This is a genomic window from Streptomyces sp. NPDC101225, from assembly GCF_044767585.1.
Lineage (GTDB): Bacteria > Actinomycetota > Actinomycetes > Streptomycetales > Streptomycetaceae > Streptomyces.
The window spans coordinates 294,355-349,903 of sequence record NZ_JBIWOE010000006.1 but is presented as its reverse complement, the minus strand read 5'-3'; the positions used below and the strand labels follow the sequence as shown (position 1 = coordinate 349,903).

Annotated in this window: 54 protein-coding genes (2 of these 54 running past the window's edge); 25 read left to right on the top strand and 29 right to left on the bottom strand. The window is 71.7% G+C overall.

Going from position 1 to position 55,549, the window contains the following annotated elements; genetic code table 11:
• On the top strand, positions 1-950 hold the 3' portion of the coding sequence (locus ACIRPX_RS12170; RefSeq protein WP_404192069.1) for an NlpC/P60 family protein. 115 nt of this gene lie to the left of the window's left edge; only the last 950 of its 1,065 coding nucleotides appear in the window; its start codon lies beyond the left edge, outside the window; the stop codon is at positions 948-950.
• A gap of 10 nt (positions 951-960) precedes the next feature.
• Here ACIRPX_RS12170 and ACIRPX_RS12165 read toward each other — a convergent pair whose 3' ends face one another.
• From ACIRPX_RS12165 to ACIRPX_RS12145, 5 genes are read right to left on the bottom strand one after another with little or no spacing between them, the layout of a single operon-like run.
• Positions 961-2,214: a styrene monooxygenase/indole monooxygenase family protein gene (locus ACIRPX_RS12165; RefSeq protein WP_404192066.1), complete on the bottom strand. Its 1,254-nt coding sequence runs from the start codon at positions 2,212-2,214 to the stop codon at positions 961-963.
• Between the two features lie 25 nt (positions 2,215-2,239).
• Complete coding sequence (locus ACIRPX_RS12160) at positions 2,240-2,884, bottom strand: GTP-binding protein (RefSeq protein ID WP_404192063.1); 645 nt, start codon at positions 2,882-2,884, stop codon at positions 2,240-2,242.
• Positions 2,865-3,305, bottom strand: coding sequence for a DUF742 domain-containing protein (locus ACIRPX_RS12155; RefSeq protein ID WP_404192062.1), 441 nt, complete (start codon positions 3,303-3,305; stop codon positions 2,865-2,867). Before ACIRPX_RS12155 ends, ACIRPX_RS12160 begins: the two co-directional genes overlap by 20 nt.
• Complete coding sequence (locus ACIRPX_RS12150) at positions 3,302-3,805, bottom strand: roadblock/LC7 domain-containing protein (RefSeq protein ID WP_404192060.1); 504 nt, start codon at positions 3,803-3,805, stop codon at positions 3,302-3,304. The genes ACIRPX_RS12155 and ACIRPX_RS12150 overlap by 4 nt, the downstream gene beginning before the upstream one ends.
• Positions 3,802-6,588 carry a nitrate- and nitrite sensing domain-containing protein gene (locus tag ACIRPX_RS12145; protein ID WP_404192057.1) on the bottom strand — a complete coding sequence of 929 codons (2,787 nt, stop codon included), beginning with the start codon at positions 6,586-6,588 and terminating at the stop codon, positions 3,802-3,804. The genes ACIRPX_RS12150 and ACIRPX_RS12145 overlap by 4 nt, the downstream gene beginning before the upstream one ends.
• Positions 6,589-6,966: 378 nt before the next feature.
• On the opposite strand from ACIRPX_RS12145, the gene ACIRPX_RS12140 reads away from it, so the two are divergent.
• Positions 6,967-7,752, top strand: a complete 786-nt coding sequence (locus ACIRPX_RS12140; protein WP_404192054.1) for a protein phosphatase 2C domain-containing protein — start codon at positions 6,967-6,969, stop codon at positions 7,750-7,752.
• A 101-nt stretch (positions 7,753-7,853) separates the two neighbouring features.
• On the opposite strand, the gene ACIRPX_RS12135 is transcribed toward ACIRPX_RS12140, so the two are convergent.
• Positions 7,854-8,345: a MarR family winged helix-turn-helix transcriptional regulator gene (locus tag ACIRPX_RS12135; RefSeq protein WP_404192051.1), complete on the bottom strand. Its 492-nt coding sequence runs from the start codon at positions 8,343-8,345 to the stop codon at positions 7,854-7,856.
• A 272-nt stretch (positions 8,346-8,617) separates the two neighbouring features.
• Between ACIRPX_RS12135 and ACIRPX_RS12130 the strand changes: the two genes are divergently transcribed.
• Positions 8,618-9,445 carry a lysozyme gene (locus ACIRPX_RS12130; RefSeq protein ID WP_404192048.1) on the top strand — a complete coding sequence of 276 codons (828 nt, stop codon included), beginning with the start codon at positions 8,618-8,620 and terminating at the stop codon, positions 9,443-9,445.
• 82 nt (positions 9,446-9,527) lie between these two features.
• On the opposite strand, the gene lon is transcribed toward ACIRPX_RS12130, so the two are convergent.
• Entirely contained in the window at positions 9,528-11,948 is a 2,421-nt protein-coding gene (gene lon, locus ACIRPX_RS12125; protein ID WP_404192045.1) for an endopeptidase La, read from the bottom strand.
• 191 nt (positions 11,949-12,139) lie between these two features.
• Here lon and ACIRPX_RS12120 point away from each other — a divergent pair, with 191 nt between their 5' ends.
• Positions 12,140-13,639, top strand: coding sequence for a sulfatase (locus ACIRPX_RS12120; RefSeq protein ID WP_404192042.1), 1,500 nt, complete (start codon positions 12,140-12,142; stop codon positions 13,637-13,639).
• Positions 13,640-13,682: 43 nt separating this feature from the next.
• Here ACIRPX_RS12120 and ACIRPX_RS12115 read toward each other — a convergent pair whose 3' ends face one another.
• The gene (locus ACIRPX_RS12115) at positions 13,683-14,474 is read right to left on the bottom strand and encodes a rhomboid-like protein (protein ID WP_404192040.1); all 792 of its coding nucleotides are present in this window, start codon (positions 14,472-14,474) and stop codon (positions 13,683-13,685) included.
• Between the two features lie 404 nt (positions 14,475-14,878).
• Between ACIRPX_RS12115 and ACIRPX_RS12110 the strand changes: the two genes are divergently transcribed.
• The 4 genes from ACIRPX_RS12110 (at position 14,879) to ACIRPX_RS12095 (ending at position 21,613) form a co-directional block, all read left to right on the top strand.
• Entirely contained in the window at positions 14,879-15,556 is a 678-nt protein-coding gene (locus ACIRPX_RS12110) for a spermidine synthase (protein ID WP_404192037.1), read from the top strand.
• A gap of 133 nt (positions 15,557-15,689) precedes the next feature.
• The gene (locus ACIRPX_RS12105; RefSeq protein WP_404192034.1) at positions 15,690-16,427 is read left to right on the top strand and encodes a response regulator transcription factor; all 738 of its coding nucleotides are present in this window, start codon (positions 15,690-15,692) and stop codon (positions 16,425-16,427) included.
• On the top strand, positions 16,424-17,530 hold the full coding sequence (locus tag ACIRPX_RS12100) for an ATP-binding protein (protein ID WP_404192030.1): 1,107 nt from the start codon (positions 16,424-16,426) through the stop codon (positions 17,528-17,530). The genes ACIRPX_RS12105 and ACIRPX_RS12100 overlap by 4 nt, the downstream gene beginning before the upstream one ends.
• 291 nt (positions 17,531-17,821) lie before the next feature.
• Positions 17,822-21,613, top strand: a complete 3,792-nt coding sequence (locus ACIRPX_RS12095; protein WP_404192027.1) for a multifunctional oxoglutarate decarboxylase/oxoglutarate dehydrogenase thiamine pyrophosphate-binding subunit/dihydrolipoyllysine-residue succinyltransferase subunit — start codon at positions 17,822-17,824, stop codon at positions 21,611-21,613.
• A 76-nt stretch (positions 21,614-21,689) separates the two neighbouring features.
• On the opposite strand, the gene ACIRPX_RS12090 is transcribed toward ACIRPX_RS12095, so the two are convergent.
• Both ACIRPX_RS12090 and ACIRPX_RS12085 read right to left on the bottom strand, forming a co-directional pair.
• Complete coding sequence (locus tag ACIRPX_RS12090; RefSeq protein WP_003992906.1) at positions 21,690-21,869, bottom strand: DUF6104 family protein; 180 nt, start codon at positions 21,867-21,869, stop codon at positions 21,690-21,692.
• Positions 21,870-21,963: 94 nt separating this feature from the next.
• Positions 21,964-22,815, bottom strand: a complete 852-nt coding sequence (locus tag ACIRPX_RS12085) for a hypothetical protein (RefSeq protein WP_404192024.1) — start codon at positions 22,813-22,815, stop codon at positions 21,964-21,966.
• Between the two features lie 146 nt (positions 22,816-22,961).
• Here ACIRPX_RS12085 and ACIRPX_RS12080 point away from each other — a divergent pair, with 146 nt between their 5' ends.
• Together ACIRPX_RS12080 and ACIRPX_RS12075 are read left to right on the top strand one after the other, a co-directional pair.
• Complete coding sequence (locus tag ACIRPX_RS12080; RefSeq protein ID WP_404192021.1) at positions 22,962-23,951, top strand: hypothetical protein; 990 nt, start codon at positions 22,962-22,964, stop codon at positions 23,949-23,951.
• Between the two features lies 1 nt (position 23,952).
• The gene (locus ACIRPX_RS12075) at positions 23,953-24,996 is read left to right on the top strand and encodes a helix-turn-helix transcriptional regulator (RefSeq protein ID WP_404192018.1); all 1,044 of its coding nucleotides are present in this window, start codon (positions 23,953-23,955) and stop codon (positions 24,994-24,996) included.
• A gap of 41 nt (positions 24,997-25,037) precedes the next feature.
• On the opposite strand, the gene ACIRPX_RS12070 is transcribed toward ACIRPX_RS12075, so the two are convergent.
• From ACIRPX_RS12070 to ACIRPX_RS12055, 4 genes are all read right to left on the bottom strand, one after another.
• Entirely contained in the window at positions 25,038-25,604 is a 567-nt protein-coding gene (locus tag ACIRPX_RS12070) for a Clp protease N-terminal domain-containing protein (RefSeq protein ID WP_404192015.1), read from the bottom strand.
• The gene (locus ACIRPX_RS12065) at positions 25,604-25,813 is read right to left on the bottom strand and encodes a helix-turn-helix domain-containing protein (protein ID WP_200304576.1); all 210 of its coding nucleotides are present in this window, start codon (positions 25,811-25,813) and stop codon (positions 25,604-25,606) included. The genes ACIRPX_RS12070 and ACIRPX_RS12065 overlap by 1 nt, the downstream gene beginning before the upstream one ends.
• 119 nt (positions 25,814-25,932) lie before the next feature.
• Positions 25,933-26,898 carry a zinc-binding dehydrogenase gene (locus ACIRPX_RS12060; RefSeq protein WP_404192012.1) on the bottom strand — a complete coding sequence of 322 codons (966 nt, stop codon included), beginning with the start codon at positions 26,896-26,898 and terminating at the stop codon, positions 25,933-25,935.
• Positions 26,899-27,062: 164 nt separating this feature from the next.
• On the bottom strand, positions 27,063-28,283 hold the full coding sequence (locus ACIRPX_RS12055) for an NADP-dependent malic enzyme (RefSeq protein ID WP_404192010.1): 1,221 nt from the start codon (positions 28,281-28,283) through the stop codon (positions 27,063-27,065).
• Positions 28,284-28,854: 571 nt separating this feature from the next.
• Here ACIRPX_RS12055 and ACIRPX_RS12050 point away from each other — a divergent pair.
• From ACIRPX_RS12050 to ACIRPX_RS12040, 3 genes are read left to right on the top strand one after another with little or no spacing between them, the layout of a single operon-like run.
• Positions 28,855-29,817: an ABC transporter substrate-binding protein gene (locus ACIRPX_RS12050; RefSeq protein WP_404192007.1), complete on the top strand. Its 963-nt coding sequence runs from the start codon at positions 28,855-28,857 to the stop codon at positions 29,815-29,817.
• A 29-nt stretch (positions 29,818-29,846) separates the two neighbouring features.
• A complete protein-coding gene (locus tag ACIRPX_RS12045) occupies positions 29,847-30,776 on the top strand; it encodes an amino acid ABC transporter permease (RefSeq protein WP_404192003.1) in 930 nt (309 codons plus the stop codon).
• Between the two features lie 3 nt (positions 30,777-30,779).
• Positions 30,780-31,541: an amino acid ABC transporter ATP-binding protein gene (locus ACIRPX_RS12040; RefSeq protein WP_404192001.1), complete on the top strand. Its 762-nt coding sequence runs from the start codon at positions 30,780-30,782 to the stop codon at positions 31,539-31,541.
• A 58-nt stretch (positions 31,542-31,599) separates the two neighbouring features.
• On the opposite strand, the gene ACIRPX_RS12035 is transcribed toward ACIRPX_RS12040, so the two are convergent.
• A complete protein-coding gene (locus ACIRPX_RS12035; protein ID WP_404191998.1) occupies positions 31,600-32,373 on the bottom strand; it encodes a class I SAM-dependent methyltransferase in 774 nt (257 codons plus the stop codon).
• Between the two features lie 100 nt (positions 32,374-32,473).
• Between ACIRPX_RS12035 and ACIRPX_RS12030 the strand changes: the two genes are divergently transcribed.
• Positions 32,474-33,103, top strand: coding sequence for a CGNR zinc finger domain-containing protein (locus tag ACIRPX_RS12030; RefSeq protein WP_404191995.1), 630 nt, complete (start codon positions 32,474-32,476; stop codon positions 33,101-33,103).
• Here ACIRPX_RS12030 and sodX read toward each other — a convergent pair.
• Positions 33,007-33,441: a nickel-type superoxide dismutase maturation protease gene (gene sodX / locus ACIRPX_RS12025; protein WP_404191992.1), complete on the bottom strand. Its 435-nt coding sequence runs from the start codon at positions 33,439-33,441 to the stop codon at positions 33,007-33,009. The two genes, ACIRPX_RS12030 and sodX, sit on opposite strands and share 97 nt — an antisense overlap.
• A gap of 145 nt (positions 33,442-33,586) precedes the next feature.
• On the opposite strand from sodX, the gene sodN reads away from it, so the two are divergent.
• The 3 genes from sodN (at position 33,587) to ACIRPX_RS12010 (ending at position 34,981) form a co-directional block, all read left to right on the top strand.
• Positions 33,587-33,982, top strand: a complete 396-nt coding sequence (gene sodN, locus ACIRPX_RS12020; protein WP_003992892.1) for a superoxide dismutase, Ni — start codon at positions 33,587-33,589, stop codon at positions 33,980-33,982.
• A 165-nt stretch (positions 33,983-34,147) separates the two neighbouring features.
• Positions 34,148-34,558: a helix-turn-helix transcriptional regulator gene (locus ACIRPX_RS12015; protein ID WP_404191987.1), complete on the top strand. Its 411-nt coding sequence runs from the start codon at positions 34,148-34,150 to the stop codon at positions 34,556-34,558.
• Between the two features lie 9 nt (positions 34,559-34,567).
• A complete protein-coding gene (locus ACIRPX_RS12010; RefSeq protein WP_404191984.1) occupies positions 34,568-34,981 on the top strand; it encodes a VOC family protein in 414 nt (137 codons plus the stop codon).
• A 19-nt stretch (positions 34,982-35,000) separates the two neighbouring features.
• Here the strand turns inward: ACIRPX_RS12010 and ACIRPX_RS12005 are convergent, their stop codons facing one another.
• From ACIRPX_RS12005 to ACIRPX_RS11980, 6 genes are all read right to left on the bottom strand, one after another.
• Positions 35,001-36,206 carry an RNA polymerase sigma factor gene (locus tag ACIRPX_RS12005; RefSeq protein WP_404191982.1) on the bottom strand — a complete coding sequence of 402 codons (1,206 nt, stop codon included), beginning with the start codon at positions 36,204-36,206 and terminating at the stop codon, positions 35,001-35,003.
• Between the two features lie 26 nt (positions 36,207-36,232).
• A complete protein-coding gene (locus ACIRPX_RS12000) occupies positions 36,233-36,646 on the bottom strand; it encodes a YciI family protein (protein WP_404191979.1) in 414 nt (137 codons plus the stop codon).
• Positions 36,647-36,750: 104 nt separating this feature from the next.
• Positions 36,751-36,951 carry a hypothetical protein gene (locus tag ACIRPX_RS11995; RefSeq protein ID WP_404191976.1) on the bottom strand — a complete coding sequence of 67 codons (201 nt, stop codon included), beginning with the start codon at positions 36,949-36,951 and terminating at the stop codon, positions 36,751-36,753.
• Between the two features lie 765 nt (positions 36,952-37,716).
• Positions 37,717-38,310: a GNAT family N-acetyltransferase gene (locus ACIRPX_RS11990; protein ID WP_404191973.1), complete on the bottom strand. Its 594-nt coding sequence runs from the start codon at positions 38,308-38,310 to the stop codon at positions 37,717-37,719.
• A gap of 209 nt (positions 38,311-38,519) precedes the next feature.
• Positions 38,520-39,605: a family 2 encapsulin nanocompartment cargo protein polyprenyl transferase gene (locus ACIRPX_RS11985; RefSeq protein ID WP_404191971.1), complete on the bottom strand. Its 1,086-nt coding sequence runs from the start codon at positions 39,603-39,605 to the stop codon at positions 38,520-38,522.
• 113 nt (positions 39,606-39,718) lie between these two features.
• Positions 39,719-41,125: a family 2B encapsulin nanocompartment shell protein gene (locus ACIRPX_RS11980; RefSeq protein ID WP_404191968.1), complete on the bottom strand. Its 1,407-nt coding sequence runs from the start codon at positions 41,123-41,125 to the stop codon at positions 39,719-39,721.
• Between the two features lie 293 nt (positions 41,126-41,418).
• Here ACIRPX_RS11980 and ACIRPX_RS11975 point away from each other — a divergent pair, with 293 nt between their 5' ends.
• Together ACIRPX_RS11975 and ACIRPX_RS11970 are read left to right on the top strand one after the other, a co-directional pair.
• Positions 41,419-42,054 (top strand): N-acetylmuramoyl-L-alanine amidase, encoded by a 636-nt coding sequence (locus tag ACIRPX_RS11975; protein WP_404191966.1) that lies wholly within the window; start codon positions 41,419-41,421, stop codon positions 42,052-42,054.
• A complete protein-coding gene (locus tag ACIRPX_RS11970; RefSeq protein ID WP_404191963.1) occupies positions 42,051-42,959 on the top strand; it encodes a 1-aminocyclopropane-1-carboxylate deaminase/D-cysteine desulfhydrase in 909 nt (302 codons plus the stop codon). The genes ACIRPX_RS11975 and ACIRPX_RS11970 overlap by 4 nt, the downstream gene beginning before the upstream one ends.
• Before the next feature lie 41 nt (positions 42,960-43,000).
• Here the strand turns inward: ACIRPX_RS11970 and ACIRPX_RS11965 are convergent, their stop codons facing one another.
• Positions 43,001-44,602, bottom strand: a complete 1,602-nt coding sequence (locus ACIRPX_RS11965; protein ID WP_404191959.1) for a Na+/H+ antiporter — start codon at positions 44,600-44,602, stop codon at positions 43,001-43,003.
• Positions 44,603-44,664: 62 nt separating this feature from the next.
• On the opposite strand from ACIRPX_RS11965, the gene ACIRPX_RS11960 reads away from it, so the two are divergent.
• The 3 genes from ACIRPX_RS11960 to ACIRPX_RS11950 all read left to right on the top strand — a co-directional run bounded on the left by ACIRPX_RS11960 (position 44,665) and on the right by ACIRPX_RS11950 (position 46,732).
• The gene (locus tag ACIRPX_RS11960; RefSeq protein ID WP_404191956.1) at positions 44,665-44,925 is read left to right on the top strand and encodes a UBP-type zinc finger domain-containing protein; all 261 of its coding nucleotides are present in this window, start codon (positions 44,665-44,667) and stop codon (positions 44,923-44,925) included.
• Positions 44,926-45,194: 269 nt separating this feature from the next.
• Positions 45,195-45,608 carry an anti-sigma regulatory factor gene (locus ACIRPX_RS11955; protein WP_004925829.1) on the top strand — a complete coding sequence of 138 codons (414 nt, stop codon included), beginning with the start codon at positions 45,195-45,197 and terminating at the stop codon, positions 45,606-45,608.
• Positions 45,605-46,732 carry an RNA polymerase sigma factor SigF gene (locus ACIRPX_RS11950; protein WP_404191953.1) on the top strand — a complete coding sequence of 376 codons (1,128 nt, stop codon included), beginning with the start codon at positions 45,605-45,607 and terminating at the stop codon, positions 46,730-46,732. The genes ACIRPX_RS11955 and ACIRPX_RS11950 overlap by 4 nt, the downstream gene beginning before the upstream one ends.
• Positions 46,733-46,751: 19 nt before the next feature.
• Here ACIRPX_RS11950 and ACIRPX_RS11945 read toward each other — a convergent pair whose 3' ends face one another.
• Complete coding sequence (locus ACIRPX_RS11945) at positions 46,752-47,201, bottom strand: hypothetical protein (RefSeq protein ID WP_404191950.1); 450 nt, start codon at positions 47,199-47,201, stop codon at positions 46,752-46,754.
• Between the two features lie 141 nt (positions 47,202-47,342).
• Here ACIRPX_RS11945 and ACIRPX_RS11940 point away from each other — a divergent pair, with 141 nt between their 5' ends.
• Complete coding sequence (locus ACIRPX_RS11940) at positions 47,343-48,311, top strand: diacylglycerol/lipid kinase family protein (protein WP_404191947.1); 969 nt, start codon at positions 47,343-47,345, stop codon at positions 48,309-48,311.
• A 320-nt stretch (positions 48,312-48,631) separates the two neighbouring features.
• Positions 48,632-48,889 carry a WhiB family transcriptional regulator gene (locus tag ACIRPX_RS11935; protein ID WP_006142322.1) on the top strand — a complete coding sequence of 86 codons (258 nt, stop codon included), beginning with the start codon at positions 48,632-48,634 and terminating at the stop codon, positions 48,887-48,889.
• Between the two features lie 189 nt (positions 48,890-49,078).
• Here the strand turns inward: ACIRPX_RS11935 and ACIRPX_RS11930 are convergent, their stop codons facing one another.
• The 3 genes from ACIRPX_RS11930 to ACIRPX_RS11920 form a co-directional block, all read right to left on the bottom strand.
• Positions 49,079-50,554, bottom strand: a complete 1,476-nt coding sequence (locus ACIRPX_RS11930) for a sensor histidine kinase (RefSeq protein WP_404191945.1) — start codon at positions 50,552-50,554, stop codon at positions 49,079-49,081.
• Between the two features lie 388 nt (positions 50,555-50,942).
• On the bottom strand, positions 50,943-51,575 hold the full coding sequence (locus tag ACIRPX_RS11925; protein ID WP_404191942.1) for a TetR/AcrR family transcriptional regulator: 633 nt from the start codon (positions 51,573-51,575) through the stop codon (positions 50,943-50,945).
• 124 nt (positions 51,576-51,699) lie between these two features.
• Complete coding sequence (locus ACIRPX_RS11920) at positions 51,700-52,782, bottom strand: SIS domain-containing protein (RefSeq protein WP_404191939.1); 1,083 nt, start codon at positions 52,780-52,782, stop codon at positions 51,700-51,702.
• Between the two features lie 240 nt (positions 52,783-53,022).
• On the opposite strand from ACIRPX_RS11920, the gene nagB reads away from it, so the two are divergent.
• Positions 53,023-53,808, top strand: coding sequence for a glucosamine-6-phosphate deaminase (nagB, locus tag ACIRPX_RS11915; RefSeq protein ID WP_404191936.1), 786 nt, complete (start codon positions 53,023-53,025; stop codon positions 53,806-53,808).
• Between the two features lie 139 nt (positions 53,809-53,947).
• Here the strand turns inward: nagB and ACIRPX_RS11910 are convergent, their stop codons facing one another.
• On the bottom strand, positions 53,948-55,438 hold the full coding sequence (locus ACIRPX_RS11910; RefSeq protein ID WP_404191933.1) for a glycoside hydrolase family 3 protein: 1,491 nt from the start codon (positions 55,436-55,438) through the stop codon (positions 53,948-53,950).
• Between the two features lie 9 nt (positions 55,439-55,447).
• A protein-coding gene (locus tag ACIRPX_RS11905) for a carbohydrate ABC transporter permease (RefSeq protein ID WP_404191930.1) crosses the window boundary here: on the bottom strand, positions 55,448-55,549 show its 3' end. 756 nt of this gene lie beyond the right edge of the window; 102 of the gene's 858 nt are visible here — the last part of the coding sequence; the start codon falls outside the window, past its right edge — the gene reads right to left on this strand; the stop codon is at positions 55,448-55,450.

Sequence of the window (55,549 nt, the reverse complement as noted above, 5' to 3'; positions counted from 1 at the left end):
CCGAACAGCTGATGGACCTTCAGCAGCTGTACCGGCAGGCGGAGCAGGCCACCGAGACCTACGACGCCACCGCCGAGAAGCTGCGCAAGCAGCGCGCCGAGGTGGCCCGGCTGGACGGGGCGCTCACCAAGGCCCGCCTCTCCCTCCAGGACAGCCGGGGCGCGGCGGGGCGGCTGGCCCGGCAGCAGTACCAGAGCAGCACGGACATCTCCCCCTACGTACGGCTGCTGCTCGCCCGCGATCCGCAGCAGGCGCTCGACCAGGGCCATGTGGTCGGCCGGCTGGCGCGGGAGCGGGCCGAGACGGTGGGGCGGCTGACCGGCACCGAGAAGAAGGCGGACGCGCTCGCGCGGGCCGCCCGCAAGGCCCTCGACCGGCAGCTCTCCCTCGCCGCCCGGCAGAAGAAGGACCGGGACGACGTCCAGAGGCGGCTGAAGAAGGTCGAGGAGCTGCTCGCCTCCCTCACCCCCGAACAGATCGCCGCGCTCGGCGAGCTGGAGAAGAGCGGGGTCGACACGGCACAGCGGAAGCTCGTGGACGCAGGTGTGCTGGACGACGGCCGCCCGGCCTCGCCGGAGGGCGACCGGGCGGTGCGCTATGCCGTACGCCAGCTGGGCAAGCCCTACCGCTGGGGCGCCCAGGGCCCGGCGTCCTACGACTGCTCGGGGCTGACGTCGCAGGCCTGGGACCGGGCGGGGACGGCCATCCCGCGCACCAGCCAGGAGCAGTGGGCGCGGCTGCCGAAGGTCCCCCTCGGGCAGCTGCGCCCCGGCGATCTGGTGGTCTACTTCCCCGAGGCCACGCACGTCGCGATGTACCTGGGCCGGGGCATGGTGATCCAGGCCCCCCGCACCGGCGAGAAGATCAAGGTCTCCCCCCTCGCGAGCTACCCGATCCTGGGAGCCGTACGGCCGGACGAACGCCCCGAAGGGGCACCGGACGCCGTCTGACCCGGGGCGATCAGGCCCCGGCGACCGAGGCCAGGTACGCCTCCGTCTTCTCCGGTTCGTAGAAGAAGTTCTCGAAGTCGGACGGGTCGTTGAAGGCGTTGGCGAAGCGGTCGGCGACCGGCTGGAGCTGGCCCGCGGCGCCGATGAGGTTGAGGATGTGCTCCGGCGGCGGGGCGAGCATCGCGTTGGTCCACTTGGTGACGTGCTGGGCGGTGTTCCAGTAACGGTCGAACGTCGCCTGCATCCAGGTCTCGTCGAACTCCTTCTCGCCGTGCTCCAGGATCGAGGCGAGGTACGCGGCCGCGCACTTGGAGGCCGAGTTGGAGCCCTGGCCGGTGATCGGGTCGTTGGCGACGACGACGTCCGCGACGCCGAGCACCAGCCCCCCGCCGGGGAGCCGGCCGACGGGGTTGCGCACGGTGGGGGCGTAGCGCCCGGCCAACGTGCCGCCCGCGTCGGTCAGTTCGACCTTGGTCGCCCGCGCGTACTCCCAGGGCGTGAACCGCTCCATGAGTTCCAGGGTCAGGGAGAGGTGCTCCGCCGGGTCCTTGACGCCGTTGAAGACGTCGAGCGGGCCGCCCGGTATGCCCTCCCAGAACAGGATGTCGGCGGGGCCGGAGGTGGTGAGCGTCGGCATCACGAAGAGCTCGCCGACCCCGGGGACCAGGTTGCAGCGGACGGCGTAGAAGTCCGGGTGCTCGGGGCGCGGGCCCAGGCCGTGCACGTAGGCCACCGCCAGCGCGCGCTGCGGCTCGCCGTAGGGCGAACGGGACGCGTCCCGGCCGAACATGGAGACCAGCTCGCCCTTGCCCGCAGAGACCAGCACCAGGTCGTAGGTACGGGAGAAGTAGTCGAGGTCGGAGACCGCCGCGCCGTGGATCACCAGCTGGCCGCCGCGCTGCGCGAACGTCTCCATCCAGCCGGCCATCTTCACCCGCTGGTCCACGGACTGGGCGATGCCGTCGAGCTTGCCCACCCAGTCGATGGCACGGGCCGCGGGGCCCTCGCCCCAGGAACCCGGGGCCGCGACCGAGACGCCGAGCCCCTCGATCTTCGGGGCCTGGGACTCCCAGAAGTTCAGCTGGAGATCGCGCTCGTGCTGCAGCGCTGTGTGGAACATGCACTGCGTGGACATGACCCGGCCGGAACGGATCTCGTCCGCCGTCCGGTTCGACATCAGGGTGACCTCGTACCCGTGCGACTGAAGGCCGAGGGCGAGCTGGAGACCGGACTGTCCGGCTCCGACGACGAGTATCTTCCGCATGCGGGTGAGGGCTCCTAACGGGGGTTCACTCGGGAGTTTCGTCGAGCGCGTGGCCCACGAGGGACAGGAGGGTCTCGATCACCGAGATCCGGCGGCGCGCATCCATGATCATTACAGGTATGTGCGCGGGGATCGTCAATGCCTCCCGCACGTCGTCCGGTTCGAACAGCTCGCTGCCGTCGAAGTGGTTGACCGCGACGACGTACGGAAGCCCGCAGCTCTCGAAGTAGTCGAGCGCGGGGAAACAGTCCTTGAGGCGGCGGGTGTCGGCCAGCACGACGGCGCCGATCGCGCCGCGCACCAGGTCGTCCCACATGAACCAGAACCGCTGCTGGCCCGGCGTGCCGAACAGGTAGAGCACCAGGTCGTCGTCGAGCGTGAGACGGCCGAAGTCCATCGCCACGGTGGTGGTCAGCTTGCCGGGCGTCGAGGTGAGGTCGTCGGTCTCCTCGCTCGCCTCGGTCATCAGCGCCTCGGTCTGCAGGGGCGTGATCTCGGAGACGGCGGTGACCAGCGTGGTCTTGCCGACACCGAAGCCTCCCGCCACGACTATCTTCGTCGCGATCGGGGCGCGGGTGCGGTCCGTCTGCCAGGACCGCAGATTCTCGTCCTCGTCGACGGGCGGAGTGACGCCGGTGGCGGTGGCGGCGTCAGAGACGGCGGAGTCCATTCAGCACCCTTTCCAGCAGAGCGCGGTCCGGGCGGCCCGTGCCGTGACCGGTCCCGGTGCCGTACACACGGATCTTTCCCTGGTCCGCGAGGTCGCTGAGCAGCACGCGGACCACGCCGAGCGGCATCTGCAGCAGCGCGGCGATCTCGGCCACCGTGCGCATACGGCGGCACAGCTCGACGATGGCGAGCATCTCCGGCATCACCCGGCTGCCGTTGCCGCCTCCCCCGCCGCTCAGCGCGTGGGAGGCGCCCCCGGTCAGTTCCTTGCGCTCCTCGGGGGCCTCCAGCGCGGCCACGAACGTCTCCACGAGGAGGACGTGGCCGAAGCGGGTACGGCCGCCGGTGAGCGAATAAGGGCGTACGCGGGCCGGCTTGCGCTCGCCGCCGCGGACGGGGAGTTTGTTCGGCGAACTGCTCATCGGGCGCTCCCTGCGGACTCCTGTTCGAGGGATTGTCGTAGCTCGGTGCGGAGTTCGGGGGTCAGCACATGGCCGGCGCGGCCGACGAAGAGTGCCATGTGATACGCGACCACGCTCATGTCGCAGTCCGCGGAGCCGTGCACGCCGAGCAGCGAGCCGTCGCTGATCGACATCACGAACAGGCTGCCCTCGTCCATCGCGACCATCGTGTGCTTCACCTTGCCCGAGTCCATCAGCCTGGCCGCACCGACGGTGAGGCTGCCGATGCCCGAGACGATGGTGGCGAGGTCGGCGGCCGAGCCGCGCGGGCCGGCCCGCCGCTGCTGGGCCACGGCCTTGGCCTCGGCGTTGCGGCCGGGGTCGGAGGAGAGCAGCAGCAGACCGTCGGAGGAGACCACCGCCACCGACTGGATGCCCGGCACCTCCTCGACCAGGTTCGACAGCAGCCAGTGGAGATTGCGGGCTTCACTGCTCAGTCCGAAGGTACTGGGCGCGCTCAACTGCTTGCCTCCTCGACAGTGCCCCCCGTGGCTTCTTCGGATACAGCTGTTTCGGTGGTCGGCACCTCGTTCTGGGCCGTCCTTTCGGCGATCTCCGCCTCTATCTCGCGGTAGCCGGCCTGAGCGCCCTGGCGGAAGCCGCCGAGCCTTCTGCGGAGGGCCTCCGCGTTGACGGAGCCGGGGCGTTGGGGCTCGGTCTCGGCCGGGGCGGTGATCTTGGGTGTCCGCTTCGGGAGGCCCTTCGCGGTGACGGGTTCCTCCTCGTCCGGGAGGCGTGCGTGTTCCGCCTCGGCCTCGCCCTCGGCGGGCACGCGCGGCCCGGGAAGGGGCAGCTCGCCGTCCCCGGCCGCGGGTCCCGGACCGGACGGGACCGTGGCGGCCGGCTCGGCCGGCTGTCGCCCGGGCGGAGGGTCCGCCGCGAGCGGCTCCGCCGGCGGCGGGTCCGCGTCCGGCCGGATCGGGAGCAGGAGTTCCATCGTGGTCTCGGCCGGGGTCGGCGCGTGCTCGTCGGCCTCCGCGTCGGCGGCCTGCTGCGCGGCCTTCTCCGCCAGCGCGACCAGCGGGTCGTCCGTCGCGTGGCGGGCGTACAGCTCGTTGGAGTTGGCCTCGGCGTCGGCGCCCGGCAAGGAGAAGGAGTGGGCGGAGCCGGGCATCGGCGCGGACGCGGCCGGGACCGCGGCCGAGGGGGCCGCCGCCAGCAGGGCCTTCGGCAGGACCGCGACGGCCGCCACCCCGCCCTGCTTCTGCTCGCGCAACTGCACCCGCACGCCGTGCCGGTGGGCGAGCCGGGCGACGACGTAGAGGCCGAGGCCGAGGCCCTCCTCGCCCTCGTGGTCGTAGGGCGAGTCCGGGTCGAACTCGGCGAGGCGGGCGTTGAGCCGGGTCATGCGCTCGCCGGTCATGCCGATGCCCTCGTCCTGGACGGAGAGCATGACCTCGCCGTTCTCCAGGAGCCAGCCGGAGATCTCGACGGGCCGGTCGGGCGGGGAGAACGTGGTGGCGTTCTCCATCAGCTCGGCGAGCAGGTGGGACAGGTCGTCGGCGGCGAAGCCCGCGATGTGCGCGTGCGGCGGCAGGACGGCGATGCGGACACGCTCGTAGCGCTCGATCTCGCTGACCGCGGCGCGCACGACGTCGACCAGGGGGACGGGGTGTGCGCTCTGCTGGACGTGCTCGGTGCCGGCGAGGACGAGGAGGTTCTCGCTGTGCCGGCGCATCACCGTGGCGAAGTGGTCGAGCTTGAAGAGGGTGGCGAGGCGGTCCGGGTCGTGCTCGCGCTCCTCCAGTCCCTCGATGACGCCCAGCTGACGCTCGACCAGGCCGAGGGTGCGCAGGGCGAGGTTCACGAACGTGCCGCCGATGCTCTCCCGCAGCCGCTCCAGCTGGGCGGCGGAACCCGCGAGTTCCGAGCGCAGCTCCTCGCGGGCGTCGGCCATCTTCTGGCGCTGCCCGACCAGGTGCTTGCGGTCGGCCTCCAGCGTGGCGATGCGCTCGTGCAGGGCGGCGGCGTGCGCGTGCAGGGCGTTGACGGAGCGGACGACCTGGGCGAACTCGTCGTTGCGGCCGGTGAAGGTGACCGGGTCCTCGGCGGCCGGGTTCTCGGCCTGGGCGAGGCGGGCCGAGCCGCGGCGCAGGACGGAGAGCGGGCGGGTCAGGCTGCGTGCCATGGCCGTGGCCATGCCGACGGCGACCAGCATCAGGACGCCGAGGACGGCGATCCGCAGCTCCAGGGCGCTGACGTCGTCGTCGCGCAGCCGGGCCAGGTCCTTGGTACGGCGGTCGTAGAGGGCGGACTCCGCACCGCGCATGGCGTCGATCCGGGCGGAGAGCGCGGCGTCGACCTTCGAGGCGCTGGTGTCGAGTTCGGAGGTGGAGAGCGCCGGCTGATCGGTCAGCGAGGCGAGGTACTTCTCCGCGGAGCCGACCTCGGGTCCGGTGACCGTGGAGTCGTAGGAGTCCCGGGCGGACCTGGGCGCGGTGTCGCGGAAGGCGGCGAGGGAGGCGTCCGAGCGCAGCCGGGCCTGCTGGGCGGCGGCGGTCAGCGCGTCGCGCTGTTTGGTGTCGGCCGCCGTGGAGGTGGCCGTCCGCTCCGGCAGGCCGGTGATGGGGCTGATCACCGTCTCGGTGGACGTGGGGACGTTGAGGGCCGCGACGAGGAGCCCGCGGGCGGCGGCGGACTGCTGCACGGCGGAGTCCAGTTCGGCGAGCGCGTGGGCGCCCGAGCCGGCGCGGGGCGGCATCTGCTCCGCCAACCGCTCGGCGAGCCGGTGCAGTTCGGTGATGGCCGCCGAGTACTCCCCGTGCGTCTGCAGGGCGCTGCTCTTGCCGGTGAGCGCGGAGCGGCGCAGGGCGGCGATGCCGTCGAGGTCGCCGCGCAGGGACGAGGAGATGTCCGGGTCGTTCAGCAGCTCCTCGACCTGGCGGTCGACGCGTGCGCTCGCCTGCTCGCCGGGCGCCTTGGACTTGGGGCGGCCGGCGGCGATGTACGAGGTCACCTCGTCCCGCTCGTCGGCCAGCGAGTGGGCGAGGACGAGGGCGTTCTGGGTCTGCCCGGCCAGCGTCGCCAGGTCCTGGGAGTCGGAGAGCTGCCCGGAGGCGGCGAGGACGGAGGGAAGTCCCGCACCGGCGATGGCCGCGGCCACCACGGCCACGGCGACGACCAGGCGGTTGCGGACGTGTGTGGGGCGGCCCTTGCCGGTGGTGGTGCTGCTGCCGGGCGTGCGCTCCGCTTCCGTTACGGGGTCCGTCTGCTTGCCTGTGCGACGAGGCCGCGTCTTCTGCACCGGTGCTCGCATTCCTGACTCGTGATACTCATGGGCCCGGGTGACGCTCCGTCAACTCGCGCCGACCGTGCGCTCCCTCGGTACGGTCCCCGACCCTCCCAGTGCCGGTGGGCAGTGGCCGAGCATCACCTGACCCGCCACCCGAAGGAGTGAACATCGGAGGGGAGTTGGCGAGCAAGTTTCCGGGGCGCGCGCAGCGACCGTGCGCGGCGGGCCGGTTGGACGTCCGCGCGAGACGGTGGCAGTATTCGCCGACACGCATTCCCGGACCAACGGATTCCCCCGCAAATCAGACGGCTGACCTGCGCGAGTGCGCCCATGGGGCCAGCAGTGTCAGCCTTTCGCGAACCTTGTGAAGACGTCGTGCAGACTGGCCGAATGCATACGGAGGTTGTTTCGGAGCCCGGTGATCCGGCCCGCCCCAACGAGGACTTCGCGGCTGTCGCGCTGCCCGCTTCCGGCCAGGGCGGCGCCGTCGTCGTACTGGACGGAGTGACGCCACCGCGCGGCGGGACGGGCTGTCTGCATTCCGTTCCCTGGTATGTCGCGCGACTGGGCGGGGCGCTGACCGAACTGACCGTTTCCCTCCCTGATGTTCCGCTGGCCGAGGCCCTTTCCCGCGCCATCGCCCGCACAGCCGCAGCACATTCCGCCACCTGTGACCTTTCTCACCCACGCACCCCACAGGCAACGGTGGTCCTGGCGCGCTGGGGGACGGAGACCGTGGATCACCTGGTCCTCTCCGACTCCGCGCTGCTCCTGGAGTCGCCGCGGGGCTCGGTGACGGCGGTACTCGACGACCGTCTCTCCCGCCTGCCGCGCTCGTCCCTGGCCACGGACGCGATCGTGGACTCGACCGTCCGCAACCGGGAGGGCGGCTTCTTCACGGCGGCGGCGGATCCGGCGGTCGCGGAGCGGGCCGTCACGGGCTCGCTTCCCCGCCGGGAGGTGCGCGCCCTCGCGGCGCTCACCGACGGCGCCACCCGCTGGGTGGAGAGGTTCCACGAGGGCACCTGGGAGGACTGCGTCCGCCTTCTCCGCAAGGAGGGGGCCCGCGCCCTGGTCCAGCGGGTCCGGGCCCTGGAATCCGCCGACACGGAACGGGTGTTCCTGCGCCGGAGCAAGACGCACGACGACGCGACGGTGGTGTGGGTGGGGTGGTGACGCCGAGCGGCACCCCGGGGCCGTGAGGCGGACCCGTGGCCCGGACCCGTGGCCCGCATCCGAGACCCGGGGACGTGACGCCTCCCCGTCCCCTGCTTCCCCTACTTCTCCATGCCCCGGTTCAACCGGCTCAGCAGGCGGGCCAGTTCCGCGACCTCGTGGCGGTCCCAGTGGTTGAGCTGGCTGACGTAGCGGGCACGGCGGGCGTCGCGGACCTTGCGGACGCGGTCGTGGCCCTCGTCCGTGAGGTGGACCAGCCAGGCGCGGCCGTCGGCGGGGTCGGGTTCGCGGGCGACCAGGCCGAGGTCCTCCAGGGCGCGCAGCTGGCGGGACATGGTGGCCTTGCCGACCCCGATGTAGGCGGCGAGTTCCGTGGCGCGCTGACGCCCGCACTCGTCGAGGCGGATCAGCAGGCCGTACGCCGACGACTCCAGATCGGGGTGCACTTCGCGGGCCATCTCCCCCTGGTTGGCTCGGGCGCGCCGGAAGAGGATCGTCAACTCGCGTTCCAGGGACAGGTATTCCTGGTCTGCACCACTCGGTGACGTTTCCACCGGGAGTCGGCGCTCGTCCCCGTTTTCGCCTTCGTGCACGTCAGTCCCTGCCTCGGTTTTCCTGAACCTGAAAGTTTCCGCCAGACCACGCCGTTGCCGCAGCTCCCCAAGTATTTCGCAGGGCTAGACCAACGGCAGCCTCCGGCCCCTCTTCCACGCACTCTTCTACGTGCGTAGCTTCGATACCAGGCACCGAATGACATGCCCACGCCATCACTGTCGATGGCCGGGCCACGGCCCCGTACGGCCCCGGCACTCCCGCCGTGCGGGCGCCCTCCCCCACAGCATCACCGAGCTTTCGGAGGCACGCCATGCCCGTGCACAGACCCGGACCGGTACACCCCCGGCGCCCCTTGCTCGCCGGACTCCTGCTCGCCGCCCTCTCACTCGTCCTCGCCGCCCCCGCCGGCCCCGCCTCCGCGGCGGGCACCCCCGCCCGCGGCTCCGCCCGCATGGGCATGGGCGTCGCCGCCCACGACGGCAGCGCCGGCGCCCCCTCCTCCGCCGACGCCACCCAGACCGAGGGCGTCGACGTCTCCGGCTACCAGGGCAACGTCGCCTGGTCGACCCTGTGGAGCAGCGGGGTCAAGTGGGCCTACGCCAAGGCGACCGAGGGGACGTACTACACGAACCCCTACTTCGCCCAGCAGTACAACGGCTCGTACAACGTCGGGATGATCCGCGGCGCGTACCACTTCGCCACCCCCGACACCACCAGCGGCGCGACCCAGGCCAACTACTTCGTCGACCACGGCGGCGGCTGGTCCAGGGACGGCAAGACCCTCCCCGGCGTCCTCGACATCGAGTGGAACCCCTACGGCGCCGCGTGCTACGGCAAGTCGGCCGCCTCCATGGTCGGCTGGATCGCCGACTTCCTGAACACCTACAAGGCCCGCACGGGACGGGACGCGGTGATCTACACGGCCACCAGCTGGTGGACCGAGTGCACCGGCAACTACGGCGGCTTCGCCTCCGCCAACCCGCTGTGGATCGCCCGGTACGCGTCGACCGTGGGGACGCTGCCGGCCGGCTGGGGCTACTACACGATGTGGCAGTACACCTCGTCCGGTCCGACCGTGGGCGACCACGACAAGTTCAACGGCGCCCTCGACCGGGTCGTCGCCCTGGCCAACGGCTGACGCGCGGCCGGACGGCCGGCACGAGAAGAAGGCCCAAGCCTCCCTCACGGGACTTGGGCCTTCCCTCATCCGATGGCGTCCGTCACGCCGCCACCGGAACCTCCGGCGCCGCCTCGCTCGTGGCGGGCGCGAGCGCCAGCTCCAGGACCTGGCGGACGTCGGTCACGGCGTGGACGTCGAGCTTGTCCAGCACCTCGGCCGGCACGTCGTCCAGGTCGGCCTCGTTGCGCTTGGGGACGATCACGGTCGTCACCCCGGCGCGGTGCGCGGCGAGCAGCTTCTGCTTCACGCCGCCGATCGGCAGCACCCGGCCGGTCAGCGAGACCTCACCGGTCATCGCCACGTCCGTACGGACCAGCCGGCCCGACAGCAGCGACGCCAGCGCCGTCGTCATCGTGATGCCGGCGCTCGGGCCGTCCTTCGGGACCGCGCCCGCCGGGAAGTGGATGTGCACGCCGCGGTCCTTCAGGTCCGCGACCGGCAGCTCCAGCTCGGCGCCGTGGCTGCGCAGGAAGCTCAGCGCGATCTGCGCCGACTCCTTCATGACGTCGCCCAGCTGACCGGTGAGGGTCAGGCCCGCCGCGCCCGTCTCCGGGTCGGCGAGGGATGCCTCCACGAAGAGGACGTCGCCGCCGGCGCCGGTCACCGCGAGGCCCGTCGCCACGCCCGGCACCGCCGTCCGGCGCTCCGCCGGGTCCTGCGCGGACTCCGGGACGTGGTGCGGCCGTCCGATCAGGGAGCGCAGGTCGGCGTCCGTGATCGTGAACGGCAGTTCCCGGCCCCCCAGTTCGTGCTGCGCCGCGACCTTGCGCAGCAGCCGGGCGATCGAGCGCTCCAGGGTGCGCACGCCCGCCTCGCGCGTGTACTCGCCGGCGAGCTTGCGCAGCGCGCTCTCCTCCAGGGTCACCTCGTCCTTGTCCAGGCCCGCCCGCTCCAGCTGGCGCGGCAGCAGGTGGTCGCGGGCGATGACGACCTTCTCGTCCTCGGTGTATCCGTCCAGGCGCACGAGTTCCATACGGTCGAGGAGGGCCTCGGGGATTGCCTCCAGGACGTTCGCGGTGGCGAGGAACACGACGTCCGACAGATCGAGCTCGACCTCCAGGTAGTGGTCGCGGAAGGTGTGGTTCTGCGCCGGGTCCAGGACCTCCAGCAGGGCGGCCGCCGGGTCGCCCCGGAAGTCGGAGCCCACCTTGTCGATCTCGTCGAGCAGGACGACCGGGTTCATCGAACCGGCCTCCTTGATCGCGCGCACGATCCGGCCGGGCAGCGCGCCGACGTACGTACGGCGGTGGCCGCGGATCTCGGCCTCGTCGCGGACGCCGCCGAGGGCGACACGGACGAACTTGCGGCCCATGGCGTGCGCGACGGACTCGCCGAGCGAGGTCTTGCCGACGCCGGGCGGGCCGACGAGGGCCAGCACGGCGCCGCCGCGCCGGCCGCCGATGACGCCGAGACCGCGGTCGGTACGGCGCTTGCGCACCGCCAGGTACTCGGTGATCCGCTCCTTGACGTCCTCCAGGCCCGCGTGCTCGGCGTCCAGGACGGCCTTGGCGCCCTGGATGTCGTAGGCGTCCTCGGTCCGGTCGTTCCACGGCAGTTCGAGGACGGTGTCCAGCCAGGTGCGGATCCAGGAGCCCTCGGGCGACTGGTCGCTGGACCGCTCCAGCTTGTCGACCTCCTTGAGGGCGGCCTCCCGGACCGTTTCCGGCAGGTCGGCGGCCTCGACCCGGGCGCGGTAGTCGTCGGACTCCTCGGCGGAGTCCTTGCCCTCGCCGTTCAGGTCGCGCAGTTCCTTGCGGACGGCTTCGAGCTGACGGCGCAGCAGGAACTCCCGCTGCTGCTTGTCGACGCCCTCCTGGACGTCCTTGGCGATGGTCTCGGCCACGTCCTGCTCGGCCAGGTGGTCGCGCAGCTGCTGGGTGGCGAGCTTGAGACGGGCGACCGGGTCGGCCGTCTCCAGCAGTTCGATCTTCTGCTCGGTGGTCAGGAAGGGCGAGTAGCCGGAGTTGTCGGCCAGCTGGGACACGTCGTCGATGGCCTGCACCCGGTCCACGACCTGCCAGGCGCCGCGCTTGCGCAGCCAGGCGGTGGCGAGGGCCTTGTACTCCTTGACCAGTTCGGTGACGTGACCGGGCAGCGGCTCGGGCACGCTCTCGTCGATCCTCGTCCCCTCGACCCACAGCGCCGCACCCGGCCCGGTGGTGCCGGCACCGATCTGCACCCGGCCGCGGCCGCGGATCAGGGCGCCCGGGTCACCGTCGGCCAGCCGGCCCACCTGCTCGACCGTGCCGAGCACTCCGGTGCTCGGGTACGTCCCGTCGACACGTGGAACGAGCAGGACCCTCGGCTTTCCCGGCTCCGACCGGGCGGCGGCCTGGGCGGCCTCCACCGCGGCGCGTACGTCGGCGTCGTTCAGGTCCAGCGGCACCACCATGCCAGGGAGTACCACCTCGTCGTCGAGCGGCAGCACGGGCAGGGTGAGCGATGCGGACGTCGAAGCCATGATCTCCCCTTCGGCAGTCAAGTTGAGTTATGCCGACTCAATGCTTGGCGCGGCGCGGTTGTTCCCGGGATTCCGCGCCGTTCGCTGTCAGCGATCACGGACCCGCGGGAGACTTGCGTGCCGCCGTTCACAGGCAGGCACGGCACACGGCAAGCTCGTACGACGGACCGACGGGGGACTTGGGGAAGCCGATGGGCGAGGAGCAGCGACGGGGGCCCGCACGGCGTGCGGTGATCGCCGGGAGCGCGGTGGTGGCGGCGGGGGCCGCCGTGCCGCTGGTGGCGCGGGGGACGGGACTCGACGACGCGGCGGCCCCGCCGACCGCCGCCGCACGCAACGCCGTCGCGGCCGGGCCGGCCGCCCCGCCGACACCGCACCGGCGGCCCCGCTCCGACGACCGGCCCAACATCCTCCTGGTGCTGACGGACGACCAGCCCAAGGAGACGGACTGGGCGACTCCCAGGACGCTCGACTGGCTGGGCGGACAGGGCGTCACCTTCGGGCGGGCGTACGCCAACACCCCGCTGTGCGCCCCCTCGCGCGCCTCGATCATGTCGGGCCGGTACGCCCACCACCACGGCGTCCTCGACACCCGGCACCCCTACCACCTCGACCAGCACACCACCGTGCAGCGGCGGCTGCGGGCGGCCGGCTACCGCACGGGTCTGTTCGGCAAGTACCTCAACTACTGGCACACCGGCGACAACCCGCCGCACTTCGACGAGTGGCTGCTCCAGGAGCCGGTGGCGTACTACGACGGCCACTACAACGACGGCGGGACCGTCCGGAACATTCCCGGCTACAACACCACCGTGATCAGGGACCGCGCCCTGGCCTTCATCGAGAAGTCCCGCGTGGACCGGCGGCCGTGGTTCGCGTACGTGGCCACGCGCAGCGCGCACGAGCTGAACGTCCCGGAGCGGCGGTACGCCCGCACGCGCGTGCCCGGCTGGGACGGGCGGCCCTCCGTGTTCGAGCGCGACAAGGCCGACAAGCCGCCGTTCCTGCGCGCGGCGCACCACTCCTTCGCCCAGGGCCGCGCCCTGCGCGCACGTCAGCTGCGCACCCTGCTGTCCGTGGACGACGCGATGCACGACTTCCGCGCGAAGCTGCGCTCGCTCGGCCAGTTGGAGAACACCCTGGTGCTGTTCACCAGCGACCACGGCCTGTGCTGGGGCGACCACGGCTGGCTGCGCAAGTCGGTGCCGTACCGTCCGAGCCTGGAGGTGCCCTTCCGCCTGTCCTGGCCGGCGGGCGGCCTCGGCTCGGGCGGCGACGACCGGCTCACCGGCCTCGTCGACATCGCGCCCACCTTCCTGGCCGCGGCGGGCCTCGCCCCGGACACCCCGCACGACGGCCACTCGCTGCTCGACCGGGGCAACGACCGCGACCGGCTGCTCGCCGAGTGGTGGTGGAACCGGCAGGACCGGCAGCCGATCCACACCTGGGCGTCGTCCATCGGCAGGACGGACCAGTACACCGAGTACTACCGGACACGCCTGGACCGCGACGGCCGCCCCACCGGAGACGGGAAGGTGCTGTTCCGGGAGTACTACGACCTCGCCCGGGACCCCTGGCAGCTCGGCAATCTGCTGCACGGTGCGGACGAGGAGCGGGAGCGCACGCTCGGCGTCCCGGCGCTGGCCCGGAGTCTGGCCGCGGCACGCGGGGCGGCTTCCCAGGCGTACTGATCACGATGTGACGGGGTGATGACGGCTCACCCGGGCCGGGTGCTCAGCCTCCGGGGCGGGGCTTCGGCAGGCGGGCGGCCCGAGTCTCCCGGTACCAGCGCCTGACCAGCGGCCAGGTCGCGACGCCCGTCGCCAGCGCGATCAGATGGCCCCAGCCGGTCATCGGGTCGGTGAACCCGATCAGGCTCCGCACCAGCATGCCGCCGAACAGGACCAGCAGCGGCAGGCGCAGCCACGGCCCGAGCAGTCCCGCGAGGGCGCCCACGGCGGCGGCGACGCCGAAGCTGATGCCGTAGTCGAGGCGGTGCAGGGAGCTGTCGGGGAGATGGCCCACCAGGACCGCGAGGCCGACGGTGCCCTCGGTCACGAGGGTGGCGAGAACGTGCCCGGCGAGGAAGACGACCGCCGCGCGCGCCCCGCCCGTCCGCCGCTCCAGGGCGGTCAGGACGAGCAGGAAGCAGACGACGTACGGCGAGACGAGCCCGCCCGCGACCCACAGGGCGCTCGCCAGCAGGACCAGCGCGGGCGACTCCAGCAGATGCGCCACATCGGTGCTGGACGCCTGGTGCAGGGAGTGCACCAGCGAGGGGTCGGCGTACGCGCCGAACAGCGAGGTCAGGGCCAGGACGGCCGCGTAGCCGAAGGTGAACGGCGTGCCGGCGGGCGTCGGCAGCAGGCGCCGGGCGCGGCACAGGGCCCGGGTGAGCGGGGCGGGCGCGAGGGTGCCGGGCCGGTCCGGGCCGCCGCGCTGACGCGGCACCCCGTCCAGGAGCGCGGACACCTCGGGAAGGGGCGCGGCCGAGGGGTCGGGTCCGGCCGTCGCGGTGGGTTCCACGGTGAGGCGCTCCTTCCGTCGCGCACCACCCTTCGCAACCGCGGGAGCCGGTGTCTGTGACCGACACCACGCGGGAGCCGATTCTCAGCAACCTCTCAGGCTTCCGGTGCGCCCCGCCTCCCGCGCGTCCGCGGGCGGCTCGGGGCCGGAGCGGGATCGCCCGCCCGGCGTGGGCCGCGCATACCACCGTGGACCGCGGCGCATCCGCACCCGTGTCCCACGAACGGGTCATGCGCGGCCCCGGCGGCCCCCACGCGCCCTTCACCAGCCCCGCGGGCCTCCCGCCGCTGCCGTCGCGGGCACGGGCGGCGCCCGCGTGAGGTGCGCGCCGCACCCGTCCCGGCCCCCGGGCGCCTCCCGGAAATTCCCCGGGCCGCACCCGCCGGTTCGGGCAGGATGGGGCCATGACCGCCACCTACGACACCCCTGTGGTCCTGGACCGTCGCGAGGGACCGTACGGCGAGGTCGTGCTGCGCCGGCACGGCGCGTTGCTGCAGATCATCGCCAACGGCTGCTTCCTGATGGACACCTCCGACGGCCGCTCGGAGCGGCTGCTCGTCGACGCCGCGCGCGACGCCCTGGGCCCCCGCCCCGGGCCGCACGTGCTGATCGGCGGGCTCGGGGTGGGATTCTCGCTCGCACACGCGGCGGCCGACCCGTACTGGGGAGCGATCACCGTCGTCGAGCGTGAGCGCGCCATCGTCGACTGGCATCGCGAGGGGCCCCTCACCGCACTGTCGGCGCAGGCCCTCGCCGACCGGCGCACGGAGATCGTCGAGGCGGATCTGATCGCGTACCTGACTGAGACATCCGCCACGTACGACGCCCTCTGCCTGGACATCGACAACGGCCCCGGCTGGACGGTCACCGAGGGCAACGAGGGCCTCTACTCGCCGAGTGGACTCACAAGCTGCGCAAGGGTGTTGAAGCCGGGCGGCATCGTGGCCGTCTGGTCGGCCCAGCCCTCCCCGGATTTCGAAGAAACCTTGTGGAATGCCGGGTTCCAGCAGGTGCGTACCGAAGAGATCCCGGTTGCCCGGGGCGTTCCGGACGTCGTCCACATCGCCGTCCGACCTGGATAGCCGCGAGACGGTGACTCCCCGTACTCTGCTTCTCTGACGCGGATCATTCAAGCGTCAATCGCAAGCATGCGCAGGCAAAGCCAGTCAGAAGGAATGACCCCACGCATTCCGGAAAGCAACTCAGGGGCGGGCGATGGAGCAGACCCACACATCCCACAACGGCACGACGGCCACGCCGGGCGCACAGCGCCGGGTGCTGGTGGTCGAGGACGACCCGACCATCGTCGAAGCCATCGCGACCCGCCTGCGCGCGGAGGGCTTCCTCGTGCAGACCGCGGGCGACGGCCCGGCCGCCGTCGACACCGCGGAGGCCTGGCAGCCCGACCTGCTGATCCTCGACATCATGCTGCCCGGCTTCGACGGCCTGGAGGTCTGCCGCCGCGTGCAGGCCGCCCGTCCGGTACCGGTGCTGATGCTCACCGCGCGCGACGACGAGACCGACATGCTGGTCGGCCTCGGGGTCGGCGCCGACGACTACATGACCAAGCCGTTCTCCATGCGGGAGCTCGCCGCGCGCGTGCACGTGCTGCTGCGCCGGGTGGAGCGGGCCGCGCTGGCGGCGACGACCCCCCGCAGCGGCATCCTGCGGCTCGGCGAGCTGGAGATCGATCACGCGCAGCGCCGGGTGCGGGTGCACGCGGAGGACGTGCACCTGACGCCCACCGAGTTCGACCTGCTGGTGTGCCTGGCGAACACCCCGCGCGCGGTGCTCTCCCGTGAGCAGCTGCTGGCCGAGGTGTGGGACTGGGCCGACGCCTCGGGCACCCGTACCGTCGACAGCCACATCAAGGCGCTGCGCCGGAAGATCGGCGCCGAACGGATCCGCACCGTGCACGGTGTCGGATACGCGCTGGAGACCCCGACGCCATGAGCGGCGGTCCGGCCGCACGGAGAGGCCCCGGGGAGCCCTGGGGCGGTCTGCGCCCGTTCTCCATCAAGACGAAGCTGGGCGCACTGGTCGTCATCGCCGTCCTCATCACCACCGGGCTGATGATGATCGCGATGCGCACGGCGACGGAGCTGCGTTTCATCACCGTCTTCTCGATGATCGCCACCCTGCTCATCACGCAGTTCGTGGCCCACTCGCTCACCGCGCCGCTGGACGACATGAATGCCGTCGCGCACGCCATCTCGCACGGCGACTACACCCGCCGGGTGCGCGAGAACCGCCGCGACGAACTGGGCGACCTGGCGCAGACGATCAACCGCATGGCCGACGACCTGGAGGCTCAGGAGCGGCAGCGCAAGGAGCTGGTGGCGAACGTCTCGCACGAGCTGCGCACCCCCATCGCGGGCCTCAGGGCGGTCCTGGAGAACATCGTGGACGGCGTCTCGCCCGCCGACCCCGAGACGATGCGCACCGCGCTGAGGCAGACCGAGCGGCTCGGCCGGCTGGTGGAGACGCTGCTGGACCTCTCCCGGCTGGACAACGGCGTCGTACCGCTGCGCCGCCGCCGCTTCGAGGTGTGGCCGTACCTGTCCGGCGTGCTGAAGGAGGCCAACATGGCCGTCCCCGCGCGCGCGGGCATCGCCTCCGGCTCCGGCACCCACACGCGCACGGACGTCCATCTGCACCTCGACGTCTCCCCGCCGGAGCTGACCGCGCACGCGGACCCCGAGCGGATCCACCAGGTAGTGGCAAATCTCATCGACAACGCCGTCAAGCACAGCCCGCCGCACGGCCGGGTGATCGTGCGGGCGCGGCGCGGCGCTCAGCCCGAGTCGCTGGAGCTGGAGGTGCTCGACGAGGGCCCCGGCATTCCCCGCTCGGAGTGGCACCGCGTCTTCGAGCGCTTCAACCGCGGCAGCGCGGGCGCGACCAACGGGCAGGGCGGCGACGGCGGTACGGGACTCGGACTGGCGATCGCCCGCTGGGCCGTCGACCTGCACGGTGGCGGGATCGGCGTGGCCGAATCGGAACGGGGTTGCCGGATCCGCGTCACTCTTCCGGGAGAGACATCCGTCCAAAGTTGACGTAGGGTCCGCATCGCAGCCCCAAGATCCACCGGCGTCCGCGCTGACGGACACGTGTGATCAGGCAGACGCCCGCAGGCCGGGCGCGGCGGGCCTGCTCAGGCGTTTTCCGCTCCCCGCGATTCGAAGCGGAACCTCGCTTGTTTCCCGCCATTTCCAGGCCCGAAACACGGTTTCCGGTGTGACTTACACGACGATGAACCTGCCCGGCCTGACCTCAGGGGTCCGGGGGGCGTAGCCTTTATTCCCGCTGTCCATCACCTTGTGAAGCGGAAGAGGGCGGTTGCCGCCGTGTCGCCACAGTCCCCCAGTAACTCGAGCATCTCGACCGACGCCGACCAAGCGGGCAAGAACCCCGCGGCCGCGTTCGGTCCCAACGAGTGGCTCGTCGACGAGATCTATCAGCAGTACCTCCAGGACCCGAATTCGGTAGACCGAGCCTGGTGGGACTTCTTCGCCGACTACAAGCCCGGGGCACCCGCCTCGGCTCCGGCGGGTACTGCGGCCGCGGGGGCCGCAGAGACCACCTCCCCGGCGCCCGCGCCTGCCGCTCAGGCCCCGGCCGCCCCCGCGGCCCCGGCTCCCGCCCCGGCCCCCACGGCACCCAGGCCCGCGGCCGCCGCACCGGCGCCCGCGCAGCCGGCCGCCCCGGCGAAGGCCCCGGCCCCCGCCGCCCGGCCCGCGGCCAAGGCCGAGCCCGCGACGGCGCCCGCCGACGGTCCGGAGCTGGTGACCCTGCGCGGCCCCTCCGCCGCCGTGGCGAAGAACATGAACGCCTCGCTGGAGCTGCCCACGGCGACATCCGTGCGCGCGCTCCCGGTGAAGCTCCTGTTCGACAACCGCATCGTCATCAACAACCACCTCAAGCGCGCCCGGGGCGGGAAGATCTCCTTCACGCACCTGATCGGCTACGCGATGGTGCAGGCCATCAAGGCCATGCCGTCGATGAACCACTCCTTCACGGAGAAGGACGGCAAGCCGACCCTGGTCAAGCCGGAGCACGTCAACCTCGGCCTCGCCATCGACCTGGTGAAGCCCAACGGCGACCGCCAGCTCGTCGTCGCGGCCATCAAGAAGGCCGAGACGCTGAACTTCTTCGAGTTCTGGCAGGCCTACGAGGACATCGTTCGCCGCGCCCGTGAGGGCAAGCTGACGATGGACGACTTCTCCGGCGTGACGGTCTCCCTGACCAACCCCGGCGGCCTCGGCACCGTCCACTCGGTCCCGCGCCTGATGCCCGGCCAGTCGGTGATCATGGGCGTCGGCTCCATGGACTACCCGGCCGAGTTCCAGGGCACCAGCCAGGACACCCTCAACAAGCTCGGCGTCTCCAAGGTCATGACGCTCACGTCGACCTACGACCACCGGGTCGTCCAGGGCGCCGCCTCCGGCGAGTTCCTGCGCCAGGTCGCCAACCTGCTGCTGGGCCAGAGCGGCTTCTACGACGAGATCTTCGAGGCCCTGCGCATCCCCTACGAGCCGGTCCGCTGGCTCAAGGACATCGACGCCAGCCACGACGACGACGTCACCAAGGCCGCCCGGGTCTTCGAGCTGATCCACTCCTACCGGGTCCGCGGCCACGTCATGGCCGACACCGACCCGCTGGAGTACCGCCAGCGCAAGCACCCCGACCTGGACATCACCGAGCACGGGCTCACGCTGTGGGACCTGGAGCGCGAGTTCGCCGTCGGCGGCTTCTCCGGCAAGTCCCTGATGAAGCTGCGCGACATCCTCGGCGTGCTGCGTGACTCGTACTGCCGCACCATCGGCATCGAGTTCATGCACATCCAGGACCCCAAGCAGCGCAAGTGGATCCAGGACCGGGTGGAGCGCCCGCACTCCAAGCCGGAGCGCGAGGAGCAGCTGCGCATCCTGCGCCGGCTGAACGCGGCGGAGGCGTTCGAAACCTTCCTGCAGACGAAGTACGTCGGCCAGAAGCGCTTCTCGCTGGAGGGCGGCGAGTCCGTCATCCCGCTGCTGGACGCGGTCCTCGACAGCGCCGCGGAGTCCCGCCTCGACGAGGTCGTCATCGGCATGGCCCACCGCGGCCGGCTGAACGTGCTGGCCAACATCGTCGGCAAGTCGTACGCGCAGATCTTCCGCGAGTTCGAGGGCAACCTCGACCCGAAGTCGATGCACGGCTCCGGCGACGTGAAGTACCACCTGGGCGCCCACGGCACCTTCACCGGCCTGGACGGCGAGCAGATCAAGGTCTCGCTGGCCGCCAACCCGTCCCACCTGGAGACGGTCGACCCGGTCATCGAGGGCATCGTCCGCGCCAAGCAGGACATCATCAACAAGGGCGGCACGGACTTCACCGTCCTGCCGGTCGCCCTGCACGGTGACGCGGCCTTCGCGGGCCAGGGCGTGGTGGCCGAGACCCTGAACATGTCGCAGCTGCGCGGCTACCGCACGGGCGGCACGGTCCACATCGTCATCAACAACCAGGTCGGCTTCACGGCGGCCCCGGAGTCGTCCCGGTCCTCGATGTACGCCACGGACGTGGCCCGCATGATCGAGGCCCCGATCTTCCACGTGAACGGCGACGACCCGGAGGCCGTGGTCCGCGTCGCGCGGCTCGCCTTCGAGTTCCGCCAGGCGTTCAACAAGGACGTGGTGATCGACCTCATCTGCTACCGCCGCCGCGGTCACAACGAGTCGGACAACCCGGCCTTCACCCAGCCGCTGATGTACGACCTGATCGACAAGAAGCGCTCGGTGCGCAAGCTCTACACCGAGTCCCTGATCGGTCGCGGCGACATCACCCTGGAGGAGGCCGAGCAGGCCCTGCAGGACTACCAGGGCCAGCTGGAGAAGGTCTTCACCGAGGTCCGCGAGGCCACCTCCCAGCCGGCCACCTCCCCGGTCTCGGACCCGCAGGCCGAGTTCCCGGTCCCGGTGACCACCGCGATCTCCTCCGAGGTCGTGAAGCGGATCGCCGAGTCCCAGGTCAACATCCCCGACCACTTCCACGTCCACCCGCGTCTGCTGCCGCAGCTGCAGCGCCGGGCGTCGATGGTCGAGGACGGCACGATCGACTGGGGCATGGGCGAGACCCTCGCCATCGGCTCGCTGCTGCTGGAGGGCACCCCGGTCCGGCTGTCCGGCCAGGACTCCCGCCGCGGCACCTTCGGCCAGCGCCACGCGGTCCTCATCGACCGCGAGACGGGCGAGGACTTCACCCCGCTGCAGTACCTCGCCGAGGAGCAGTCCCGCTACAACGTCTACGACTCCCTGCTCTCCGAGTACGCGGTCATGGGCTTCGAGTACGGCTACTCGCTGGCCCGCCCCGACGCGCTCGTGATGTGGGAGGCGCAGTTCGGCGACTTCGTCAACGGCGCGCAGTCGGTCGTCGACGAGTACATCTCGGCGGCGGAGCAGAAGTGGGGCCAGACCTCCGGCGTCACGCTGCTGCTCCCGCACGGCTACGAGGGCCAGGGCCCGGACCACTCCTCGGCCCGTGTCGAGCGCTTCCTGCAGCTGTGCGCCCAGAACAACATGACGGTCGCGATGCCGACCCTGCCGTCGAACTACTTCCACCTCCTGCGGTGGCAGGTGCACAACCCGCACCACAAGCCGCTGGTGGTCTTCACCCCGAAGTCGATGCTGCGCCTGAAGGCCGCCGCCTCGAAGACGGAGGAGTTCACCTCGGGTCAGTTCCGCCCGGTCATCGGCGACGCGTCGGTCGACCCGGCCGCGGTGCGCAAGGTCGTCTTCGTGGCGGGCAAGCTCTACTACGACCTGGAGGCCGAGCGCGCCAAGCGCGGCGCCACGGACATCGCGATCGTCCGTGTCGAGCGTCTGTACCCCCTGCCGGGTGCGGAAATCCAGGCGGAGATCGCCAAGTACCCGAACGTCGAGAAGTACCTGTGGGCCCAGGAGGAGCCGGCGAACCAGGGCGCCTGGCCGTTCATCGCCCTCAACCTGATCGACCACCTGGACCTGGCGGTCGGCGCGGACGTCCCGCACGGCGAGCGCCTGCGCCGCATCTCCCGCCCGCACAGCTCTTCCCCGGCCGTCGGTTCCGCGAAGCGGCACCAGGCCGAGCAGGAGCAGCTGGTGCGTGAGGTGTTCGAGGCCTAGGCCCGGCCCCGCGGCAACCACGAGGGCCCGGCACCGAGTTCGTCGACTCGGTGCCGGGCCCTCGGCGTCGCGCGGACTACTCGTCGTCCTCGTCGTCCAGCCGGGCCAGCCACGTCGCCAGCCGCTCGACCGGCACCTCGAAGTCCGGGTTCAGATCGACGAACGTCCGCAGCTGCTCGGCAAGCCACTCGAACGTGACCTCTTCCTCGCCGCGCCGCTTCTCCAGCTCCTCGATACCGCGGTCGGTGAAGTACATGGGGTTTCTCCTGCGTGCGTGCGTACGTCGGGGGTCCGGAGCCAAGCCTAAGCAAGGAACGGCGGGCGCCGGACCGGGTCCGCACCGCCCGGCGTCAGTCGCGCGGCCTCATCACCCGGTACGCCGGCCCCGCCACGCCGTGCCCCAGCAACAGCACCCCCGCCGCGATCCAGCCCCAGCTGCGCCGCCGTACGCCCCACACGGTCAGAGGCAGGCCCGCCGCGACCTGGGCGAGGGACAGGGCGCGTGAGCCCCGGGTGCCGGACCGGAGCATCCGGGGCGCGAGGCGGCCGCCGTCGGCGGCGTGGTGTTCCGTGCGGTCCGCCTCGCGCCGTCCGGGCCGGTCCACGGCGCGGCTGTCCGCGAGGGCTCGGGCGACCTCGCGCAGGCGGTCGGCGGGCTCGCCGGGGGTGAGGCCGGCGGGCAGCGAGACCCCCGCGCGCGTGAGGACCGCGAGCAGGGCACGCAGGCGCGCGGGGGCGTCGGCGCCGGGATCGGCTCCGGTCAGGTGGTCCAGGGCCTGCGCGTCCAGCACCGGGTCCAGGCCCAGGCGGGAGGCGAAGGTGCGCATCGCCTCGTCCTCGCCGGCCGGGGTGCCGTTCGCGAGCCAGACGTAGCCCACGGGACGGCGGAAGCCGGAGGCGAGCGTGTAGCCGGCGCGGTCCGTGTCCCACCACAGGGCCAGTACGGGCCAGGGGGCGCCGACGGCGAGCGCGGTGGCCCAGCCGGTCAGGACGCGGTCGACGGGTTCGCCGCCGTCCCGCCACGGCCTGCCCTCGGGGACGAGGACGCTCCAGGCGTCACCGGCGCCGGTGAGCAGCATCGGTTCGCTCAGCAGGCGCGCGGCGGGGGCGACGGATTCCGGTACGGCCCGGCAGAGCAGCAGGGCACCGGGCGCGGGACCGGCGGGGCCGGCCGGACCGGTACGAGGGACGTCCGACGACATGTTCACAAAATAGGGCGATTCACCCTCTTGGTCATTTTCGGGGAGTCGCGGGTCACCAGAGCGGGTGTCTTGACTTTCCCCGTCCGCGATATATCGTGAATTGCAGAAGACGCGATATGGCGCGTTGCGGCGGGGAGGTCTGCACCATGTCCGAGTGGTCCGTCACGGAACCCAGGAAGCTGACGTTCGACGAGCCCGTGCGTGAGCTCCACGTACGCATCGTCAATGGAACGGTGAACGTGGTGGGGACCGACGAAGGTTCCGCCCGCCTCGAAGTCACCCGGATCGAGGGTCCACCGCTCCATGTGGCCCAGGTGGGCGGCGTCCTCACGGTGGCCTACGACGACCTGCCCTGGAAGGGCTTCCTCAAGTGGCTCGACCGCAAGGGCTGGCGGCGCAGCGCCGTCGTCTCCCTCGCCGTCCCGGCCGACACCCGCGTCGAGGTGGGCGTCGTCGGCGCCACGGCCGTGGTCTCCGGCCTGGAGGGACGCGCGGAGGTCAAGGGCGTCACGGGAGACACCACGCTGGTGAGCCTGACCGGCCCGGTCCGCGCCGACACCGTCTCGGGGAGCGTGGAGGCGCAGGCCCTCAGCGGGGACCTGCGGTTCAACTCCGTCTCGGGCGATCTGACCGTCGTCGAGGCGGGCTCCTCCGTCAAGGCCGACTCCGTGAGCGGTTCGATGATCGTCGACATCGATCCGGCCGGCCGCCCCACCGACGTCAACCTGACCAGCGTCTCGGGCGAGATCGCCATCCGCCTGCCCCACCCGGTGGACGCTGAGGTGGAGGCGAACACCGCGAGCGGCACCGTCTCGAACGCCTTCGAGGACCTGCGGGTCAGCGGCCAGTGGGGCGCCAAGCGGATCACGGGCCGGCTCGGCTCGGGCCACGGCACCCTGAAGGCGACGACGGTCTCCGGCTCGATCGCCCTGCTGCGCAGGCCCCCGGCCGAGGACGACGTCCGGGACGTGGAGCCCGAGGACGCCGGCCCGGAGGACACGGCCACCGGGGCCGGTCCCGCGAGCACCCCGGCGGACGAACCGCACCCAGGCCCGGGGGACAATTCCGGTTCCGGCGGGAGCGACGGTGCGACCGGCGCCCCGGCCGACGGCACGACCGACAAGAAGGTGCTCTGACATGCCCCCCGTCTTCGCCCACGGCCGCCTCCGCCTCTACCTGCTGAAGCTGCTGGACGAGGCCCCGCGCCACGGCTACGAGGTGATCCGCCTCCTCGAGGAGCGCTTCCAGGGGCTGTACGCACCGTCGGCGGGCACCGTCTACCCCCGGCTGGCGAAGCTGGAGGCCGAGGGCCTGGTCACCCACACCACCGAGGGCGGCCGCAAGGTGTACGCCATCACGGACGCCGGCCGCGCCGAACTGGCCGACCGCAGCGGCGAACTGGCCGACCTGGAGCTGGAGATCCGCGAGTCCGTCGCCGAGCTCGCCGCCGAGATCCAGGCCGACGTGCGGGGCGCCGCGGGCGATCTGCGGCGCGAGATGCGGGCCGCGGCCAGCGAGGCGCGCCACGCGGGCGCCAAGGGGCGCGGCCCGAAGGACGGCCCCCTGGGCGACTTCGCGGACTACACCGACAAGGACGCGTGGCGCGCCGCGAAGGAGGAGATGCGGCGCGTGAAGCAGGAGTGGAAGGAACAGGCCCGGCGCGCCAAGGACGAGAGCCGCCGCGCCCGCGAGGAGGCCCAGCGCGCGCGCCGCCAGGCCAAGGAGGCGCAGGAGCGGGCCCGGGTCCAGGCGCAGGAGGAGCTGCAGCGCATCGGCCGCCGGGTGCAGAGTCAGGTGCAGGACCACTTCACGCGCGGCGACTGGCCGACGGGGGTGCGGGAGGGCCTGACGGAGCTGGTCAAGGAGTTCGGCGAGTTCGGCAAGGACTTCGGCAAGGACTTCGGTTTCGGACGGGGCGACACCGGCACCTCGGCGTCGCGGCCGGAGTACTCCTACCCCCCGGAGGACTTCCCCGCCGACTACGAACCGGCCTGGGCGCACGAGGAGCCCAGCGGTGACGCGGCCCGCGACCTCGACCGCCTGCTCGACCGCTTCCGGGACGACATCCGCGACGCGGCCCGCGACCACGGCGTCTCCGACGAGCAGTTGCGCGACGCCCGCCGTCATCTCTCGACGGCGGCGGCCCACATCGGTGTGATACTGCGCCGACCGCAGGGCTGAGCGGCGGGGCCGGTGCGCGCGGCGCAGCCGGCCCCGGCCGCTCAGCCCGCCTTGGCCTGTCCGTCGCCGTACAGGATCCGGATGAGCTGCTCGTGGGTCACCCCGTGGCCGGCGAGGACCTCGCCGGCCACGCCGGGGCGGATGGTCAGGGCGAGGAGGATGTGCTCGTCGCCGATGTGGCGGTCGCCGTGGGCGACGGCGGTGCGCAGGGACCTCTCCAGGACCTGCTTGGCGCCGCGGCCGAAGGTGCGGCGGCCCGACCACCAGCCCTTGTCCTCGCGGTCGCCGGACATCGCGCCCACGCCGTGCACCTCCTCGACCCGGGCGACGATCTCCGGCACGTCGATCCCCAGTCCGGCCAGGGCGTCGGTGTCGGCCTGGGAGAGCCCGGCCCGCCGCCGCGCCTCGGCGACGGCCTGCCGTACGGACGTCCTGCGCTCGCCGGACAGTCCGAGTGAGGCCAGGGCGAACGACGCCCGGCTGCCCTCGCGCTCCAGCAGTGCGAGCAGCAGGTGCTCGGCCTCGACGCACGGCGCTCCCGTCCGCTCGGCCTGCCCGACCGCTCCCCGCACCACCTCGCGGGCGTCCTTCGTGAACCGCTCGAACATCAATGCCTCCCGTACTTCTTGTGCACGGCCTGCCTGCTGACCCCGAGTTCCGCGGCGATCTCCTGCCACGACCAGCCCTGGTTGCGCGCGCCGCGCACCTGCACCGCCTCCAGCTGCTCCAGCAGCCGGCGCAGTGCGGCGACGGCGCGCAGTCCGATCCGTGGATCACGGTCGCCGGCGCGCTCGGCGAGGTCGGTTGCTTCGGTCATGTTGTCAACCTACGTTGACATCCGACGTCTGTCAACCTTGATTGACACGCAGGGTGCGCGACAACGCGAACGGCGGGCCGGGGCATCCCCGAACCCGCCGCCCGCGGAGCGGGAGAAGGTCAGCTTCCGGTGAGCACGATCTTGCCGAACTGCCCACCCGACTCCATCCGCTCGAAGCCCTCGCGCGCCCGGTCCATCGGCAGCACCTCGTCGATGACGGGACGGACGCCCGTGGCGGCGCAGAAGGAGAGCAGGTCCTCCAGCTCGTCCTTGGTGCCCATCGTGGAGCCGACGATCTTGAGCTCCAGGAAGAAGACGCGGGTGAGTTCGGCGTGCGAGGGCCGGTCACCGCTCGTCGCGCCCGAGATGACGAGCGTGCCGCCGGGCTTCAGCGACTTCACCGAGTGGGACCAGGTGGCGGCGCCGACGGTCTCGATGACGGCGTCGACACGCTGCGGCAGCCGGGCGCCGGACTCCACCGCCTCGACGGCGCCCAGTTCGAGGGCCCGCTTCCGCTTGGCCTCGTCGCGGCTGGTGGCGAAGACCCGCAGCCCGGCCGCCTTGCCGAGCACGATCGCGGCCGTGGCGACACCGCCGCCCGCGCCCTGGACGAGGACCGAGTCGCCCGGCCGCACGCCCGCGTTGGTGAAGAGCATGCGGTACGCCGTCAGCCACGCCGTGGGCAGACAGGCGGCCTCCTCGAAGGAGAGCTCCCTGGGCTTGGGCAGGATGTTCCAGGTCGGCACCGCGACCTGCTCGGCGAAGGTGCCCTGGTAGCGCTCGGTGAGGATGGAGCGGGGCTCCTTGGGGCCCACTCCGTGACCGCTCTGCCCGATCACGGAGTGCAGGACGACCTCGTTGCCGTCCTCGTCGACGCCGGCGGCGTCACAGCCGAGGATCATCGGCAGCCGGTCGTCCGGGAGGCCGACGCCCCGGAGCGACCACAGGTCGTGGTGGTTGAGGGAGGCGGCCTTGACGTTGACGGTGCTCCAGCCGGGACGGGCCTCGGGAGCGGGACGCTCCCCCAACTCGAGGCCGCTCAGCGGCTGGTCGCGGTCGATTCGGGCGGCGTAGACGGCGAACATGAGGTCGACGATAGGTGGCGTTTGCAGGCGGCGGAACGCAAGCGCGCTGTGACACATGCCCTCTTGCCAAGGCGCCGGGTCCGTCGGATCACCTGAACGGGCGGATGTGCGGGCAAAGGAAACGGCCCCGTCCCTGGGGACGGGGCCGTCAGAGGGACGGTGCGTCAGCGACGCGCCACGCCTTCCGCCCGGGCCGCGGCGGCGACGGCCGCCGTGACGGCCGGAGCCACCCGCTCGTCGAAGGGCGACGGGATGACGTAGTCCGCCGCCAGGTCGTCCCCGACGACGCCGGCGAGCGCCTCGGCGGCCGCGATCTTCATGCCCTCGGTGATCCGGGAGGCACGGACCTGCAGCGCGCCCGCGAAGATGCCCGGGAACGCCAGCACGTTGTTGATCTGGTTCGGGAAGTCCGAACGGCCGGTGGCCACGACCGCCGCGTACTTGTGCGCGACGTCGGGGTGCACCTCGGGGTTCGGGTTGGCCATGGCGAAGACGAACGCGCCTTCGGCCATCGAGGCGACGGCCTCCTCCGCGACCGTGCCGCCGGAGACGCCGATGAAGACGTCGGCGCCCTCCAGGGCCGCCTCCAGCGAGCCGGTGATGCCGGCCTTGTTCGTGAAGGAGGCGACCTCGCGCTTGACCGGCGTCAGGTCCTCGCGGTCCGTCGAGACGACGCCCTTGCGGTCGGCGACGGCCACGTCGCCGATGCCGGCCTCGATCAGCATCTTGGCGATCGCCACACCGGCCGCGCCGGCGCCCGAGATGACGGCCCGCAGGTCCCCGACGGCCCGCCCGCTCAGCCGCGCGGCGTTGCGCAGCGCGGCGAGCGTGACGACCGCCGTGCCGTGCTGGTCGTCGTGGAAGACCGGGATGTCGAGCCGCTCCTGGAGCTTGCGCTCGATCTCGAAGCACCGCGGTGCCGAGATGTCCTCCAGGTTGACGCCGCCGAAGGACGGGGCGAGGCGCACGACCGTCTCGACGATCTCGTCGGCGTCCGTGCAGTCGAGCGCGATCGGCACCGCGTCGACGCCGCCGAACTGCTTGAACAGAATCGCCTTGCCTTCCATCACCGGAAGGGAGGCCTCGGGGCCGATGTCCCCGAGTCCGAGCACCGCCGTACCGTCCGTGACGACGGCCACGACCGACGACTTCCACGTGTAGTCGTGGACGAGCGCAGGCTGCTCGGCGATCGCGGTGCACACCCGCGCGACGCCGGGTGTGTACGCGAGGGACAGGTCGTCCTTGTCACGGACCGGCACGGTGGCCTGCACGGCCATCTTGCCGCCGCGGTGCAGCGCGAACGCCGGATCGAAGGAATCGAGGGGCTCCGCCCCGTCCTGATCCGCACTGTTGTCGCTGCGAGGATTGACGATCTCCGCTGCCACTTTGTTCTACCCCTTAGATCTTCATTGGTTGAGGGTGGCCACTCCTGGTGAGGGGTGGGCGGGACCGCGGATGCCCGATTCTGCTGATACGTACGGGTCATACGCGACGGGCGCGCCGCACACGCGCCCCGAGCCCCGGATGAGGGGTGTAAAGAACCTTCTTACCGGACGGACCGCACCAAGGACGAGTCCATTAAGCGCAAGGTCACATCCGGGGACCGGAAGGTCACGTCTCGGTGACAAGCATCGTCACGAAATGGGAGGACATGTCCGCGACGAACGCTTGACCAGCGGTCGAACGGTGATCAACGCCTCGGGGTGTGGTCCCGCATCCTGAGACATGGCGAAGATCTTCCGGCCGGAACGCCGGATTCCCGCAGATGGTCCGGTCATGTTGTACCGACCTGAGACGGTTCGGGGGTCACCCGTTATCCGATTTTGACATGGCTGGCCCCCTGAACGGATGAGTCCGAATGGCAGGATGCCGTAAACACACGAGGTCGCGACACCCGAAGGTGTGTGTTCTCGTCGACCCATCGGCAACTCCACCCATCCGCCGGAGGAACCCAAAATGACCGCAAGCTCCACCCGTCGTACGACCGCCGCACGCACCCGTCTGGCAGCGGCCGGTGCGATCGCGGTCGCAGGCACCCTGATCCTCACCGGCTGCGGTGACCAGACGGACAAGGGCAGCAGCAACAGCTCGGACACGTCGTCGTCCTCGGCCCCTCTCGCTTCCAAGCTCCCCGCCGACATCAAGAAGGCCGGCGTCATCAAGGTGGGCTCCGACATCGCGTATCCGCCGGTCGAGTACATGCAGAACGGCAAGGCCGTCGGCATCGACCCGGACCTCGCGGACGCCCTCAGCAAGCAGCTCGGCGTGAAGTTCGAGTTCCAGAACGGCAAGTTCGACAACCTGATCGTGGGCCTTCAGGCCAACCGCTACGGGGTCCTCATGTCGGCGATGAGCGACACGAAGGCCCGTCAGGACGGCGTCGACGCCGACACCGGCAAGAAGGTCGGCAAGGGCGTCGACTTCGTCGACTACTTCACCGCCGGTACCTCGATCCTGGTCCAGAAGGGCAACCCGAAGGGCATCAAGTCGCTCGACGACCTGTGCGGCAAGGTCGTGGCGCTGCAGAAGGGCACCACGTCCGAGGGCATCGCCAAGGCGCAGAGCACGAAGTGCACCAAGGACGGCAAGAAGGCCATCAACCTGCAGACCTTCGACACCGACCCCGAGGCGCTGCTCCGTCTGAAGCAGGGCGCGTCCGTCGCCGACCTGAACGACTTCCCGGTCGCGGCCTACAACGCGAAGACCTCCGGCGGCGGGAACGACTTCGAGGTCGTCGGCGACCAGATCGAGGCGGGTCCGTACGGCATCGCCGTCAGCAAGGACAACACCCAGCTGCGCGACGCCCTGCAGGCCGCGGTGAACGCGATCATCAAGAACGGCGACTACACCAAGATCATGCAGAAGTGGAACGTCACGGACGGCGCGGTGACCGAGGCGAAGATCAACGGCGGATCCTGAGCCTCCCGCAACGCTGAAAGGCAGTCACCGTGACTGACACTGTCGACAAGGCTCCGGCGCCGTCGGTTCCGCCGGAGCAGATCAAGGCCATCCCCGTGCGCCACTACGGCCGCTGGGTGGCCGGCGTTCTGGTCATCGCCGTGCTGGCGCTGATCGGGGTGGCCTTCTCCAACGCGAAGATCAACTACAGCGTCATCCCCGACTATCTCTTCGATCCGGGCATCGTGAAGGGTGCCTGGACGACGCTGTACATCTCGGTCCTCGCCATGGTGCTCGGCGTGGCGCTCGGGATCATCCTCGCCGTGATGCGGCTGTCGTCGAACCCGGTGACCAGCACTGTTTCCTGGTTCTACATCTGGTTCTTCCGCGGCACCCCGGTGCTGGTCCAGCTCCTGCTCTGGTACAACATCTCCCTCGTCTTCCCGGTCCTGAACCTCGGGTTCTACAAGGACGAGATGAACCAGGTGATGACGCCGGTCCTGACGGCGCTGCTGGGGCTCGGCCTGAACGAGGCCGCGTACATGTCGGAGATCGTCCGGGCCGGCATCCAGTCGGTCGACGAGGGCCAGACCGAGGCGTCGCACGCCCTGGGCATGACCCAGGGCCAGACGCTGCGGCGGGTGATCCTCCCGCAGGCGATGCGGGTCATCGTCCCGCCGACCGGCAACGAGTTCATCAACATGCTCAAGACCTCGTCGCTGGCCTACGCGGTGCAGCTCCCCGAGCTGATCAAGAAGGCCACCGACATCTCCAGCACCTCGCTGGCCGTCGTCGAGATGTACTTCGTGGCCTGCATCTGGTACCTGTTCCTGACCACGATCTTCAGCATCGTGCAGTACTACGTCGAGCGCCGTTACGCCCGCGGTTCGACGCGCAACCTGCCGCCGACGCCGCTGCAGAAGATCAGGACCAACCTGGCCAAGATGAACCTGTTCTCCCTCTCCAACTGGCGGCGATGACCCATGACCTCAATGGTGAAGGCCGAGGGCGTCCACAAGTCCTTCGGGGCCTCGCACATCCTCAAGGGCATCGACCTGGAGGTGAACCCGCGCGAGGTGTTCTGCCTGATCGGCCCTTCGGGCTCCGGCAAGTCGACCCTCCTGCGGTGCGTCAACCACCTGGAGAAGATCAGCGCCGGCCGGCTCTACGTCGACGGCAGCCTGGTCGGCTACCGGCAGAGCGGCGACAAGCTCTACGAGCTGAAGGAGAAGGAGGTCGCCGCGCAGCGGCGGGACATCGGCATGGTGTTCCAGCGCTTCAACCTCTTCCCGCACATGACGGCGGTGGAGAACGTCATGGAGGCGCCGATCCAGGTCAAGCGCGAGTCCAAGTCGGTCGCCCGGGAGCGAGCGAAGAAGCTGCTGGACCGGGTCGGCCTCGGCGACAAGACGAGTCACTACCCCTCCCAGCTCTCCGGCGGTCAGCAGCAGCGCGTCGCCATCGCCCGTGCGCTGGCGATGGAGCCGAAGCTGATGCTCTTCGACGAGCCGACCTCGGCCCTCGACCCGGAGCTGGTCGGCGAGGTCCTCGACGTCATGCGGGACCTCGCCGAGTCCGGCATGACGATGATCGTCGTCACGCACGAGATGGGCTTCGCCCGCGAGGTCGGCGACTCGCTGGTCTTCATGGACGACGGTGTGGTGGTCGAGTCCGGCCACCCCCGCGAGGTCCTGGGCAACCCGCAGCACGAGCGCACCAAGTCGTTCCTGTCCAAGGTGCTGTAAGCGGTCCGCGCACGAGGGGCGGTACGGAGACTCCGTACCGCCGCTCGTGCGTGCCCGGCTACTTCAGCGCCAGCAGCAGCGTGTCCGACGGCGAGCACCACACCGGCCGGGCCTCGCCGAAGCCGTGCTCCAGCAGGACCCGTGCGTGCCACCGCGCCGACGGCATGTCGCCGTCCGCGTGGTCGCCGTAGATCTCGAAGCGGCGGGCGGTCGGGCCGGCCAGGACCGGGTCCTTCGCGGCGAGCTGCCACCACTCCGCCCAGTCGAGGGCGCCCTCGCGCATGGCCCGGTCCATGCGGGCGTGGCGCCGGACGCGCTCGGCCGCGTTGATCCGGGGGGTGGTCTCGTCGATCATGTGGTCGGCGTTCATGAAGACGCCGCCGTGGCGGACGAGGGCCGCGATCCGGCCGTAGAGCGCGGCCAGCGGGTCGCTGCGCAGCCAGTGCAGGGCCGTGGCGGTGAGGACCGCGTCGTACGTCTCGTACGGCAGCCGACCGGGCCAGGCCGGGTCCCTGAGGTCGGCCTCGACGAAGGTGACCCGGTCGTCGCCCCGGAAGGTGCCGCGGGCGATGGCGAGCAGCGCGGGATCGAGGTCGATCCCGGTGCTGGTGGCCTTGGGGAAGCGGCGCAGCAGCCGGGCCGTGATGCTGCCGGTGCCGCAGGCGAGGTCGAGGACGCGTGGCTCGGAACCGACGCAGGCCCCGACCATGTCCAGCATGATGTCGAACCGCTCCTCGCGGTCCGGCATGTACCACTCCTGCTGCCGGTCCCAGCTCTCCTGCCAGGCCTGCCAGTCCGTGTCCCTCGTACCGGTTCCGGTCGTGACGGTCATGGAATCCCCTCTTCCCCGCACCCGCGTAATACCCTGGAAGGGTAGGCAGCCGTTACTTCCTCTCGCACACGACCATAGAGCCCCCCTGTAAGGACTACAAGTGGAACTGGCCTATTACTCGGACTACGCCGTACGCCTCGTCAACAGCGAGGAGCCGGGCCGGGGCAAGGACTCCCTGACCTCGGTCGAGGCCGTGCGCGAACTCTTCGGGGCCAACCAGTCGGCGGCCCGGCGCGCCACCGACGCCGACGTGACGCGGTTCCGCTCGGTGCGGGCGCGGCTGAGGTCCGTGTTCGAGGCGGCGGACAAGGGGGACGAGACGCCGGCGGTGGACCTGCTCAACTCGCTGCTGCTGGAGTTCCCGGTGAGCCCGCAGATCTCGGGTCACGACCACCGGGACGACGACGGCCGGCCGCTGTGGCACATGCACCTGGCCGACCACCCCTCGAACGCCACCGCCGGCTTCGCGGCCATCGCGGCGATGGGCCTGGCCTTCCATCTGACGGAGTACGGCGTCGACCGGCTGGGACTGTGCGAGGCGGCGCCGTGCCGCAACGCCTACCTGGACACCTCGACCAACCGCTCCCGCCGCTACTGCTCCGACCGCTGCGCGACACGCGCCAACGTGGCCGCCTACCGCGCCCGCAAGCGCCTGGAGGCGGACCGGTCCGGCAGCACGGGCCTGGCGGCCGACAGCACCCAGCGGGCGAGCGCGAACGGCGAACGCTGATCGCCCTGGAGGGGCCGGTATCGAAAGCGGACCTTGCCCAGCACCAGGTCCTCGGGCACGGTCCCGTAGTCCGTGCTGTCCCCGCCCGCGTAGGAGTTGTCGCCGAGCACCCACCAGCCGCCGTCCCGGCGCTCCGCCGCGCGCTTGACGACGAGCAGGTCCTGCTGGAAGGGATGGCGCAGGACAACCACGTCCCCGGGCCTGATCCGGGCCCCGTAGTGCACCACGAGGCGGTCCCCGTGGTGGAGCGTGGGCACCATGGACGGGCCGGTCACCTCGGCCGTCCCGAAGGGCAGCAGCGCCCGCCCACGCTCGATCTCCTGCGACAGCTCCGGCATACCCGGCACCTCCCCGGTACGTTCCTCCACCAGTCTCAGTCTCACCCCGGACTTTTGTCCTAAGCCCATGGGGGCACTCGCGATTTCGGCTCCTCCAGGGAGTAATGTCGCACCTGAGAAGACGATCACGAGGAAGGAACGCTTCATGCTTTCCCGCCTGTTTGCCCCCAAGGTCAAGGTCAGCGCACACTGCGACCTGCCCTGCGGTGTGTACGACCCGGCCCAGGCCCGCATCGAGGCGGAGTCCGTGAAGGCCGTCCAGGAGAAGATGGCCGGCAACGACGACCCGCACTTCCAGGCGCGTGCCACCGTCATCAAGGAGCAGCGCGCCGAGCTCGCGAAGCACCACGTCTCCGTGCTCTGGAGCGACTACTTCAAGCCCCCGCACTTCGAGAAGTACCCGGAGCTGCACCAGCTGGTCAACGACACCCTGAAGGCCCTCTCGGCCGCCAAGGGCTCGACCGACCCGGCCACGGGCCAGAAGGCTCTGGACTACATCGCCCAGATCGACAAGATCTTCTGGGAGACCAAGAAGGCCTGACCACGGCCCGTTCGCCAGGACCGGCGATCGGTGCACCATCGCAGGTCCACGGGCACCCCGAAGGGGCCCGGCCGGGAAACCGGCCGGGCCCCTTCGGCCGCACCGGCGGCCGCCGCCCCGGCCGTCCCGGCACCCGGCCGGTGGGCACCGTGCGATGCTGACGGGGTGAACCGTGAGGATCTGGTACGGCTGCGCCGGGCGCGCGACCGCATGGACCGCGAGTACGCCGAGCCCCTCGACATATCCGCTCTCGCCCGCACCGCGCTGATGTCCCCCGGCCACTTCCAGCGCAGCTTCCGCACGGCGTTCGGCGAGACCCCGTACGGCTATCTCATGACCCGCCGGATCGAGCGCGCGAAGGCGCTGCTGCGGCGCGGCGACCTCACGGTCACGGAGGTCTGCCTCGCGGTCGGCTGTACGTCCCTCGGCTCCTTCAGCGCCCGCTTCACGGAACTGGTGGGCGAGACACCGAGCTCCTACCGGGCCCGCTCGCACGAGGAGAGCGCGGAGATCCCGCCCTGCGTGGCGCGGGCGTACACGCGTCCGAGACGGGCGTCGCACCCGCAACGACCTTAGGTTGGACCCATGGACCTGAAACTGAACAATTGTTTTATCGCCGTCGACGACCACGACAAGGCCGTCGCCTTCTACTGCGACGTCCTGGGCCTGGAGATCCGCAACGACGTCAAGTACGAGGGGATGCGGTGGGTGACCGTCGGATCGCCGCTGCAGCCGGACGTGTCGATCGTCCTGGAGCCGCCCGCGGCCAACCCCGACCTCTCCCCCGCCGACCGGGACGCGATGGAGCAGCTGCTGGCCAAGGGCATGCTGCGCGGGGTCAACTTCACCACCGAGGACTGCGACGCCCTCTTCGCCCGCGTCCGGGAATCGGGCGCCGAGGTGATCCAGGAGCCGACGGACATGCCCTACGGCGTCCGGGACTGCGCCTTCCGCGATCCGGCGGGGAACATGCTGCGGTTCATGGAACGCGCCGCCTGAACGCGCGCAGCGCCGCGCGTCAGCCGTCCAGCCGGGCGGCCCGCGCCCGCAGATAGCGCTGTTCGGGCAGGCTCAGGGTCTGCGCGGCAGCCGACTCGTAGGCGCGGCGGGCCCCGGCCGGGTCGCCCGCGCGCTCCAGCAGATGGCCGCGGGCCGCGTCGAGGCGGTGGCCCGGCTCCGGGCCCAGCAGGTCCAGCTCGGCGAGTCCGGCCCGCGGGCCGTCCACCATCGCCACGGCCACGGCGCGGTTGAGGCGTTCGACGGGGCCCGGGACCTGGCGGACCAGCACGTCGTAGAGACCGAGGATCTGGCGCCAGTCCGTCTCCGCGGCGGACGGCGCCTCGTCGTGCACCGCGGCGATGGCGGCCCGCACCTGGTAGGGCCCGGCGGCGCACCGGGACAGCGCCTCGGTGATCAGCACGACGCCCTCCTCGATCGCCGCCTTGTCCCAGCGGGAGCGGTCCTGCTCGTCGAGGGGCACGAGTTCGCCGTGCCGTCCGGTGCGGGCGTCGCGGCGGGCGTGGGTGAGCAGCATCAGGGCCAGCAGGCCGGCCACCTCGCCGTCGGCGGGCAGCAGCCGGTGCAGGCCCCGGGTCAACCGGATCGCCTCGCCCGCCAGTTCGCGCCGCTGCAGGCTGGCACCGGACGTCGCCGTGTAGCCCTCGTTGAAGATCAGGTAGAGGGTGTGCAGGACGGTGGGCAGCCGGACCTCCCAGTGGTCCGGGCGCCCGAAGCGCACGCCCCTCACCTTCTGCTTGGCCCGGCTGATGCGCTGCGCCATGGTCGGCTCGGGGACCAGGCACGCGCGGGCGATCTCCGCGGTCGTCAGGCCTCCGACCGCGCGGAGCGTGAGCGCGATCCGGGCCGGCGGGGTGAGGTCCGGATGGCAGCACAGGAACAGGAGCGTGAGGGTGTCGTCCGCACGCGGCGCCCGGTCCTGCCCGGTGGCCAGCCGCTCGGTGAGCGCCACCGCCCGCTCCTCCCGCGCCCGCCGCGACTCCTCCGAGCGCAGGGTGTCGGTCAGCCGCCGCGCGGCCACCTTGATCAGCCAGCCGCGCGGGTTGTCGGGCAGTCCCGCCGAGGGCCACTTCGCGGCCGCCGCCAGCAACGCCTCCTGTACGGCGTCCTCGGCGGCGTCGAAGTGGCCGTACCGGCGCACCAGCGCGCCGAGGACCTGCGGCGCGTGCAGGCGCAGCAGGTCCTCGACCTCGGTGGCCGTGTCCATGGACGCGCCCGGACCCGGGAGCCCGCTCACACGTCCGCGGAGCCGTCGTCGACGGGCCGGATCGCCACGGGGTGGCGGGGAGCACCGGCCGGCTGCGGGCACTGCAGCACGCGCTCGGCGATCTCCGTCACGCGCTCCAGGCTCGCGCAGTCCAGCACCCAGTAGCCCGCCAGCAGCTCCTTGGTCTCGCCGTAGGGGCCGTCGGTGATCACGCTCCCGCCGTCGTCGCCCCGGCCGACCAGCCGGGTCCGCGCCGGCTCGGTCAGGCCCCGTGCGTCGACCAGCTCGCCGGACTCGGCGAGGTCGTCGTTGAGGGCGCCCATGAACGCGTACATGGCCTGGACCTCCTCCTCGGTCCAGGCCGGGAAGTGCTCGCTGCCCTTGCCCTGCATGGCCTCGTAGTCCGCCTGCGAGCACTGCACCATGACCAGGTACTTCATCGTTCCGCTCCTTCGGCTCTCACCACCCCTCGTGGGCGGCTCTCACGGGGGACGTCGGAGCCGGGCCGGGATTCTCGACACTCCCGGGAGACGGAGTCGGGGTGTCAGGGCTGCGACGCGGACGTCTCCCCGGACTCCCGGCCGGCCCGCTCGGCCTCGCCGCCGGAGACGTGGGCCTCGCACTCGGGGTTGTGGCACGGGCCCGCCTCCCAGCGCGGGACCCACGCGCCCAGCGTCTTGTGGCGTCTGACGACGGTCTCCACGGGCTGTCCGCACACCGGACAGACGTGTTCTGAGCTGTCCATGTTCCTCAGCGTAGGACGGTCGGGGCGTTCGCGCGTACGTACGGACGAGCGGACCGTCGCCGACCACGCACCCCGCCTCCAGCACCGGTCCGACCCGCACGGGGCCACCGCCGGCCATCCCCCTGCAGAAACCGTCGAATCCCCACTCAGCCCCGCCGCAAGCCGTCCTTCCACCGGACACGACCGGGGCCCGTCCGCAAGCCAACCTTCCCACCGGGCACGACCGGGGGGGTCCGTCCGCAAGCCACCCTTCCACCGGGCACGACCGGGATCCGTCCGCAAGCCAACCTTCCCACCGGGCACGACCGGGGGGTCCGTCCGTAAGCCACCCTTCCACCGGGCACGACCAGGGTCCGTCCGCAAGCCACCCTTCCACCGGGCACGACCAGGGTCCGGCCGTAAGCCGCCCTTCCCACCGGGCACGACCGGGATCCGTCCGCAAGCCACCCTTCCACCGGGCACGACCGGGGCCCGGCCGGCACCGCCGGCCCCACCGGGGGCCGACCCGCGTCCGGCCGGGGCCATCGGTCCCACCGGGCCATCGGCCCCGCCGGCTCAACCGGTCCCGCCGGGACGACCCGGGTTCCGCCGGAGCAGTCGGTCCCGCCGGAGGCGACAGGTCCGCCGGGGCGGCCGGTCCCGCCGAGGGTGGCCGGTCCCGCCGGAGGCGATCCGTTTCGCCGGAAGAGCCGGTCCCGCAGCGGCCCTTGGACCTGCGGAGCAAACCGCTCCGGCAGTCGTCGGTGGCAGTCGTGGATGCCCAAGTCAGCCGCGGGGGTCCCGCCACATCGGCCACATCCGCGGGCCGTCGGGGAGGTCGAGCGGGCGGCCGGCCGGACCGAAGCCCAGGCGCTCGTACAGCGCCCGGCTGCGGGCGTTGCTGGCCTCCAGATACGCGGGCAGCCCCTCGCGGTCGCAGCGGTCGAGGACATGCTGGACGAGCTCCGTGCCCAGTCCCTGCCCCTGCCGCTCCGGCGTCACGCCGATCATCCACAGGTACTCGTGCGCGCGCCCCGCCGGATGGGCCCGCGCCGTCAGCCGCCCTATCAGCTCGATGCGTTCGTTCCCGGGGTCGATGGCCTCCCGGAGCCGGGCGAACCCCTCGTCCTCGCCACCGTGCTCCTCGGCGGGCACCGACAGCCACAGGGCGCACGCGCTGCCGTCCCCCGTGACGTCGATCCGGCCCTCCTCCAGCACGATCGCGGTGAACGCGGCCATCAGCCTGTGGTGCGTCGTCCGGCGGTACTCGTCCCCGGGAAAGACCCAGCCGCTGACCGGATCGTCCTGGAAGGCCTCGTCCAGCAGCCGTACGACCAGCTCCCGGTCGTCCTCGCCCGCCGTGCGGATCGCCACGCCCATGCCCCGTCCCCTTCGACCTCGATCGACTGTGCCTGTACGGCTGTCGAGCCTATACAGACCGTCCCGGCGAACGAGCCGGAAAAGAAGGGGAGTTGACGGGCCCCGCACACCGTGGGGATGTGCGGGACCCGCCGGGCCGGAGCCACCGGGGCCGTACGGGGTCAGGAGCCGCACGGCCCCGGACGGCTCCGGGGTCCTGGGTGTCGCGGTCAGCTGCTGCGCCGTGTCACGAACTCCAGCAGCGCGAGCAGTCCGCCCGCCTCCGCCGGATCGGCCACCGCCCGGGACAACTCACCCATCGCGCGGGCCATCCGGTCGGCGGCCTGGATCTGTGCCCAGTCGCGTCCGCCGGCCCGCTCGACGGCGAGCGCCGTACGCGCGATCTGCTCCTCGTCCTCCTTCGCGTACGGCATCGCATACAGCTCGGCCAGTTCGGAGGCCGCCGGGGTGCCCGAGGTGAGCGCGGCGACGACCGGCAGGGACTTCTTGCGGGCCGCCAGGTCCGCGCCCGCGGGCTTCCCGGTGCGGTGCGGATCGCCCCATATGCCGATGACGTCGTCGATGAGCTGGAAGGCGAGCCCGGCCTCACGGCCGAACGCGTCCAGCGCCTCGACGTCCTCGTGCGACGCCCCCGCGTACAGCCCGCCCAGCGCGCAGGCGCATCCGATCAGGGCGCCCGTCTTGGCCTCGGCCATGGTCAGCACCTCGTCGAGGGTGACCTCGCCGGGGCCGCGCCGCTCCATCGCCGTGTCCGCGTGCTGGCCCGCGCACAGCTCGACGACGCAGGACGCGATCCGGGCGGCGGCCGGCGCGGACGCCGGGTGCGTGTCCTCGGCGAGCATCCCGAGTGCCAGGGCCTGCAGGGCGTCCCCGGCGAGGATCGCGTCGGCGTCGCCGAACACCGTCCACGCGGTGGGCCGGTGCCGGCGGGTGGTGTCCCGGTCCATCACGTCGTCGTGCAGCAGCGTGAAGTTGTGCACCAGCTCCACCGCCGCGGCCGCCCGCACCGCCGCCTCGCGCGCCGCCGGCCCACCGAGCGCGGCGGCCGCGGTGAGGACGAGCGCGGGGCGGATCGCCTTGCCCGCATTGCCCGCGGCCGGGGTGCCGTCCGCGTGCTCCCAGCCGAAGTGGTAGAGCGCGATCCGGCGCATGGAGCCGGGCAACGAGTCGATGGCGGCGCGCAGTTCGGGGTCCACGGACGACCGGGTGCGCTCCAGGATCACGGCCGCCTCGTGCCCGTCGAGCGGCTGCGCGGCCGTGACGTGCTGCTTCGCCTCCGTGAGGAACTCGGCCATGGGATCTCCCTCGGTCAGTCCGCGGACGGTGGCGCTTCCGCTCCGGCTGGGCGCATACGACCGGGATGTACCCACGCCGGTGGGCCCGGACACGGCCGCCAGGTGCCGAAACGTCACCTCCAGCGGCCGATCTCGACGTTCTCCAGGACGCCGAGCGCGTCCGGCACCAGGACCGCGGCCGAGTAGTAGGCCGTCACCAGGTACTTGATGATCGCCTGTTCGTTGATGCCCATGAAGCGCACGGACAGGCTCGGCTCGATCTCGTCCGGAAGCCCGGCCTGCTGGAGTCCGATGACGCCCTGCTCGTCCTCTCCGGTGCGCATGGCGATGATCGAGGTCGTACGGGCCTCGGAGACCGGGATCTTGTTGCAGGGGTAGATCGGCACACCGCGCCAGGTCGGGATGCGGTTGCCCGCCACCTCCAGGGTCTCGGGGACGAGTCCGCGCTTGTTCAGCTCGCGGCCGATCGCGGAGATCGCGCGCGGGTGGGCGAGCAGCATCTTGGTGCCGCGGCGCCGGCTGAGCAGCTCGTCCAGGTCGTCCGGGCTGGGCACGCCGTCGTGCGGCTGGAGCCGCTGGTCGTACTCGCAGTTGTGCAGCATGCCGAACTCGCGGTTGTTGACCAGCTCGTGCTCCTGGCGCTCCTTCAACGCCTCGACGGTGAGCCGGAGCTGCTGCTCGGTCTGGTTCATCGGCTGGTTGTACAGGTCGGCCACGCGCGAATGGATGCGCAGCACGGTCTGGGCGATGCTCAGTTCGTACTCGCGGGGCCTGGCCTCGTAGTCGACGAAGGTGTGCGGGATGTCCGGCTCACCGCTGTGGCCCGCGGCGAGGTCGACGGCCTTCTCGCCGTACTTGTTGGTGTGCTGCTCGGGGATCGCGCGCAGCTGCCGGAGGTGCTCGCGCAGGGAGTCGGAGCGTTCCGCGACCTGCTCGACGTCCTGGCGGGAGAGGCTCAGTACGGTGCACGCGGTGTCCGCGCGGGCCGTGTACTCCCAGATGGCCTCCGGGTCGAGCAGCGACGCGTCGCCGAAGTAGGCGCCGTCGGCGAGCACGCCGAGGACCGCGTCGTCGCCGTAGGGACCGGTGCCGATCTTCTCGACCCTGCCGTGCGCCAGCAGGTGGACCTCCTCGGACCGGCTCCCGAACGAGGCGATCACGGAACCGGGCGCGAATTCCTGCTGGCGGCAGCGCTGGGCGAGCTCCGCGAGCACCTCCTGGTCCTCGTACGACCGCAGTGCGGGGAGTTCGCCGAGCTCGGCCGGGATGACCTCGACACGGTCGCCGGTCTTCACGAATGTGATGCGGCCGTCCCCCACCGCGTAGGTCAGTCGCCGGTTGACCCGGTACGTCCCGCCCTGGACGTTGACCCACGGCAGCATCCGCAGCAGCCAGCGCGAGCTGATCTCCTGCATCTGGGGCGCGGACTTGGTGGTGGTGGCCAGGTTCCGTGCGGCGGCCGTGCCGAGACTCTGCTGCGGCGTGCCCTGCTCCGAACGGACCTCTTCGCCTACCGACATATGAGAATTGCCTTCCCGGTCTTGCGGCGACGTGGACGGCGCCGTGCATCGCGACTTGCACGGACCAGCCTTCCATCACGGAGCGTGCCGGTGCTATTACACGAACGAGCGGGATTGGATCTTCGCGGGGCTGGGCATCGATGGGGCTCCTGTCCGACGTCCGCGTGCGCGAGATGGCCGGATCCGACCCCCGGTCACGGCGACGATGTGTGATCGGATGCTTACTTTCGGTACAACCCCCCTCACGGAGGGTCGCGGCGGGCGGCCGTCGGCACAGCACGAAGGAGGCGGTCATGGCCACACCCATGTCCGCGGGACGTTTCCTGGCCGGCCTGCGGGCGGAGGGCCTCACGGTGGTCGGGGTCGGCGACTGGGCGCATCACAATCGCAACCACAAGGGCCCGTGGGGCCCGGTGCACGGCGTCATGATCCACCACACGGTCACGAGCGGCGGCCGGCGCACCGTCGACCTGTGCCGGGACGGCTACGCCGGCCTGCCCGGCCCGCTGTGCCACGGCGTGATCACCAAGGACGGCGCAGTCCACCTGGTCGGCTCTGGCCGGGCCAACCACGCCGGCCTCGGCGACGACGACGTGCTGCGCGCGGTGATCGCCGAGAAGGCGCTCCCGCCGGACAACGAGGCGAACACCGACGGCAACCGCTACTTCTACGGCTTCGAGTGCGAGAACCTCGGCAACGGCAAGGACCCCTGGCCCGCGGCCCAGCTGACGGCCATCGAGCGGGCCGCCGCGGCGGTGTGCCGGCACCACGGGTGGACGGAGCGCTCGGTGATCGGCCACCTGGAGTGGCAGCCGGGGAAGGTGGATCCGCGCGGGTTCACGATGGCCTGGCTGCGCGAGCGGGTGCGGGAGCGGCTGCGGCAGCCGGCGTGCGACGGCGCCGGTCCGGGCGGGACAATACCGGCGTGAGCAGCCCCGACGCCCCCGACCTCGCCGCCCTGGGCCCTCGGCTGCCCTCGCCCCTGCACGAGGCCGAGGACGACCGCTTCGCCCGCCGCGGCCTGCGCCTGCTGCTCAAGCGCGACGATCTCATCCACCCGGAGCTGATCGGCAACAAGTGGCGCAAGCTGGCGCCCAACCTGGCCGCCGCGCACGGCCGTACGGTCCTCACGTTCGGCGGCGCCTACTCCAACCACCTGCGCGCCACCGCCGCCGCGGGCCGCCTGCTCGGGCTGCCCACGGTGGGCGTGGTCCGCGGCCAGGAGCTGGCCGGCCGCCCGCTGAACCCGTCACTGGCCCGGTGCGCGGCCGACGGCATGCGGCTGCACTTCGTCGACCGGTCGACGTACCGCCGCACGGCCGAGAGGGACGTCCTCGCGCGCGTGCTGCGCGCGGCCGGCGCCACCGACGCCTATGTCGTCCCCGAGGGCGGCAGCAACACCGAAGCCGTACGGGGCTGCCGGGCCCTGGGCGAGGAACTGCGCGGCCGCGCGGACGTCGTCGCCCTCGCCTGCGGCACCGGCGGCACGCTGGCCGGGCTGGCCGCGGGGCTGGCCCCCGGCCAGCGCGCGCTCGGCATACCGGTCCTCAAGGGCGGTTTCCTGGCCGCCGCCACGGAGGCTCTCCAGGAGGGGGCGTTCGGCGGCCGGCGCGGCGAGTGGAGCCTCGACGACCGCTTCCACTTCGGCGGCTACGCCCGGACCCCGGCCGCACTCGACGCGTTCGCCGAGGACTTCGGGAACCGTCACGGCCTCCCGGTCGAACGTCTCTATGTCGCCAAGTTGCTCTACGGACTTGTCACCCTCGCCGACGAGGGCGCGTTCCCTCGCGGGACGACCGTGGCGGCCGTGGTCACCGGGCGGCCCTTCCCGTAGGCCGTCCCCGCCCGGCCGCGCCCTCCCCGAGCCGCCGCGGCTCAGCCCTGCGCCGTCTCCCGGAAGGCCGCCGCCTCCTCCAGGTCCAGCCTGCGCAGCAGCGTCCGCAGCATCTCGTCGTCGATGTAGCGGCCGTCCCGCAGCCGCACGAACATCGCGCGCTCGGCGCCGATCATCTCCCTGGACAGACGGCGGTAGGTGTCGTCGACCGATTCCCCCGTGACCGGGTTGACCTGGCCGAGGCGCTCCCAGACGGCGTTGCGGCGGCGCTCCAGGACCTGGCGCAGGCGGTCGGCGAGCGGAGGCGGGAGGGCGTTGCGCTCGTCCGCGAGGAGCTCGTCCAGGCGCCGCTCGGCGACCCGGGAGGCCTGCGCCTGGGCGTTGGCCTCCGCGAGGGTCTCGGCCTGCTCGTCCCGGCCGGGGAACTTCAGCAGGCGGATCAGCGGGGCCAGGCTGAAGCCCTGCACCACCAGGGTGCCGATCACGGTCGTGAAGGTCAGGAAGAGGATGAGGTTGCGCTGCGGGAAGGGGCCGCCGCCGTGCACGGTGAGCGGGATCGAGAAGGCGATGGCGAGTGAGACGACGCCCCGCATGGCGGCCCAGGACGTGACGATCGGCCCTCTCCAGGTGGGGTTCTCCTCGCGCTCCCTGATCCGCGCGGAGAGCATGCGGGGCACGAAGGTGCCGGGATACACCCAGACGAACCGGGTCACCACGACCACGAGGAAGACGACCACCGCGTACCAGACGGCGTCGACGCCCCGGTACTCGCCGAGCCCCTTGAGGACGACCGGCAGCTGCAGGCCGATGAGCGCGAAGACCGCGGACTCCAGGACGAACGCGACCACCTTCCACACCGCCTCCTCCTGGAGACGGGTGGCGAAGTCGACCTCCCAGGCGCGGTGGCCGATGTAGAGGGCGACGACCACGACCGCGAGGACACCCGAGGCGTGCACCTGCTCGGCGACGGCGTACGCGGCGAACGGGATCAGCAGGGACATGGTGTTCTGCAGCAGCGCCTCCTTCACGTGGGTGCGCAGCCAGTGGATCGGCGCCATCAGCACCAGTCCGACCACGACGCCGCCGACCGCCGCCAGCAGGAACTCGCCGATCCCGCCGATCCAGGAGGCCCCTTCGCCGACGGCGGCGGCGACGGCCACCCGGTACGCCGTGATCGCGGTGGCGTCGTTCAGCAGCGACTCGCCCTGCAGGATCGTGGTGATCCGGGACGGCAGACCCACCCGCCGGGCGACGGCCGCCGCCGCGACGGCGTCCGTCGGCGCCACCACCGCGCCGAGCACCAGTGCCGCGGGCAGCGGGAGCCCGGGGACGACGAGATAGGCGATCCAGCCCACCACGAAGGTCGCGAACAGCACGTACCCCACCGACAGCAGCGCCACCGGCCGCATCGTGGCCCGCAGGTCGAGGTACGAACTCTCGACGGCCTCCTTGTGCAGCAGCGGCGGCAGCACCAGGGGAAGCACGATCTCCGGGTCCAGGGTGTAGTCCGGCACCCCTGGCACGTACGAGACGGCGAGGCCCACGGCCACGAGCAGCAGCGGCGCCGGCACCGGCGTGCGCCGGGCGACCGCGGCGATCGCGGTGCTGCCCGCCACCAGCAACAGCAGTGGCATCACGTCCATCGTCCTCGCCCGCCCTCGTTTTTCCGCGCGGTCATCCGCACACCCGTCGTAATCTGGCAATCATGAAACATTGCACGCACGCCGACGCGCTGCCCGACCCGCAACCCGGTCCGCTCAGCGAGACGTGCGAGGAGTGTCTGCGCGACGGCACCCACCCGGTCCAGCTGCGGCTGTGCCTCGCCTGCGGCCATGTCGCCTGCTGCGACTCGTCGCCGAACCGGCATGCGACGGAACACCACAAGGACACCAGCCATCCGATCATGCAGACCTTCGAGCCCGGCGAGAACTGGCGTTGGTGCTTCGTGGACCACGTTCTCGTGTGACCCTGGACGACCGGGGCGCGTCCCACGCGCCGGACGGTTCGACCGTCTGACGTCTGGGTACGTCAACCCGGCGCGCGTTCTTCCCAATTGGAGCCGCAGACCTCTAGACACGGAGCGTATCCACAGTTTTACTGTGAGTGACGGCAAGGGGTTGGGGTCCCGGGACAGGAAACTTGAGAGCGCGATAGCGTCACCGCTGAACCACACATCGCGTTATCCCGGGGGGCGACCCTCGGCCCCGATTGGCTTGTACCACCTTGGAGGTGAGGGTGTCCCAGATCGCAGGCGAGCCCGCGACCCAGGACTTCGTGGAAGTCCGGCTGCCGGCTGCGGGTGCCTACCTGTCGGTGCTGCGTACGGCGACTGCCGGCCTCGCGGCCCGCTTGGACTTCACCCTCGACGAGATCGAGGACCTTCGCATCGCGGTGGACGAGGCCTGCGCGATCCTGCTCCAGCAGGCCGTGCCCGGCTCGGTGCTCAGCTGCGTCTTCCGCCTCGTCGACGACTCGCTCGAGGTCACCGTCTCGGCCCCGACCACGGACGGCCACGCCCCCTCGCGGGACACCTTCGCCTGGACCGTCCTGTCCGCGCTCGCGGGCAAGGTCTCCTCGGCCGTGGACGAGGACAAAACCGTTTCGATCAGCCTCTACAAACAGCGCGGCGCGGGACCCGGGCCGGCGTGAGGACAGGGGACGGGCCGGTGCGTGACGAAGAGCGCGGCACACGAGAGCTGCCGGCCGAGGGCACAGGCGGGTCCCGACGCATGCGGGACGCCGCCGGCGGCACCGACGGGATCGACGGCATCCCCGAGCAGGCCCGGCCGCATCCGGAGGACGACTCCGCGGACCCCGGCATCCCGCAGGACGGACGGCGGGAGCGCGGAGGTGCCGTGGCGAGCACGCCTCCGGCCGGGCAGTGCGGGGTCACCCCGGTCCGAGCGGAGGCGAGGGCTCGGAGAAGGGCGACGGGCGGGACGATGAGCGAGCACGAGCGAAACGCCGAGGGCGACGGCCAGGACCAGCCGAGCGTGCAGCAGGCCACACAGCACGACGCGCAGGACCGCAGTGGCGCCCGCGCGATGTTCGTCGAGCTGCGCACGCTGAAGGACGGCAGCGCGGAGTACGCGGAGCTGCGCAACAAGCTGGTCCGCATGCACCTGCCGCTCGTCGAGCACCTCGCGCGCCGCTTCCGCAACCGCGGCGAGCCGCTGGACGACCTCACCCAGGTCGCCACCATCGGCCTGATCAAGTCGGTCGACCGCTTCGACCCGGAGCGCGGTGTGGAGTTCTCCACGTACGCGACCCCGACGGTCGTCGGCGAGATCAAGCGCCACTTCCGTGACAAGGGCTGGGCGGTGCGGGTCCCGCGGCGGCTGCAGGAGCTGCGCCTCGCGCTCACCACGGCGACCGCCGAGCTCTCCCAGCAGCACGGCCGCTCCCCCACGGTCCACGAGCTCGCCGAGAAGCTGGCGATCTCGGAGGAGGAGGTCCTGGAGGGCCTGGAGTCGGCCAACGCCTACTCCACCCTGTCGCTGGACGTCCCCGACACCGACGACGAGTCGCCGGCGGTCGCGGACACCCTCGGCGCCGAGGACGAGGCGCTGGAGGGCGTGGAGTACCGGGAGTCGCTCAAGCCGCTCCTGGAAGACCTTCCGCCCCGTGAGAAGCGCATCCTGCTGCTGCGCTTCTTCGGCAACATGACCCAGTCGCAGATCGCCCAGGAGGTCGGCATCTCACAGATGCACGTCTCCCGGCTGCTGGCGCGCACCCTGGCCCAGCTGCGCGAGAAGCTTCTGGTGGAGGAGTAGGGCCCGGCCGGAAGCGGGACTACCGCTTGCCGTCCTGGGCGCGGCCCGGGCCCCTGATCCCGAGGGCCTGGGTCGTGGCGGGATTGATCAGCAGCACGAGCGCGGCGACGGCGACGACCGCGATCGCGATGCCCGCCGGAATGGCCACGCTGTCGGCCTGCAGCAGGTTGTAGGCCACGGGCAGCGCCATGATCTGGGTGATGACCGCGGGACCGCGGCTCCAGCTGCGCCGGGCGAGCAGCCCGCGGGCCGCCAGCAGCGGCAGCAGGGCGAGGACGACGAGGGTGACGCCGCCGGTGACGGCGGACCGCCGGTCGTCCGGGTTGCCGGCCAGTCCCTCGACGAGCATCCAGACGCCCCCGACGACCAGCGCGAGCCCCTCCAGAGCGGCGAGTGCCGCGGCATACGTCAGGCGGCGCGGGCGGGGACCGGCCTCTTCCTCGGTGGCGGGGGTCTTCTCACGGGTCACCCCTGAAGGGTAGCCCTGGGGACGCCGACCCCCCTTGGCGAGGTTGAGCGAGACCCCCGTGGTGATCCTCACGCCGTCACCTCTTACCTGATCCCTACCTCGCCCTGTGCCCGGTACTTCCCAGTAGGTACGCTGCCCTTCATGCGTGCACTTCTCGTGGTCAACCCGGCGGCAACCACCACAAGCGCACGTAGGCGCGACGTTCTGATCCACGCGCTCGCCAGCGAGATGAAGCTCGAGGCGGTCACCACGGAGTACCGCGGCCACGCACGCGACCTCGCCCGGCAGGCGGCGGAGAGCGACGACATCGACCTGGTCGTGGCCCTCGGCGGCGACGGAACGGTCAACGAGGTGGTCAACGGCCTGCTCCACGACGGTCCCGACCCGGAGCGGCTCCCGCGCCTCGCCGTGGTCCCCGGCGGCTCCACCAATGTCTTCGCCCGCGCCCTGGGCCTGCCCAACGACGCCGTCGACGCGACCGGCGCACTGCTGGACGCCCTGCGCGAGGGCAGCGAACGCATCGTCGGCATGGGCATCGCCGCGGGCACCCCGGGCACCGAGGACGAGGCGGTGCCGCCCCGCTGGTTCACCTTCTGCGCGGGGCTCGGCTTCGACGCGGGCGTGGTCGGCCGGGTCGAGCAGCAGCGGGAGCAGGGCCGGAAATCCACGCACGCCCTCTACCTGCGCCAGGTCGTTCGGCAGTTCCTGCAGGAGCCGCACCGCCGGCACGGCACCATCACGCTGGAGCGGCCGGGTGAGGACCCGGTGACCGATCTGGTGCTCTCCATAATCTGCAACACCTCGCCCTGGACGTATCTGGGCAATCGTCCGGTGTACGCGACGCCTAAGGCTTCGTTCGACACCGGGCTCGACGTACTCGGTCTCAGCCGTATGTCGACCGTCTCGGTTGCCCGGTATGCGACCCAGTTGCTCACTTCGTCCCCCGAGCGCGGCGCCCATGGAAAGCACACCGTGACGCTGCACGACCTGGACCAGTTCACCTTGCATTCGAAGGCGCCTCTACCCCTTCAGATGGACGGCGACCACCTGGGACTGCGTACGAGCGTGACGTTCACAGGCGTACGCCGTGCACTGCGTGTGATTGTGTGAGCAGAAAGGGCTGAAGTCCTTTCACTCGAACGTTTAGGCCAGGATCCACCCCATGGAAGTACGGCTGTGACCTAGTCGACACCGAGGAATCAAAAAAAACTTTCCGGAAGGGGTTGTATCCGCCGCTGAGGTTTGCGAGTCTCTACGTGGCGGTCGGGACAGCTCGCAGGACCAGCGTCCACAGACCACCGGAACCCCTCTTCACACACAGGACCACGCCGGGGAAGACTCGGCGGTCGGCCCTTCACTTGTTGAGGGATTCGTGAAAGCGTTCACATTCACAAGCAACCCGCATGTAATACCAAGGAGAGGTAGCAGCCATGGACTGGCGTCACAACGCCGTTTGCCGCGAGGAAGACCCCGAGCTCTTCTTCCCCATCGGCAACACCGGTCCTGCGCTGCTGCAGATCGAGGAAGCCAAGGCCGTCTGCCGTCGCTGCCCCGTCATGGATCAGTGTCTGCAGTGGGCGCTCGAGTCCGGTCAGGACTCCGGCGTCTGGGGTGGTCTCAGCGAGGACGAGCGTCGCGCGATGAAGCGCCGTGCCGCCCGCAACCGGGCCCGTCAGGCTTCTGCCTGACACACCCGCCCCGCAACAGCCTGAGCTTGGCGGCGCGTACGGCGCGTACGCATCTCCCGCCCCCGAGCCGCAGCGCGCAGTACCCCCGATGCGCAGCACACGCTGGCAACGAGCATGTCAGCCCCGGACCTCATGGTCCGGGGCTTCTTGCTGTGCCCGCGAGGGGCACGGCGTCCCGTACGCCGCGGTCTACTTGTCCGGCTGCACCGGCACGTCCAGGATCACCCGGGTTCCGCGCTCCGGCGCGGGGACCATGTCGAACGTACCGCCCAACTCCCCTTCCACCAGGGTCCGTACGATCTGCAGACCCAGGTTGCCCGAGGTGTGCGGGTCGAAGCCCTCGGGCAGACCGACGCCGTCGTCCTGGACGGTGACCAGCAGGCGGGCCTCCTTCGAGGTGCCGCCGCGGACCGCGGAGACCTCGACCGTGCCGGTGTCCCCCTCGCGGAAACCGTGTTCGAGGGCGTTCTGCAGAACCTCCGTCAGGACCATGGACAGCGGGGTGGCCACCTCGGCGTCCAGGATGCCGAAGCGCCCGCTGCGCCGGCCGGTGACCTTGCCCGGGGAGATCTCGGCGACCATCGCCAGCACGCGGTCGGCGATGTCGTCGAACTCCACGCGCTCGTCCAGGTTCTGGGAGAGCGTCTCGTGCACGATCGCGATCGAGCCGACCCGGCGGACCGCCTCGTCGAGCGCCTCCCGGCCGCGGTCGGACTCGATGCGCCGGGCCTGCAGACGCAGCAGCGCGGCGACCGTCTGGAGGTTGTTCTTCACCCGGTGGTGGATCTCCCGGATGGTCGCGTCCTTGGTGATCAACTCACGCTCGCGGCGGCGCAGTTCGGTGACGTCGCGGAGCAGGACCAGCGAACCGATGCGCGTGCCCTTGGGTTTGAGCGGGATCGCGCGGAACTGGATGACCCCGTCGTGCGCCTCGATCTCGAACTCGCGCGGCGCCCAGCCGCTGGCCACCTTGGCGAGCGCCTCGTCCACCGGGCCGCGGGTCGGGGCGAGTTCGGCGGTGGTCCTGCCGAGGTGCTGGCCGACCAGGTCGGAGGCGAGGCCCATGCGGTGGTAGGCGGAGAGGGCGTTCGGCGAGGCGTACTGGACGATGCCGTCCGCGTCGAGCCGGATCAGGCCGTCGCCGACGCGCGGCGCGGCGTCCATGTCCATCTGCTGGTCGGGGAAGGGGAAGGAGCCGGCCGCGATCATCTGCGCGAGGTCCGAGGCGCTCTGCAGATAGGTCAGTTCCAGGCGGCTCGGGGTGCGCACGGTGAGGAGGTTGGTGTTGCGCGCGATGACGCCGAGGACGCGGCCATCCCGGCGTACCGGGATGGACTCGACCCGGACCGGGACCTCCTCGCGCCACTCCGGGTCGCCCTCGCGCACGATCCGGCCCTCGTCGAGCGCCGCGTCCAGCAGGGGGCGGCGGCCGCGCGGGACGAGGTGGCCGACCATGTCGTCCTGGTAGGAGGTGGGGCCGGTGTTGGGGCGCATCTGGGCGACCGAGACGTACCGGGTGCCGTCGCGGGTGGGGACCCACAGGACGAGGTCGGCGAAGGAGAGGTCGGACAGCAGCTGCCACTCCGAGACCAGCAGATGGAGCCACTCGAGGTCGGAGTCGTCGAGTGCGGTGTGCTGGCGGACCAGTTCGTTCATGGAGGGCACGTGTGCGAGCGTACCTGGCGGTTTGTACGGCTCCGAAACGAGCGCTCGCCCGAGGACACCCGCGGGCCGCGGCGCCTGGGAGGGACCCTCAACCCTCCCGGCACCGCAGCCCGGAGCAACATCGGCCACGGGGTGTGCGGTCCCGATCGGCCGAAGGAAGAGGACCCGGGGCAGTCAGGGCAGAGAGCTCCGGTTCCTCCGTCCGCCCTCCTGTGCGGGGAGGACGGAAGCTCGCTTGCTTCGCACACTGGTCTCAAGTGCTTCAACACAATTGTGGACTAGACCACTCCGTGTGTCCATGCGTTGAAGGCTGTTTGTTGTTGTGTTCCGCGGGCGCCGCACATACTCGGACGTCCTGGCATCCAGCACGCAGCCTAACCCTTGCGGTTCATGCGCGGGGCCAGACGGTCATGGCAATTTCGGCGAGTGCCTCCAGTTCCTCGCGGCTCGCCCCGTCACGCGCCTGCTGGGACATGCCCTGCACGACCGCTCCCGTGTGCCGGGCGAGCGCGGCGGCCTTCGTGCCCACCGGCAGCTCCCCCGCCGCGATGCCCGCCTCGATACGACTCTCGAAGGCGGCGAGGTCGGCGTTGCGCCGCTCGCGCAAGGACGCCTCGACCTCCGGGCTCGCGCAGTTCGTGGCCGCGTGCTGGACGAGGCAGCCGTGCGGGTGGCCGGGCGCGGTGTACGCGGCGGCGGCCTCGCGCAGCATCCGCCCCACGGCCGCGCGGGCGGTGGGCTCCTCGGCGAGGGCGCGGTCGCAGAAGGCGCCGTACCGCGTGCTGTACGAGGTCACGACCTCCTCGAACAGCGCCCGCTTGTCGCCGAAGGCCGCGTACAGACTCGGCGCGCCGATGCCCATGACGCGGGTGAGGTCGGAGACCGAGGTCGCCTCGTAGCCGTGCTCCCAGAAGGCCATCAGCGCCTTCTCCAGCGCGGTCTCGCGGTCGAAGGAACGGGGGCGGCCGCGCGGCTTGGACACGGCGCCGGCCTTCACTCTGGTCTCCTCGCCTCCCACCATGGAGTGAATTGTATAGCGGATGCTAGAGAAATGGCGGAGCACTGTCGTACGGTCTTTTCTGTAGCGTCCGCTAGGGAATGGTCGAGGGAGGTGACAGGGGCGTGCCCAGGCCGGCCGGCGTCGTTCAGTGCGTCTCCGTCACCTTCGCCAGTGCGCGCGGCGCGTCCGGGTCCTGGCCCCGGGCGATGGTGATCTCGTGGGCGAGGAGCTGCAGCGGGAGGATCTCCAGGATCGGCTGGACCTCCTCGGCCACCCCCTCGGTGGGCAGGACGAAACCGGCGGAGGCCCGCTCGACCTGGCTCCTGGGTCCCACGACGAACAGGTCGGCGCCGCGCCCGCGCAGCCGGTCGAGGACGGGCTGGAGGGCCTCGCCGCCCCTCCCGTCGGTGACGACCGCGATGACCGGGGAGACGTTGTCGACCATGGCGAGCGGACCGTGCAGGAGGTCCGCGCCGGAGTAGGAGAGGGCGGGGATGTAGCTGGTCTCCATGAGTTTGAGGGCGGCCTCCTTGGCCGTGGGGTAGCCGTAGCCGCGGGAGGTGATGACCATGCGTTCGGCGAAGCGGTAGCGGGCGGCGAGGGCGCGGACCTCGTCCTGCCGGGCGAGCAGCTGCTCGGCGAGGTCCGGCAGGGCCTTGGCAGCGCCGCCGTCGCCGCCGCGCAGGCCTTCGACGAAGAGGTAGAGGGCGAGGAGGGAAGCCGTATAGGTCTTGGTCGCGGGCAGGGCCCGCTCCGGCCCGGCCATGATGTCGACGTGGTGCTCGGAGACTCCGGCCAGCGGTGAGTCGGGGTTGTTGGTCACGGCCAGGGTGATCGCGCCGGCCTCGCGGGCGGCGCGGGTCGAGGCCACCAGGTCCGGGGAGCCGCCGGACTGGCTGACGGTGATCACCAGGACGTCGGTGAGGTCGGGGCGGGCGCCGTACGCCGTGGTGGTGGACATCGAGGTGAGGCCGCAGGGCAGGCCGAGGCGGATCTCCAGGAGGTACTTGGCGTAGAGGGCGGCGTTGTCGGAGGTGCCGCGGGCGGTCAGCAGGACGAAGCGGGGGGAGCGGGCCGCAATGTCCTGGGCCACCCGGCGGACGGCGGGAGCGCCCTCCTGGAGCAGGCGGCGCAGCACCGCGGGCTGCTCGGCCATCTCGCGGGCCATGATCCGGCCGGGGACGTCGTGCTGGGGGTCCGGTGCCGGGGCCGGCGTCTCGGCGGTCATGGTGGGTTCCTCCCGGGTCTCGCGGCTCGTCTCTCTCGGCTCGCCGGGCGGGTGCCTCGGCCGGCGCTGCCGCACCCCATTCCACCCCCCCGCGGCGAACGACGCCTGTCCTTCGCATGGAATGGCGATGTCCCGCGGGCCGTCCCCCGGAAAGGGGGCGGCTCTGCGCCCCTGGGGCGGAGGGGCCGATTCTGTTAGATTGGTCTAAACCACACAGCCCTTCAGATCGGCAGGCCCAGCGTGGAAGTTGTCATCGTTCCGGACGCCAAGTCGGGCGGCGAGATCATCGCCGAGGCCATGGCGCGGCTCCTGAGCCGCAAGCCCGAGGCGCTGCTCGGGGTGGCCACGGGCTCGACCCCGCTCCCCGTCTACGAGGCGCTGGCGGCCCAGGTGCACTCCGGTGCCGTGGACGCCTCGCGGGTGCGGATCGCGCAGCTCGACGAGTATGTGGGACTGCCGGCCGAGCACCCGGAGTCCTACCGCTCGGTGCTCCGGCGCGAGGTGCTGGAGCCGCTCGGGATCGGAATGGACGCGTTCATGGGGCCCGACGGGACGGCCGCGGACGTGCAGGGCGCCTGCGAGGCGTACGACCGGGCGCTGGCCGGGGCCGGCGGGGTGGATCTTCAGCTGCTCGGGATCGGGACCGACGGGCACATCGGGTTCAACGAGCCGTGCTCGTCGCTGGCCTCGCGGACCCGGATCAAGACGCTGACCGAGCAGACGCGGATCGACAACGCGCGCTTCTTCGACGGCGACATCGAGCAGGTGCCGCACCACGTCATCACGCAGGGCATCGGGACGATCCTGGAGGCCCGGCACCTGGTGCTGCTCGCGACGGGTGAGGGCAAGGCGGACGCGGTGGCCGCGACCGTGGAGGGGCCGGTGGCGGCGGTGTGCCCCGCCTCGGCGCTGCAGCTGCACCCGCGTGCGACGGTCGTGGTCGACGAGGGTGCGGCGTCCAAGCTGAAGCTGGCGGACTACTTCCGGCACGCGTACGCCAACAAGCCGGAGTGGCAAGGGATCTGAGCCGCGCACGCCCGCCGCACGCGAGAACACGCCCGCCGCACGCGAGAAGGCGCCGGACCCGCCGCCGGGTCCGGCGCCTTGCGTCTGCGCCCACCGCGGCCGCGCGTTCACGCGCGGCCGCTCGGACCGGGCGACCGGCTCAGCCGACGCCCGCGATGACCTCCGCCGCCGCCCGGCCGCAGACGCGGGCGGCGCCGTGGGTGGCGATGTGCAGGGCGCCCCGGGGAGCGGCCTGCGGAAGGCCCATCTCGACCACGACGGTGTCGGGCCGGGCCGCGAGCAGGGTGTCGAGGGCGGCCGCCATCCAGGGGTGGCGGTGCTCGTCGCGGACCACGGCCACGATGCGGCGGGAGCCGGCCGCGGCCAGGGCCTCGCGTCCCGCGTCCGCACCGCTGAAGCTGCCGGTCTCCGTGCCGGGGAGCAGGCGGAAGAGCTCCGCCGCGACGCCCCAGGGGGTCTGGTCGCCGACCGCGAAGTTGGCGACGGGGGTGAGGGACGCGACGTAGGGAGGCTCGGTGAGCGGGGCGAAGTCCCCGCCCGCCGTCGCCCGCACCGCGCGGCGGGCCGCGCGCAGGCCCACCTCGTCGTCGGAGGTGCGGTCCGGGGCGCTCTTCGCCGCCTCGGCGGTCCAGCGGGCCAGGGCCCGTACCCGCGCGGCGGCGTCCGCGAGGCGTTCCTCGGGCAGTTCGCCGGCGCGCACCGCCGAGACGAGGGCGTCGCGCAGGCGCCGTACGGTGTCCTCGTCGGACAGCCCGCCGCCCACGCAGATCGCGTCGGCGCCGGCGGCCACGGCGAGGACGCTGCCCCGCTCGATGCCGTACGTGCTCGCGATGGCCTTCATCTCCATGCCGTCGGTGACGATGAGGCCGTCGTAGCCGAGTTCGCCGCGGAGCAGTTCGGTGAGCGCGCGCGGCGAGAGCGTGGCCGGGCGGTCCGGGTCCAGGGCGGGGACCAGGATGTGCGCACTCATCACGGCGCGGCTGCCCGCGGCGATGGCCGCGCGGAACGGGGTCAGGTCGCGGGCGTCGAGCACCGAGGCGTCCACGTCGATGCGCGGCAGCGCGTCGTGGGAGTCGACGGCCGTGTCGCCGTGGCCCGGGAAATGCTTCGTGCAGGCGGCGACGCCTGCGGACTGCAGGCCCGTGACGTAGGCGGCGGTGTGCCGGGCGACCAGGTCGGTGTCGGCGCCGAAGGAGCGGACACCGATCACCGGGTTCTCCGGGTTGGAGTTCACGTCGGCCGACGGGGCCCAGTCGAGGTTCACCCCGCACGCCGCCAGGCGGCGGCCGAGTTCGGCGGCCACCTCGCGGGTGAGCTCCACGTCGTCGACCGCGCCGAGCGCGTGGTTGCCGGGGAAGGAGGAGCCGGTGCGCACCTCCAGGCGGGTCACGTCCCCGCCCTCCTCGTCGATGGCGACCAGGACGTCGTCGCGTTCGGCCCGCAACTGTGCGGTCAGGGCGGCCACCTGCTCGGGCGAGGCGATGTTGCGGCCGAACAGGCCGACCGAGGCGAGCCCCTCGCCGAGGCGGCGCAGCACCCAGTCGGGGGCGGTGGTCCCGGTGAACCCGGGCTGGAGAATGGTCAGCGCGTCCCGTGTGAGGGTGTCGGTGCCGCTGGCGAATGTCGTCATCGGGTGGCGTTATCCCTTCACTGCGCCCGCGGTCAGCCCCGCGGCCATCTTGCGCTGGACGAGGAGGAACAGCACGACGATCGGCACGGCCATCATCGTGGCTCCCGCCAT

Coding starts and splice junctions, on each gene's coding strand:
- ACIRPX_RS12165 (WP_404192066.1), bottom strand. CDS start 2,214: ATGCGGAAGATACTCGTCGTCGGAGCCGGACAGTCCGGTCTCCAGCTC.
- ACIRPX_RS12160 (WP_404192063.1), bottom strand. CDS start 2,884: ATGGACTCCGCCGTCTCTGACGCCGCCACCGCCACCGGCGTCACTCCG.
- ACIRPX_RS12155 (WP_404192062.1), bottom strand. CDS start 3,305: ATGAGCAGTTCGCCGAACAAACTCCCCGTCCGCGGCGGCGAGCGCAAG.
- ACIRPX_RS12140 (WP_404192054.1), top strand. CDS start 6,967: ATGCATACGGAGGTTGTTTCGGAGCCCGGTGATCCGGCCCGCCCCAAC.
- ACIRPX_RS12130 (WP_404192048.1), top strand. CDS start 8,618: ATGCCCGTGCACAGACCCGGACCGGTACACCCCCGGCGCCCCTTGCTC.
- lon (WP_404192045.1), bottom strand. CDS start 11,948: ATGGCTTCGACGTCCGCATCGCTCACCCTGCCCGTGCTGCCGCTCGAC.
- ACIRPX_RS12120 (WP_404192042.1), top strand. CDS start 12,140: ATGGGCGAGGAGCAGCGACGGGGGCCCGCACGGCGTGCGGTGATCGCC.
- ACIRPX_RS12110 (WP_404192037.1), top strand. CDS start 14,879: ATGACCGCCACCTACGACACCCCTGTGGTCCTGGACCGTCGCGAGGGA.
- ACIRPX_RS12105 (WP_404192034.1), top strand. CDS start 15,690: ATGGAGCAGACCCACACATCCCACAACGGCACGACGGCCACGCCGGGC.
- ACIRPX_RS12100 (WP_404192030.1), top strand. CDS start 16,424: ATGAGCGGCGGTCCGGCCGCACGGAGAGGCCCCGGGGAGCCCTGGGGC.
- ACIRPX_RS12090 (WP_003992906.1), bottom strand. CDS start 21,869: ATGTACTTCACCGACCGCGGTATCGAGGAGCTGGAGAAGCGGCGCGGC.
- ACIRPX_RS12085 (WP_404192024.1), bottom strand. CDS start 22,815: ATGTCGTCGGACGTCCCTCGTACCGGTCCGGCCGGCCCCGCCGGTCCC.
- ACIRPX_RS12080 (WP_404192021.1), top strand. CDS start 22,962: ATGTCCGAGTGGTCCGTCACGGAACCCAGGAAGCTGACGTTCGACGAG.
- ACIRPX_RS12075 (WP_404192018.1), top strand. CDS start 23,953: ATGCCCCCCGTCTTCGCCCACGGCCGCCTCCGCCTCTACCTGCTGAAG.
- ACIRPX_RS12070 (WP_404192015.1), bottom strand. CDS start 25,604: ATGTTCGAGCGGTTCACGAAGGACGCCCGCGAGGTGGTGCGGGGAGCG.
- ACIRPX_RS12065 (WP_200304576.1), bottom strand. CDS start 25,813: ATGACCGAAGCAACCGACCTCGCCGAGCGCGCCGGCGACCGTGATCCA.
- ACIRPX_RS12060 (WP_404192012.1), bottom strand. CDS start 26,898: ATGTTCGCCGTCTACGCCGCCCGAATCGACCGCGACCAGCCGCTGAGC.
- ACIRPX_RS12050 (WP_404192007.1), top strand. CDS start 28,855: ATGACCGCAAGCTCCACCCGTCGTACGACCGCCGCACGCACCCGTCTG.
- ACIRPX_RS12040 (WP_404192001.1), top strand. CDS start 30,780: ATGACCTCAATGGTGAAGGCCGAGGGCGTCCACAAGTCCTTCGGGGCC.
- ACIRPX_RS12035 (WP_404191998.1), bottom strand. CDS start 32,373: ATGACCGTCACGACCGGAACCGGTACGAGGGACACGGACTGGCAGGCC.
- sodX (WP_404191992.1), bottom strand. CDS start 33,441: ATGCCGGAGCTGTCGCAGGAGATCGAGCGTGGGCGGGCGCTGCTGCCC.
- sodN (WP_003992892.1), top strand. CDS start 33,587: ATGCTTTCCCGCCTGTTTGCCCCCAAGGTCAAGGTCAGCGCACACTGC.
- ACIRPX_RS12010 (WP_404191984.1), top strand. CDS start 34,568: ATGGACCTGAAACTGAACAATTGTTTTATCGCCGTCGACGACCACGAC.
- ACIRPX_RS12005 (WP_404191982.1), bottom strand. CDS start 36,206: ATGGACACGGCCACCGAGGTCGAGGACCTGCTGCGCCTGCACGCGCCG.
- ACIRPX_RS12000 (WP_404191979.1), bottom strand. CDS start 36,646: ATGAAGTACCTGGTCATGGTGCAGTGCTCGCAGGCGGACTACGAGGCC.
- ACIRPX_RS11995 (WP_404191976.1), bottom strand. CDS start 36,951: ATGGACAGCTCAGAACACGTCTGTCCGGTGTGCGGACAGCCCGTGGAG.
- ACIRPX_RS11990 (WP_404191973.1), bottom strand. CDS start 38,310: ATGGGCGTGGCGATCCGCACGGCGGGCGAGGACGACCGGGAGCTGGTC.
- ACIRPX_RS11985 (WP_404191971.1), bottom strand. CDS start 39,605: ATGGCCGAGTTCCTCACGGAGGCGAAGCAGCACGTCACGGCCGCGCAG.
- ACIRPX_RS11980 (WP_404191968.1), bottom strand. CDS start 41,125: ATGTCGGTAGGCGAAGAGGTCCGTTCGGAGCAGGGCACGCCGCAGCAG.
- ACIRPX_RS11975 (WP_404191966.1), top strand. CDS start 41,419: ATGGCCACACCCATGTCCGCGGGACGTTTCCTGGCCGGCCTGCGGGCG.
- ACIRPX_RS11965 (WP_404191959.1), bottom strand. CDS start 44,602: ATGGACGTGATGCCACTGCTGTTGCTGGTGGCGGGCAGCACCGCGATC.
- ACIRPX_RS11960 (WP_404191956.1), top strand. CDS start 44,665: ATGAAACATTGCACGCACGCCGACGCGCTGCCCGACCCGCAACCCGGT.
- ACIRPX_RS11940 (WP_404191947.1), top strand. CDS start 47,343: ATGCGTGCACTTCTCGTGGTCAACCCGGCGGCAACCACCACAAGCGCA.
- ACIRPX_RS11935 (WP_006142322.1), top strand. CDS start 48,632: ATGGACTGGCGTCACAACGCCGTTTGCCGCGAGGAAGACCCCGAGCTC.
- ACIRPX_RS11925 (WP_404191942.1), bottom strand. CDS start 51,575: ATGGTGGGAGGCGAGGAGACCAGAGTGAAGGCCGGCGCCGTGTCCAAG.
- ACIRPX_RS11920 (WP_404191939.1), bottom strand. CDS start 52,782: ATGACCGCCGAGACGCCGGCCCCGGCACCGGACCCCCAGCACGACGTC.
- ACIRPX_RS11910 (WP_404191933.1), bottom strand. CDS start 55,438: ATGACGACATTCGCCAGCGGCACCGACACCCTCACACGGGACGCGCTG.